The organism is Aestuariivita sp. (genome assembly GCF_049276915.1).
GTDB lineage: Bacteria > Pseudomonadota > Alphaproteobacteria > Rhodobacterales > Rhodobacteraceae > Aestuariivita.
The window spans coordinates 54,713-100,149 of sequence record NZ_JBASXK010000098.1 but is presented as its reverse complement, the minus strand read 5'-3'; the positions used below and the strand labels follow the sequence as shown (position 1 = coordinate 100,149).

The window sequence follows — 45,437 nt, the reverse complement described above, 5'->3', positions numbered from 1 at the left end:
CCCTCGACAAGCGCACGCCAGACGCGGCATACTTCGAACAAAGTGAAACACGAAAAGCGGCATGAACATAAACCAGATGCATCTTAGCCAAGCCGCAAACCTGTCCTAAAAAGCAGGACCACTTCATTTCAAAGGTTGAAAGCGTCGGCCCATTCGGGATGGCGCGCGCGCTGGGCATTCACGAAAGGGCACAGTGGGACGATCTTCCACCCTTCCGCGTGCGACGGTACCAAGATCCGCGACCAGAGACGCGCCGACCCCGCTTGCGCGAAAAGCATCCGGTATGCCGGTATGATCCGCGATGCGCATACGGGGCGAAAGGATTGAAAAGGTCAGTTCCGCCTGATGGCCATCAATCACCAGGAAGAAGCGACCCTTGCTGTCACCTTACTCGCGCCGGATGTCGAAATCAGACAACCCGTTTAGTCAACGATCGTGGCGAGGGTTGCCGCGCGCAGTTCGGCCTCGGTAATGCCGTCGGCGGTTTCGACGATGCGCAAACCTCCTTCAACCACATCCAGAACGCCCAGATTGGTGATGATTCGATCCACGACTCCCTTTCCTGTGAGGGGAAGCGTGCACTCCGGAAGCACTTTGCTGTCGCCGTGTTTGTTGGTGTGATCCATGACAACCACCACGCGGCCAACTCCGGCCACCAGATCCATCGCTCCGCCCATACCTTTGACCAGCTTGCCTGGAATCATCCAGTTTGCCAGATCGCCGTTCTCGGAGACTTCCATTGCACCCAGGATCGCCATGGCGATCTTGCCGCCCCGGATCATTCCGAATGAGGTCGCGCTGTCGAAATACGATGTCTGGGGGAGTTCGGTGATGGTTTGCTTGCCTGCGTTGATCAGGTCTGGATCCTCATCGCCATCGATGGGGAAGGGGCCCATGCCCAGCATACCGTTTTCGGATTGCAGCGTGACCTCGATTCCTTCGGGAATATAGTTGGACACAAGCGTCGGTATACCGATGCCAAGGTTCACATACCAACCGTCCTGCAGTTCCTGTGCGGCGCGTGCGGCCATTTGATTGCGGTCCCAAGCCATGTTCGGACTGTCCTTATAAAGAAGCGTCCCGGCCACCGGCGGGGACATTGAGTGTAATGATGGACCCGGTCGTGCCGCGTCCAGGTTGTAACGTGCCGTGCAGCCTTTCAATCAACCCGGTGACTCTCATCGACAACTCGGACCAGGAAAACCGGTTAAGCGTCCGACGTCGAGCCTGCAAATCTGCGAGAGTGTCAGCCATGGTCGTATCCTCAGGCGGCGCGCACCGTGCGTTGTTCTATGCGCTTTTCATGCTCGCCCTGGATCAGCCGATGAACATAGATGCCGGGCAGGTGGATGCCGTCGGGGTCCAGTTGTCCGGGTTCAACGATCTCTTCAACTTCCATCACGCAGACCTTGCCACACATGGCTGCAGGGGGATTGAAGTTCCGCGCCGTCTTGCGGAAAATCGCGTTACCTGTTGTGTCTGCTTTCCAGGCCTTGACGATGGAGAGATCCGCAAAGATGCCCCGCTCCAGGATATATGTCTCGCCGTCGAAGTCTTTGTGTTCCTTGCCTTCTGCAATCACCGTTCCCACACCGGTTTTGGTGTAAAAGCCCGGGATACCGCAGCCGCCAGCGCGCATACGTTCCGCAAGCGTTCCTTGCGGGTTGAATTCCAGCTCAAGCTCACCCGACAGATACTGGCGCATGAATTCGGCGTTCTCACCGACATAGGACGAGATCATTTTACTGACCTGACGCGTCTGGAGCAGAATGCCGATGCCAAAGTCATCAACGCCTGCGTTGTTTGATGCAAAGGTCAGATCTTTTGCGCCATGTTCCTTGATCGCCTGCAGAAGCAGTTCGGGAATACCGCACAGGCCAAAACCGCCCGAGGCAACGGTCATTCCATCAAAAAGCAGTCCGTCCAGAGCTTCGGACGCGTTTGCGTAGACTTTCTTCATGTGTGCTCCCTTGGCTGGCGGCGCGACTATTCTAATCGGGCTGGGAAGAGTCAATCAATGACCCTTGTATCCCGTCATAAATGATGAAGGCCATGGCAGATTGTCGCTGACCATCAATGCCCCGATCCGCCTGTCTTCTGGGCAAGCGCCCCGCGCAGACGTCAGGTCTTGGGTTTGGCCTTGGCCTTGCGTGTGGCTTTCTTGCGCGTGGGCTTCTTGCCGGCCTTCTCGGCAATCAACTCAAGGGCCTGATCCATTGTCACGCTCTCGACCTCCACCTCCTTGGGAAGGGTGGCGTTCACCTTTTCCCATTTGATGTAGGGCCCGTATTTTCCATCCATGATGTTTACCGCACCGCCCTCTTTGGGATGCTCACCAAGTTCGCGGATGGGTGCCGCGGCTTTGCCTCGCCCGCCACGGCTGGCGACTTTTTCCGCCAGCAACTGCACCGCGCGGTTCATGCCGACGGTAAAGACCTCGTCCAGGCTTTCGAGATTTGCATTGGTGCCACCGCGCTCTGACGTGCTTTCTGCATGTTTGAGATAGGGGCCATAGCGCCCTATGTTCGCCCAGACCGGAATTCCGTCTTCCGGATGATCGCCCACCTTGCGCGGCAGAGACAGCAGCATCAATGCGCGCTCCAGTTCCAGTTCTTCTGGGGGCCACTCCTTGGGGACCGACTGGCGCGGGGGTTTTGGGGTCTCTTCGGTCGCCGCACCGCGTTGCACATAGGGGCCAAATCGACCTTTGAAAATCCTGATCTCATCGTCCTGATCTGTGCCAAGCAATTTGCCATCGGGCGGGATTGCGCCGTCATCTTCGGCCCCGGGAGGGCCGAAGGCCCGGGTATAGCGGCATTCGGGATAGTTCGAACAACCGATAAAGGCCCCGCCCGAACGCGCGGTGCGCATCGACAGACGACCTGCGCCGCAATTGGGGCAGAGGCGCGGATCACTGCCATCTTGGGTCGCCGGGAAAAGATGAGGTTCCAGCACCTCATTGATCTTTTCAAGCACCTCGGTGATGCGCAGTTCGGACGTTTCTTCGATCGCCGCCGAGAAATCGCGCCAGAAGCGTTCCAGTACCTTCTGGTAATCCCGGTTGCCCGCTGACACATCGTCAAGCTCTTCCTCAAGCGAGGCGGTAAAATCATAGCCGACATATTTTTGGAAATAGTTCGACAGGAAAGCCGTCACCAACCGCCCCTTGTCTTCGGGAATCAGCCGGTTCTTGTCCTTTCTGACATAGCCCCTGTCCTGGATCGTGGTCACGATCGAGGCATAGGTTGATGGGCGCCCAATCCCCAGCTCTTCCATGCGCTTTACCAATGTGGCTTCGGTATAGCGGGGCGGCGGTTGTGTGAAATGCTGCTCGGGTGTGATTCCGCGCTTTTGTGCCGGTTCGCCCTGCGTGATCTGGGGCAGACGCTTGTCGTCATCGTCAACGACGCTGTCGTCGCGACCCTCTTCATACACGCGCAGGAAGCCATCAAACAGGACGACTTGCCCCGTGGCCCGCATCACAACCTGTCCGTCACTGCTGGAGACGTCGACGGTGGTGCGCTCAAGGCGGGCGGCTTCCATCTGACATGCGATGGTGCGTTTCCAAATCAGATCATAGAGCTTGCGCTGGTCGGGCTCGGACAGTTTCAGGCCGGCCGCATCCTTTGACATATCCGTGGGCCGGATACATTCATGCGCTTCTTGTGCGTTTTTTGCCTTGTTCTTGTACATGCGCGGGCTGCTGGGCACGTATTCGGCACCGTATCTTTCCTTGATCGCTTCGCGCGTTTCCATGACGGCCTCGGGGGCCATGTCGATCCCGTCCGTGCGCATGTATGTAATGTGCCCGGCTTCATAAAGCCGTTGTGCGGTGCTCATCGTCTGGCGCGCGCCCATGCCGAATTTCCGGCTGGCTTCCTGTTGCAGGGTCGAGGTCATGAACGGGGCCGACGGGTTGCGGGACGCAGGTTTTGCCTCGACCGACTGAACCGTCAGATCGCGCGATGTAATGGCCTGCACCGCCAGTTCCGCCTGGGTTGCGTTTTCGAGATCATAGCGCTCGAGTTTTTTTCCGGCCAGTTGTGTGAGGCGCGCCTCGTATTCCTGACCGCGCGGCGTCACCAGGATCGCTGTGACCGACCAGTATTCGCGGGCGCGAAACACTTCGATCTCCATTTCGCGTTCCACGATCAGACGCAGGCAGACCGACTGAACACGACCGGCGGATTTCGCGCCGGGCAGTTTGCGCCACAGCACCGGGGACAGATTGAAGCCCACCAGGTAATCCAACGCGCGGCGTGCAAGATATGCCTCGACCAGGGGCATATCGACCTGGCGCGGGTTCTTCATCGCCTCTTCAACCGCCGCTTTGGTGATGGCGTTGAAGGTCACGCGGCTGACCGGAGTGTCTTTCCGGATTGCCTTGCGCTTGGTGAGAGCTTCCTGCAGATGCCAGCTGATCGCTTCGCCCTCGCGATCGGGGTCGGTTGCAAGGATAAGCTCACCATCCTCGGCCAAGGCATCGGCGATCGCTTTGACATGTTTCTTGCTGTCGCTGGCGATTTCCCACGTCATGGCGAAATCGTTGTCCGTATCGACTGAACCGTCCTTTGCCGGCAGGTCGCGGACGTGACCGTAAGAGGCCAAAACGGTGTATTCCTTGCCCAGGTACTTGTTGATCGTTTTGGCCTTGGCCGGAGATTCGACAACAACTACAGGCATTTAGCGGAAAACCTCATTCACGTGAACTGGCGCGGTGTATGACGGCGCAACATGTGGGGTGCAAGTGTTGATTGTCAATGAGGCCTGATCTGCGTCACTTTTGACGACCGGTTCGAACGCGATTTTCATGCTTTGGATCGGTCGATCTTGTTCAGACTGGCGGGTATCTGCAGGTTCCCTGCCGACCTGTTTCCAAGCATGATCCTTGCCTGGTTGTTTTGTCATTGATTGCCAAGCGCAGTCGCAGGGCACCTACATCAGCTGCCCACTCAGCCAATGCGCGAGAGCATGCCGCCGGGCTGTCGATGGATCATCCCGTCGAGTTCCAGAAGGGTCAGTGCGGGATTGACCTGCCTGGCGGTCGATTTCAAATCACGGATCAACTGATCTTCCCCCATCGGCGATGGTCCAAGCCGATCCAGAATCTGCTGATGCAAGGCGGCTGTCTCATGCAGGTTTCGTGTGTCTGGCGGGGCGGGCAGAGCCAGCGGCAGGCTGTCCTGTTCCATCGGTTTGGTGGTGGGCTGCAACAAGGCTTCGAGAACATCTTCTGCGCTGCGCACCAATGTGGCACCATCGCGGATCAAAAGGTTGCATCCCGCCGCGCGCCCATCAAACGGATGACCGGGAACAGCAAACACCTCGCGACCCTGATCCAAGGCATCAAGCGCGGTAATCAGACTGCCGGATTTGCTGGCCGCTTCCACGACAACAACACCCCGCGACAACCCCGAGATGATGCGGTTGCGTCGTGGGAAATGTCGCGCCATCGGTTGCATGCCCATGGGCTGTTCTGACACGCGCAAACCCTGTTCAGCGATATCGCGGGCCAGATTGGTGTTTTCGGATGGGTAAATGACGTCCACGCCCCCAGCCATCACGGCAACGGTGCCGGTCTTCAGGCTTGCCAGATGCGCCGCTGTATCCACTCCCCGCGCCAGCCCTGAGACAATGACCAGTCCCTTTGCCCCAAGATCATGGGCCAAAGCCCGCGCCATCCGTGTTCCAAGCGACGAGGCATTGCGCGCGCCAACAAGCGAGATCGTCTCGCGCTTGAACAGAGACACATCCCCAATCGTCCAGAGTACGGGCGGTGCATCCGACAGTTCGGCCAGAATGGCCGGATAGTCAGCCTCACCCAGGCACAAAAGCCGCGCGGACGCGGCTTTTGCCGCCTTGAGCTCAGCCTCTATGACGCCAGCAGGGCATATTTCATATGCCTCCATGCCGGCCTGTTTTGCCACTTCGGGCAATGCGGCAAGCGCATTCTGCGCCGAGCCATGCTCTGCCATGAGACGGTGAAACGTCGACACACCAACCCGACGAGAGCGCAAGAGGCGAAGCCACGAAAACCGATCGTCTTCCGTGGTGGGTGGGAGTGGGGGGTGAGTGGAAGAGTAATGTTCCTCGGTCATCCGTCGCTCCGCCTTCCTGCAGAATCACTTTTAGGCTTTGCTGGTTAATGCGGAATGAATCCGAACAGGAATTCGCGGCTTTTCAGAAAATTCCACGATAAAGCCGGGTTCCCAAGGCGAGGGGCAAACGCAACGAGGCGCGCGTGTGGCCGCGCGCCCCGCATGCAGGACCGTCGGAATTCAAAATGCCCTCAGGCCGCCGATCCGCCCACGGTCAACCCGCCGATCAGCACCGAAGGCTGCCCGACACCCACGGGGACCCACTGACCCTGCTTGCCGCAGTTCCCCATGCCCGGATCAAGCGCCATGTCATTTCCCAAACCCCGGATCTGGCGCAACGCTGTGGCCCCATCCCCGATCAGCGTGGCACCTTTGACAGGTGCACCGACTTTGCCATTTTGCACGCGATAGGCTTCCGTGCAGGAAAAGACGAATTTGCCATTGGTGATATCGACCTGACCGCCGCCAAAGCCGACGGCATATATGCCGTCTTTGAGGTCTGACACCAGATCGTCCGGGTTGGCATCTCCGCCCAGCATATAGGTGTTGGTCATGCGGGGCATCGGTGCATGAGCATAGCTTTGACGCCGCCCATTCCCGGTAGGTGCCACGCCCATCAGCCGGGCATTCTGGCGGTCCTGCATGAACCCGACAAGAATACCGTCCTCGATCAGAACATTCTTGCCAGACGGGGTGCCTTCGTCATCCACCGTGATCGAACCGCGCCGGTCCGGGATCGTGCCATCATCAAGAACCGTAACGCCCCGTGAGGCGACCTGCTGGCCCATCAACCCGGCAAAGGCGGATGAGCCCTTGCGGTTGAAATCGCCCTCCAGCCCGTGTCCGACAGCTTCGTGCAACAGGATACCCGGCCAGCCGGGGCCAAGCACCACATCCATCACACCGGCCGGAGCGGCCTCGGCGCTCAGATTGACGACAGCCACGCGCAGCGCTTCGCGGGCTTTTTGCTGCCAATCGGCCGGATCAATCAATCCGTCCAGGCCAACGCGCCCTCCGCCGCCGGCCGAGCCGGATTCGCGCCGTCCATTTTCTTCGACAATGACGGACACGTTCACCCGCGTCATCGGTCGCACGTCGCGCACGCTGATGCCATCGGGGCGCAGGATTTCGACCTCCTGCAAGGAGGCCGCCAATGTGGCCGACACCTGAACGACGCGCGGATCAAGATCGCGGGCAAAGGCGTCGATCTCGCGAAGGGTTTCGATCTTGACCGGGAAATCCACCCCCGCGATCGGGTCTTCATCCGTGTAAAGCCGCCGATTTGTGGCTTGCGGTGCCTCTGCCAGCGTGCCGCCACCATCGCCCACGGCCAGCCGGGCTGTCTCGGCAGCGCGTCGCAATGCGGCCTCGGAAAGTTCGGTGGAATGGGCATAGCCCGACACTTCTCCGCGCACGGCACGCAGCCCGAACCCTTCGGAGGCATCAAAACTGGCTGTTTTCAAGCGCCCATCGTCGAAAACCAAGGCTTCCGAACGCCGGCGTTCCAAAAACAGCTCACCATCATCGGCCCCCAACGTCGCTGCGCGCAGGATTTTCAGGGCGGTTTCCTGCGAAACAACGTTGGAAAACGGGCGAAAAGACTCTTGGGGCATGGAACATGGACCTCGGGACAGGAATTAATTCAAGAAAAGCGTCCGTTTGACGCAAGCAGCAGTCTTTAACTGTCAGAGGGAATATGATTTCTACCATGGCCAAAGACAATGGCGAGGGTAGACAAAGAATCCCTCCCGGTTTCCTTCAGGACGCGATCAACCGATCAGGACAGATAAGATGAAGAATGCTTTCTCGCTTTCAGGGCTTTTCGCTGCCCTTTCCGTGCTGCCAGCTGCTGCTCAGGAGGGCGGGCTTGTTGGCAAGCCTGTGCCCGGCGGCACCGGCTTTCAACCTGCCGCCACAGAACTGGCGCGGGATATACACTCGCTCGATTGGCTGCTTCTGGTCATCATCACGGTGATCTGCGTTTTCGTGACCGCTCTGCTGATCTGGTGCATCGTGCGCTACAACCGCCGCGCCAATCCGACTTCGGCCACCTTCACCCACCACACGCCGATCGAAATCGCATGGACCGTGGTGCCAATCGTGATCCTGGTGTTTATCGGCGCCTTCTCGCTGCCGGTTCTGTTCAAGCAGCAGGAGATTCCCGAAGCGGATATCACGATCAAGGTCACCGGGTACCAGTGGTACTGGGGCTATGAGTATGTTGATCACGAGTTCAACTTCGACAGCTTCATGCTGGCGCGCGAAGACCTCAGCGAATACGGCTACAATGATGATGAATACCTGTTGGCAACCGATACCCGCGTGGTCGTTCCGGTCAACAAGATCGTCGTGATGCAGGTAACCGGAGCCGACGTGATCCACAGCTGGACCATCCCGTCCTTTGGCGTCAAGCAGGACGCCGTGCCGGGTCGTCTGGCCGAGCTGTGGTTCAAGGCGGAGAAGACCGGCATTTTCTTTGGCCAGTGTTCCGAGCTTTGCGGCAAAGACCACGCCTATATGCCCATCACCGTTGAAGTCGTGACCCAGGAAGAATACGACTCCTGGCTGCAGGGCGCGATCGAGCAATATGCCGGCAAGCCGCTGACCTACCAGGTTGCCGCAAACTAAGCCTGACGCGTCGCGCACATCCCGCGCGGCGCACAACCGTCTTTGCAAAGATGCAAACACTGCATTTTTCGGGAGCGATAGATGACTGACGCAAGCCTGAACGGAAGGCCAGACGAAGCTGAAGCCAGCTTTGGCGATTACTTCGCGCTTCTCAAGCCGCGGGTCATGTCGCTGGTGGTCTTCACCGCGCTCGTTGGTCTTTTGGCAGCGCCGATTGCCGTTCATCCGATGATTGCATTTGCGTCGATCCTGTTCATCGCGATCGGGGCAGGGGCGTCTGGCGCGCTGAACATGTGGTGGGACGCGGATATCGACCTTGTGATGCGCCGCACCCGGAAGCGTCCGATCCCGTCCGGGAAAGTCGACCCGCAGGATGCGCTTCAGATCGGCCTGGCGCTCTCGGGTTTTTCGGTGGTGATGCTGGCGCTGGCGGCCAACCTGCTTGCCGCATTCTTGCTGGCCTTCACGATCTTCTTTTACGCCGTCATCTATTCGATGTGGCTCAAGCGCTCCACGCCCCAGAACATCGTTATCGGTGGCGCGGCAGGGGCCTTCCCGCCGGTGATCGGCTGGGTTGTGGCAACGGGTTCCATGAGCATCGAGCCCTGGCTCATGTTCGCGCTGATCTTCATCTGGACGCCGCCGCATTTCTGGGCTTTGGCACTGTTCATGCGGTCTGATTATGATGATGCAGGCGTGCCGATGCTGACGGTCACGCATGGGCGTCGCACCACGCGAAACAACATTCTGGGTTACACCATTTTGTTGGCGATCCTGGCGATTGGCACGGCATTCACCTCGATTGGCGGGCCGATTTACCTCGTTGCGGCCGTCATCCTGAATGCATTGTTCCTGAAAGGCGCGTTCCAGATCTGGCGGCGCGATGAAGCCATGAGCGAGGCCGATAACTTTGCCGTCGAGAAAAGCTTTTTCAAACTCTCGCTGCTCTTTCTGTTTTTGCATTTCGGCGCGATTCTGGCCGAAGCCGTTCTGGCACCCTTCGGGCTGGGAGGTTGGTGATGGCGATCAAGGTCGAGCATGAGATCCACAAACGTCGGTTCGGGCGCAACCTGGGGGTCGGTCTGGCGCTGGCCATGCTGATTGCCGTGGTCTTTGGACTGACGGTTGTCAAAGTGACGAATGGCGATTTCGAAGCCATGAGACAGGAGATCGAACAATGACATTGGATGGACCGCGCAAGACCGTTTTGCAGACTGTCGGTGTCGTTGTCTTCATGGGCGGTCTCGCCTGGGCGTCAGTGCCATTTTACGACTGGTTCTGCCGTGTGACGGGTTTTGGTGGTGCAACGGACGTGGCAGAAGCCGGCCCCGAGGATATTCTGGATCAGACCATCAAGGTGCGCTTTGATGCGTCGCTGGACCGGGACATGCCATGGGAGTTTCGTCCGGTTGAACGCGAGATGACCTTGCGGATCGGTGAAACGGGTCTGGCCTTTTACGAGGCGTACAATCCCACCGATCGCCCTGTTGCAGGCTCGGCCAGTTATAACGTCACGCCCTACGAAGCGGGCGGGTTCTTTTACAAGATCCAGTGTTTTTGCTTTGAGCAACAGGTTCTCGCACCCGGGGAGCGCGTCGAAATGCCTGTGACATTCTTTGTCGATCCTGAAATCGTTGCGGATCGGGAAGGCAAGTTCGTGCATACGATAACTCTGTCATACACATTCTACGAAATCGACCTGCCCGAGAGCTATGCTGCGATCGGGGAACCGGTTGAAACAACAACAAACTAAGGCCTCCATCTGAGGGACAACTCGACATGGCGCACGCTAAAAACCACGACTATCACATTCTGAACCCTTCTATCTGGCCGCTTCTGAGCGCCGTTTCCGCATTCTTCATGCTGTTTGGGGCGGTGCTCTGGATGCATGGGGTCACACCGTTCATGTTCCTGATCGGTTTTGTCGCCGTTCTGTACACCATGTTCGGATGGTGGTCCGAGGTGGTGCTGGAAAGCCGCCAGGGTGATCACACGCCGGTGGTGCGCATCGGTCTGCGCTATGGCTTTATCCTGTTCATCATGTCCGAGGTGATGTTCTTCGCAGCCTGGTTCTGGAGCTTCTTCAAACACGCGATCTATCCGATGAGCGAGTATGCAGGAACGTCCTATGTCCAGCCCGAGATCTATCATGTGGACGCATTCCATCTGCCGCTGATCAACACGCTGGTTCTGCTGTTGTCGGGCTGTGCGGTGACATGGGCGCACCATGCGCTGGTCCATGAAAACAACCGCAAGGACCTCGTCTGGGGCCTTGGCATCGCGATCGTCCTGGGCATCGCATTCACCGTGCTGCAAGCTTACGAGTATTCCTACCTGCTGTATAAGGGCTGGGAATTCGGCAACGACAAGTTCTTCTCGAACTTCTTCATGGCAACGGGTTTCCACGGCTTGCACGTGATCATCGGAACGATCTTCCTGTTCGTATGTTGGTTGCGCGCGATGAGAGGTGACTTCACCTCCGAAAAGCACGTGGGATTCGAAGCAGCCGCCTGGTACTGGCACTTTGTCGACGTGGTCTGGCTGTTCCTGTTCTTTGCCGTCTACATCTGGGGCGTTGCACAGATGCCGGGCACGCACTAAACGACCTGCCTGAGCGCAGTATCATTCAAAAGCGCGCGGTCTCCGCGCGCTTTTTCAATCAAAGGGGATGAGCGGCCGCCATGCGCCGTCTGATGTTTCTTCTGATCTTTGGTCTGACCGGTGCAGGGATTCTCGTGTCGCTGGGTGTCTGGCAGATGCAGCGTCTGGCATGGAAAGAGGGCATCCTTGCCGAGATCGAAAGCCGTATCCAATCAGATCCCCTGCCGCTCCCGGCGCGTGCCGACCCACAAACCGATCGTTATGCCCCGGTTGTGGCGAAGGGAACGATCCTGCCCGAAGAAATCCACGTTCTGGTTTCGATCAAGCGTGTTGGCCCAGGCTTTCGCATCATCTCTCCTTTCGAGACCGAGGACGGGCGTCGCATCCTGATTGACCGCGGCTTTGTCCCCGATGACGCCAAGAACGATGCGCGCAGCCAGGGGGGCGCCGAGGTCATCGGCAATCTGCACTGGCCGCGTGAAACGGACGGGTTCACGCCGGACCCCGATCTGGCTGCCAACACCTGGTTCGCGCGTGATGTTGCTGCAATGGCCGCATATCTTGATACCGAAGAACTGCTGGTCATTGCCAAGTCGGAAACAGACCCCACGGTGACGCCGCTGCCGGTGGACACTGCTGGTATTCCCAATGATCACTTGCAATACGCGATCACATGGTTCTCCCTCGCGGCGATCTGGATCATGATGACGGCAAGCTTCCTGTGGCGCTCGCGCGCCCAACCGCAAAGCTGAAGGCGATGAAATATATTTCGACACGGGGACAAGCCCCGGAGATGACATTCAACGAGGCGATGCTGACCGGATTGGCCCGCGATGGCGGCCTTTATGTGCCGGCTGAAATTCCACAGATGAGCACGGATGACATCGCGTCGCTGGCCGGTTTGTCATACGAAGAGGTGGCCTTTCGCGTCATGCGTCCATTCGTCAGCGAAAGCTTTGCGGATGACGAGTTCCGGGGATGTATCGAGCGCGCCTATGCCGGCTTTGGCCATGCCGCGCGCGCACCGTTGAAACAGCTCAACGAGAACCATTTCCTGCTGGAATTGTTCCACGGACCGACGCTGGCATTCAAAGACTTCGCCATGCAACTGATTGGCCAGCTGTTCGAGACGGAACTCAAACGCCGTAATCAGCGCGTGACCATCGTCGGTGCCACCAGCGGCGATACGGGGTCAGCTGCGATCGAGGCGTTCCGCGGGCTGGATTCGGTGGATGTTTTCATCCTCTATCCGCACGGGCGGGTATCCGAAGTGCAACGCCGCCAGATGACCACGCCAAGCGAAGACAACGTGCATGCGCTGGCGGTGACCGGTGACTTTGACGATTGTCAGGCACGGGTCAAAGACATGTTCAACGATTTCGCGTTCCGGGATGCCGTTGGCCTGGCTGGCGTGAACTCTATCAACTGGGCGCGGGTGCTGGCGCAGGTGGTGTACTATTTCTCCTCCGCCGTGTCGCTGGGCGCGCCGCATCGCGCGGTCAGCTTCGCGGTCCCGACGGGCAATTTCGGTGATGTTTTTGCCGGGTCGATCGCCAAACGGATGGGGCTGCCGATCGACAAGCTGGTTGTGGCGACGAACCAGAATGACATCCTCCACCGCTGCCTGTCGGGGCAAGGGTATCACAAGGGCGAGACGATCCCCTCGATCAGCCCCTCGATGGACATACAGATCAGTTCCAATTTCGAACGCGCCCTGTTTGACGCCTATGACCGGGATGGCTCTGCCGTGGCGCAATTGATGGACGAACTCAGAACTGGCGGTTTCGACGTCAGCCAGGGTGCATTGCAGGCGCTGAACGAGACCTATGTCTCGGGCCGTGTTTCCGAACCCGAGACGACAGCCGCGATTGATCACTGGCTCAAGGCCAGCGGCGAGTTGCTGTGCCCCCATTCCGCCATCGGCGTGACAGTGGGCGAAGCGCTGCGCGAGCCCAGTGTGCCAATGATCACCCTTGCCACCGCGCATCCGGCGAAATTCCCCGCGGCGGTCGAAGAGGCCAGCGGGGTCTATCCACCTCTTCCCCCCCGCATGGGAGACCTGTATGACAGACCAGAACGGGTGACCCGGATCGCCAACGATCTGACGAGCATCGAAAACCACATCAGGGACGCACGATCCAAGTGACAGTCAGACAACACACATTGCCCAATGGTTTCCGTCTTGTGACGGAATACATGCCCGGCCTCAAATCCGCAGCCATCGGCGTGTGGATCACCGCAGGAGGGCGCCATGAGCGCCTGGAACAAAACGGTATCGCGCATTTCCTTGAACATATGGCGTTCAAAGGCACCAAGCGTCGGACCGCATTGCAGATTGCCGAAGCGATCGAGGATGTGGGGGGCTATATCAACGCCTATACGTCCCGCGAGGTGACCGCCTATTACGCACGGGTTCTGGAAAATGACGTGACCCTTGCACTGGATGTGATTGCCGATATCGTCCTCAATCCGGTCTTTGATCCTGCCGAGATCGAGATCGAGCGGGGCGTGATCCTTCAGGAGATCGGTCAGGCCCATGACACGCCCGATGATGTGATTTTCGACTGGCTGCAGGAAGAAAGCTATCGCGACCAGCCGCTGGGGCGCACAATCCTTGGCCCCAGTGACCGCGTGCGTGGATTTTCGCGCGACGATCTCTCGACCTTTGTCGGCGAGCACTATGGACCCGGCGAGATGATCCTCTCTGCTGCCGGTGCCGTGGATCACGACGCGCTTGTTGAATTGGCAACACGTTACTTCGGCGAGATGACACCGCGGGGCAGCTTCGAGGTTGATCCCGCCCGGTTCATCGGGGGCGAAGCCCGGCGTGCCAAAGACCTCGAACAGGCCCATTTCGCACTGGCTTTCGAAGGCCCGGGGTATCGCGATGATGCTATCTATACTGCACAGATCTACTCCAGCGCGCTGGGCGGGGGCATGTCGTCGCGCCTGTTCCAGGAAGTGCGCGAACGCCGGGGCCTGTGTTATACGATCTTCGCCCAGACCGGAGCGTATGCCGATACCGGAACCACGATGATCTACGCGGGCACATCCGGGGATCAGATCGCCGAACTGGCCCATATCACCATCGACGAGATGAAACGCGCCGCCGACACAATGAGCCCCGAAGAGGTCGCGCGCGCGCGCGCCCAGATGAAAGCCGGTATGCTCATGGGGCTCGAGAGCCCCTCCAACCGCGCAGAAAGACTGGCGCGGCTGGTGCAGATCTGGGGCGATGTGCCAAGCCTCGATGACACGATCGCGCGCATTGATGCGGTCACCACGGGCGACGTGCGGGATTTCGCGGCAGAGATCGCCGCAAATGCTCCGGCAGCCCTGGCGCTTTATGGCCCGGTCGAACGCGCGCCCAGCCTGGAAGATTTGCGTGAAAGGCGCGCGGCCTGACGCGTGAGCCTTTGGTGATGCTTCTTTCCAAACGCAAGCTCAAGATCGAGACGGACCGCCTCACGTTGCGTCCTCCGACCCATTCGGATTTCCGCTCCTGGGCTGCGCTCAGGCGTGACAGCCAGGAATTCCTGATCCCCTGGGAGCCGGAATGGGCTGATGATCACCTGACCCGCAAAGCCTTTACCAATCGCGTCTATTGGGCTGCCCGCTCCATCGCGAATGGCTCGGCAATGCCGCTGTTTCTTGTGCGGCGCTCGGATGAGGCGCTGATGGGGGCCATCACTCTGGACAACATTCGCCGCGGGCCTGCCCAGGCTGGAACGCTTGGGTATTGGACGGGCGCGCCTTTCGCGCGCGAAGGCTATATGCGCGAGGCGATTGGTGCCGTGGTCCATCATGCCTTCACCCGTCTTGATCTCAGCCGCATCGAGGCGGCCTGTCTGCCCGAGAACAAAGCCTCTCGCGGATTGCTCGAGGCTTCGGGGTTCAAATACGAAGGCGTGGCTCAATCCTATCTGCAGATTGCCGGGCGCTGGCGCACCCATGTGCTCTATGCAGCGCTCCGCTCGGATCGGCGTGGCAAAACCGACGCTGGGTGAGGGGTATTTTGGACCAGAAAGAAGCAGCGGGGTTGCATTTCTTTCTGGTTTCAAATCCCCCGGGGGAGGCCGCAGGCCGGGGGCAGAGCCCCCTTCAGCCCAGGACTGAAAAGCTTGACTCCGTGTTGATCGGGCGCTTTCGCGAGTAAAAGCCCACATCGATCGAGCGTTGCAGGTAGGGCAGGGTGAATTGCAGGGGTGCCGCGTCATGATCATTGCCCGCCTCGCAATACTCGATCAGCGCAGTCATCATTTTTCCGGCGATGGGGGCGTTCTTGTACTGATTTCCGCTGGTCCCGCAGGCCATGTAGTAGCCCCCCAGAGAAGTTCCGTCATAAATCGGAATCCAGTCCGTTGAAGCGTCATAGAGATCCACCACGCCTTTCATCCGGGAGGGGATGCCCAGAGAGGGGACGCGTTGGGCATATCGCATGGCTTGGGTTGTCCATTGCTCGGTAAAGTTCTGGTCGAAATCGGTGTCGTTCTCGGTCCAGTAATGCGCGTCGCATTCCGGGTCTTCCGACCCGATCAGGATGTGATTGCCCTGTTCGGGACGCACATAGCAGGCGATGTCGCTGTCCGAGACTATGGTTCCATTTGTTTCGAAATCGAACCCTTCGGGTGCGGGAACATGCACGACTTCCTGGCGCAGCGGGCGGGTGGCGATGGTCATCTCGTTGTCTACTCCGGCCAGGGAGTTGATGTGGGACGAGCCGGGGCCTGCCACGTTGATGACGACAGGCGCATGGATCTGCTCTCCATCGGCCAGTCGGATACCCGTAACCCGGCCGCCAGATTGCAGGATTTCAGCCACTTCGACACCGCCGCGCACCTGCGCTCCGTGCTGTTTTGCCGCTTCAAGCAGGTTTTGAGCCGAAAGCGCGGGGTCAGTCACATAGCCGCCATTGGGCCAGAAGACCGCGCCTCCCATCTGGGTGCCGTTGGGCTGGCCAAAGCCCGGATCATCCAGCCTTTTCGCCGGTGCGAAGCTTTGGAGTGAATAGATGGGGAGGCGCGCTTTTACCTGCTCGGCTGTCAGTTCCTCATAGGGGCAGTTGAGCTCGTCGGAATATTTCATGTGTTTTTCGAGATATCCGTTGGCCTTGGTCTTCATCGTCATGCAGCCGGTTTCGCGGAACCGGGCCAGCGGCGTGCCCGTCGGCAGTCCCAGGTATTCCTCCCAGTCGCGCCAGTAATGGTATCCCTCCCAGGCGAAGGCTGTCCCGTCATAGGTTGAATAATGCATGCGTATGATCGCGCAAGATCCGGCAGTTGATCCATGCCCGGCTTGCGTGTTGCGATCGACCGAAAGGGTGTTCCAGCCGGCTTTTGACATCTCAAAGGCAATCGCCGCTCCGATGACACCGGTACCGATGATGATGGCGTCTGGGTTGGTAGGCATCAGGTGTCTCCTGTTTCTGCAAAGCTCTGGAAGCTGTGAGCATAAGCTGCGAATTCCTCGAATTCGCCATGTTGTGGTTCACGCCCGGTGAAGATGCGCAAATACTCCGGCACCCGATCGAGGCGGGTCTGTGCTGGTTCGGGTCGGCCTGCGAAATCATAGCCCAGCTGCATGTAATACAGCACCTTGGCACGGGTCTCGGCCTCTGGCCCGGGATATCCATAGCGCGCAAACATCGCCGTAAGAGCGGCCTCTCGCGCACCGTCTGAGGCATGCAGCAGATCGCGCACGCTCTCCTCTCTGCGTGCCCAGTCGCGGATTGCGAAATCCAGAGCCGTATCAAACAGCGCCGGGTTTACCGTGCAGCGAAAGACATTGCAGACCGCAGCCGTGATCGTCTGCGCGGGTGCTTCTGCCTGAGCGACCATGGCGGCGGTGTTTCGCTTTTGCCAATGGTTCAGCAGAGCATCGAGCAAATCCTGACGTGAGCCGAAATACCAGTAGAAGGACGAGCGCGACACGCCCATCGCTTCTGCCAGGGCGAGGATTTTGACCTGGTCCACCCCATCCTGGATCAACACATCCATTGCCGTGTCCAGCCAGTCCTGGCGGGTGACCTTTACGTTGCCTGCCAGCGGTTCCCGGTCTGGGTCGTCCCGATGCAGGATGGGATTTCGCAGGTTCCTGTTCATCCGCCCAAAGGCGGTGCGCCGCCTGCCTCTGATTTCCGCGCGATATAGCCCATCAGCGCGTCCGTCTTGTCCGGGTCGATCGCCGGGCGGGCGTCCTTTTCCAGGATCGCTTTCCAGATCGCCGTGGCGCGCTGTGTTGCATCTTGTGCGCCGCGATCCGTCCAGGTGCCAAAGTTGGAAAAATCATGCACAAGTGGTGCATAGAACTCGGTCTGGTAGCGCTCCATCGTGTGGGTGGTTCCAAAGAAATGACCGCCAGGCTGCACGTCTGCCAGGGCGCTTACGGCGCGCGCCGCCGCATCGGCGGGTGTGGGGACGCAAAGTTCGGCCATGGATTGCAGAACCTCAAGATCGGTGATGAGCTTTTCATAGGACACTGTCAGCCCGCCTTCCAGCCAGCCTGCCGCATGGACGATCACCGTGGCTCCGGCCAGCAGGTTGCCCCAGACGCCAAATTGCGTTTCGTTGGCCGCCTGTGCATCACCCAGATTGGCGGCAGAGCCCGAGGCGGACCGCCAGGGCAGGCCGATCAGGTCGGCAAGTTGTCCCGCCCCGACAGAGGCGCGCAGATGTTCGGGGGTGCCAAAAATGGGTGCTCCGGATTTCATGTCCACATTCGACGTGAAAGTGCCATAGGACACCGGCGCACCCGGGCGCACCATTTGCGTCAAGGCGATCGCCGCGAGGGCCTCGGCATGGCTGAGCGTCAGCGCGCCCGCAACCGTGATCGGCGCCATGGCACCCATCAGGGTGAAGGGCGTCACAATCGACAATTGTCGCGCGCGGGCGAAATCGATCAACCCTTGCGCCATCGGCACGTCGATCTGGCGGGGTGAGTTGGTGTTGATGATCGTATAGCTGTGCGGATCGGCTTCGAACTCATCCCGGCTCAGCGCGTGGAAATCGCAGAGCATCTCCCAGCATTCTTCGGCTTGAGGGGTGCCGCGCGCATAGATGAACGGGAACTTGTCCGAGAGGGTCAGTTGAGCGTCCATGAAGGCATAGTGGCGCAGGTGCATCGGTATGTCTTGCGGCTCGACTACGGGGCCAAGGATCGGCAACACGTCGAAATGCTGAACAATCTGCGTGAACTCGCGGAAATCCCGGTTGGTCCCGGGGCGGCGTCCACGTTCCAGATCCGTGGCATGTGGCGCCCCGGCCCCGGCCGCGAACATCAGTGCGCCGGGTTCATAAAGGATATCGCGATCCGGGTTGGCGCAGCGCAAAGTCACGGAAGGGGGCGCTGTCTTCAGAGCCTCGCTCACCACATCGCGCCCGATGTAGACCATATCGTCGTCATCCACGCGACAGCCGGCCTTGGCATAGATCTCGCGGGCCTCAGGTAGCAGGATCCTGATGCCAAGGTCTTCCAGCACGTCCAGAGCGGCGTCGTGGATACCCTGCACCTCGTCATCGGAAAAGATTTTCATCCGCGGGAACGGGTTGCGCAGGTTGCGGTAATTGACGCGGCGGACCGGTGTGGCGGCCTCAAGAGCGCGCCGCTGACGGCCTTTGCGGGTTGGGGCGTCGGTGGTCATGCTCGCATTGCCTTTCCGTTCGGATCATAGGGCGATGCGGCGATGACCTTGGCAGCCCGCTCGACACCGACGACATGAACCGACAGATCTGTGCCGGGCGTTTCATGGTCGGGTTCCACCAAAGCCATGGCCAGCGATTTGCCAATCGTATGCCCATAACCGCCAGAGGTGACAAAACCGACGCGCCTGCCTTTGCTCCAGATCGGCTCATAGCCTGTGGCATCGGCTCCGACGGCTTCAATTTCCAGCGTCACCAACTTGCGGCTTGGGCCATTACCATCCCGTTCGGCCAAAGCGGCATCGCGGCCGATGAAATCACCCTTGTCCCAGTCTATCCAGCGATCCATGCCGGTCATCCCGGGAGTATAGCCCTGGGTGAATTCGGCGCTCCAGATACCAAAGCTTTTTTCCAGCCGCAGCGAGTTCAGCGCATAAAACCCATACTCCCGGATGCCCAGATCGGCCCCGGCTTCCAGCAAACTGCGGCGCAGGGCAATGTGATGCGCGGCGGGGACATTGATCTCATAGCCAAGCTCGCCCGTCACCGACAGGCGCGCGACATGCGCACGCGCCAGCCCCACATCCATTTGCGCACAGCCCATGAAGGGCAGGGCACCGACATCGGCCTCGGCGGCTCGTTCGAGAACTTCGCGCGATTTTGGACCTGACAGAGAAAAGCCGACCACCTTATCCGACAGATCCGTGATCGTGACGCCGTCCTCGATATGGTTGTGATACCAGCGCATATGCCAAGCGCGCAGGTAATAGCTGCCCATGATCCAGAACCGGCCATCGCCCCAGTTGAAAACGGTCAGATCACCTTTGAGACGTCCGGTTTCACCAATCATGGGTGCCAGTCGGGCTCGCCCGGGCCCCGGGAGCCTTGAGGCCAGGATACGGTCCAGCCATTTCCGCGCATTGGGGCCCGATATCTCAAAACGGGAAAACCCCGAGATATCCAGCAGCCCACAGTCCCGGCGGACCGCGTGGCATTCTTCGGCCACATGCTCATGGGCGTTGGACCGTTTCAGGCTGGGGGTTTCGGCAAAACCCTCGGGGGCGAACAGAAGCGGCACCTCCAAACCATAGCTCACGCCCCATTGCGCGCCTGCAGAGGTCATTGCGTCATAGGCGGGGGCCATTTTCATCGGGCGGCCCGCGGGCAATTGTTCGTTCGGATAGGTCATCACGAACCTGCGCGAATAGAACTGGCCCGTGGTTTCCTTGATATAGCGCTTGTTGCCCGCGTAATCGCCATAGCGCGCGACATCCATGCCGAACACGTCTTCTTCCGGTTCGCCGTGGATAATCCACTCGGCCAGCGACTTGCCGACGCCACCACCTTGCAGGAAACCGGCCATAACCGCACAGGCACACCAATAGCCTTTCTTGCCGCGTACCGGGCCGACCAGCGGATTGCCATCCGGTGAAAAGGTGAAGGCACCATTGACCCAGGTCTTGATGCCGACATCCTGCAGGCAGGGATAGCGCTCAAAGCCCAGCCTCAGCTCATGTTCGATGCGGTCTGGGTCTTCCTGTTGCAGCTCAAAGCCGTACTCCCAGGGTGCGCCGTCCATCATCCAGTGCTCGTGGTTCACCTCGTAAATGCCCAGCAGCATGCCCTTCTGGTCCTGGCGCATATAGGTGAACCCTTCCAGGTCAGCGGTCAGGGGCAGCATTTTTTCCTGTGCCGCGACCTCGGGGATCGTATCGGTGATCAGGTAGTGATGGTTGAGAGGCGAGACAGGCAGTTCGATACCGGCCATCCGGCCCACCTGCTTGGCCCAAAGACCCGCGGCATTGACCACATGTTCCGTGTGGATCGTGCCCTGTTCGGTCACAACCTCCCAGCCATCTGCGGTCTGGTTCAGTTCCAGCACGCGGTTGTTCTCGATCACCTCTGCTCCGCGCTTCCTGGCAGCACCTGCATAGGCATGCACCGTGCCGGTGGTGTCCACATGCCCCTCGCGGTCAGCCCACATCGCGCCCAGAATACCATGTGTGCTCATGACCGGGTTCAACGCGCCAGCCTCTTCGGCGGTCAACAGACGGCAATCCTCGATCCCGATTGACTGGAAGGTGCGATACGCCGATTGCAGCCATTCCCAACGATCCGGAGTCGAGGCGACGATCAGACCGCCAGTCATGTGCATGCCGATGGACTGGCCGCTTTCGGCCTCCACTTGCTTGAGAAGGTCGATGGTATAGGCCTGCAGCGCGGCAATGTTGGGATCTGCGTTCAGCGCATGAAACCCGCCCGCAGCATGCCAACTGGACCCGGCGGTCAGGATCTTGCGTTCGATCAGGCAAACATCGGACCAGCCAAGTTTCGCCAGATGATAAAGGACCGAAGCGCCGACAACGCCACCACCGATCACGACAACGCGATAATGAGATTTCATTCGATATCCTCCCGCAGTGCAGTTTTTTCAACGCTAGGCGCAGGGAGGTGAGTCTGTCTAGACATTTGTGTCCAGAGTTTCGGAGTCCAGAAATCCGCCAAGCTGCAGGAGATCCTCCTGCGGCGCGCGCGCAGATTATTTTAAGCTTGAAGTTTTAACCTTGAAATTTGCGACTGACAGGTTACGCTGTCGTCTCAACTTCGATCATTGGGGAGAATGCCGTGAAAGCGCTGTGTTTGGGTGGTGGTCCCGCCGGGCTGTATTTCGCCATTACGCTAAAGCTTCGTCAACCAGATGCCGAGGTGACCGTGCTGGAACGCAACCGGCCGGATGATACCTTTGGCTGGGGCGTTGTCCTGTCGGATGAAACGCTGGACAATCTGGCGGCCAATGATCCGGTCAGTGCGGCCTCGATCCGCGAGCATTTCGCATATTGGGATGACATTGCGCTGCATCACAAGGGTCAAAAGTTGGTCTCGTCGGGACATGGCTTTTGCGGCATCGGCCGCAAGAAACTGCTTTTGCTGCTTCAGGAGCGTGCGCGCGAACTGGGCGTCGAGATGCGCTTTGAGACCGAAGTGCTGGCCGCCTCGGAATACATGGACGACTATGATGTGGTCGTGGCCTCGGACGGGTTGAACTCCAAGACGCGGATGGAATTCAAGGAAACCTACAAACCCGATATCGACGTGCGCACCTGCTATTTCATGTGGCTGGGCACGCATCAGAAATTCGATGATGCCTTCACCTTCATCTTCGAGAAGACCGACAAGGGCTGGATCTGGGTGCACGCCTATCAGTTTGATGATGATACGGCGACATTCCTGATCGAGTGCCAGCCGGAAACCTTCGAGAATTTCGGCTTCGGAAACATGACGCAGGCCGAAACCATCGCCACCTGCGAAGAGATTTTCAAGGATTACCTCGACGGGCACGCGCTGATGACCAATGCCAACCACATCCGTGGCTCGGCCTGGATTCAGTTCCCGCGCGTTCTCTGTGAGAAATGGGCCCATAAAAACGTCGTGCTGCTTGGGGATGCATCGGCGACAGCGCATTTCTCTATCGGTTCGGGTACCAAGCTTGCCATGGAAAGTGCCGCGGCGCTGGCGCATCTGATCACGGATGAACCTACACTCGAGCAGGCCTTTGCCCGCTATGAAGATGAACGCCGTCTTGAGGTTCTGCGTCTGCAATCCGCGGCCCGCAACTCTCTGGAGTGGTTCGAGGATGTCGAACGCTATCTCGATCTCGACCCGGTCCAGCTGAACTATTCGCTGCTGACACGGTCTCAGAGGATCAGTCACGAAAACCTGCGCGAGCGCGATCCGAAGTGGCTGGAAAGCGCAGAACGCTGGTTCCAGACCCAAGCAGGCGTCGGCCCGAACGAGCCGGTGCGCGTGCCGATGTTCGCGCCGTTCAAGCTGCGCGAGATGGAGTTGAGCAACCGCATCGTGGTCTCGCCCATGGCGCAATACAAGGCGGTCGATGGCACCCCCACGGATTGGCACCTGATCCACTATGGCGAACGCGCCAAGGGCGGGGCCGGATTGGTCTATACCGAAATGACCTGCGTCAGTGATACCGGGCGCATCACACCGGGCTGTCCGGGTTTGTACGCACCCGAGCACGAGGCCGCATGGAAACGTCTGACCGATTTCGTCCATGGCGAAACAGATGCCAAGATCTGCTGTCAGATCGGCCACTCGGGACGCAAGGGATCGACCCAGCTTGGCTGGGAGGTCATGGACGCGCCCCTCAAGGAAGGCAACTGGGAGCTGATTTCAGCCTCACCGATCCCATGGTCCGAGCAAAACGCGGTCCCGCGCGAGATGACGCGGGCGGATATGGATGAAGTGACCGCGCAGTTTGTGGCTTCGGCCCGGATGGCGGATCGCGCCGGGTTTGACATGATCGAACTGCACGCAGCCCACGGCTATCTGATCTCATCCTTTATCTCTCCGGTTTCGAATATACGCTCTGATGAATACGGTGGGTCCCTGGAAAACCGGATGCGCTATCCGCTGGAAGTGTTTCACGCGATGCGCGACGTGTGGCCGGCAGACAAGCCGATGTCGGTGCGGATTTCGGCCAATGACTGGGTTGGCGACATGGGCGTCACACCCGAAGAGGCGGTCAAGATCGCCAGGGTTTTCTCGGAAGCGGGGGCCGATATCGTCGACGTCTCTGCCGGTCAGACCACCACGGATGCCCAGCCTGTCTATGGCCGGATGTTCCAGACACCCTTCTCGGATCGTATCCGGAATGAAGCCGGGATTGCGACCATGGCGGTGGGCAATATCTACGAGGCGGATCACGTCAATTCGATCCTTCTGGCCGGGCGGGCCGATCTTGTCTGTCTTGCACGCCCGCATCTGTCCGATCCGTATTGGACGCTGCGCGCAGGGGCAGGGATCGGCGATCGCCTGGCCCATTGGCCCCAACCCTATGAGGCCGGTCGTGATCAGATGTGGCGCCTGGCCGACAAGGCGCAGGCCGAAGAGTTGCGCGCATGACACGCGTTCTGGTCACCGGCGGCGGCACAGGGATCGGGCGCGCGATTGCCCAGAGCTTTGCCGCCTCGGGCCATGACGTCACCATAGCCGGGCGACGCAAGGAACCGCTGGAAGACACCGCCCGGGCAGGCAACATTGCCATTCGCCTTGCCGACATCACCGATGAGGCGCAGGTCACAGCTCTGTTTGACCAACCCTATGATATCGTGATTGCAAACGCGGGCGCGGGTGCCGGCACACGGGTCGTCGATACATCGCTTGAGGATTGGGAGCGCACTTTGCGCGTCAACCTCACCGGGACGTTCCTGACCTTCCGCGAGGCGCTCAAGTCCATGCAGAGCGGCGGGCGTCTCATTGCCATCGCCTCGACAGCCAGCCTGCAGGGCGGTGCCAATATCGCCGCATACTCGGCCGCCAAGCACGGTGTTCTCGGGCTTGTGCGCTCGCTGGCGCAGGAAGTGGCACGCAAGGGCATCACCTGCAATGCGGTCTGCCCGGGATTTGTCGATACTGAAATTGCCGATGAAGCTGTTCGCAACGTGATGGCCCATCTCAACATAGATCGCGACGCTGCCACCGCGCGGCTGGTAGCGCGCAACCCGATGCGCAGGATGATCGATCCCGCTGAAGTGGTCGCGGCGGTGCGGTTTCTTGCCAGTGCTGAGGCAACCATGGTTAATGGCCATGCACTCAGCGTTTCAGGGGGAGAGATATGACGCTGGCTTCATCCAAACTCTGCGCAGAACCCGACAGCAAGGCGCGGCTGCGCCTTTGGCTGCGTCTTCTTCGGCTGACACGCGGGATCGAAAACAACCTGCGCGAAAAGCTTCGGCTTGAACATGCAACCACCCTGCCGCGCTTTGACGTCATGTCGGCCCTGTCCCGTCATGCCGACGGGCTGAAGATGTCCGAGCTTTCCGGCGTGCTGCGCGTCTCGAACGGCAATGTCACGGGCATTATCGACCGGCTGGTCGAAGAGGGCCATGTCGTGCGCGTCCCGGTCAAGGGCGACCGGCGCGCCTCGGCTGTAAAGCTGACACCGCAAGGGCTCTCTGAGTTCGCCACGCAGGCCGCCGCACATGAGGCCTGGATCGACAAGGCCCTTGCCGGGCTGGATGCACAGGACGCCCAGCACATGGCCGACCAATTGAGTGCTTTGATGACAGAAGGGGAGCGCCATGGCGCATGAAACCACACATTTTCTCAGTCACGTGGAGAACGGGATCGCCACGATCTCGCTGAACCGACCTGACCGGAAGAACCCGCTGACCTTTGAAAGTTATGCTGAACTGCGCGACTGGTTTCGGGCGCTGGTCTATGATGATGAGATCAAGGCGGTTGTCTTTGCCTCGAACGGCGGCAATTTTTCATCAGGGGGCGATGTGCATGACATCATTGGCCCGCTGACCCGGATGAACATGAAAGAGCTTTTGACCTTTACCCGCATGACCGGTGATCTGGTCAAGGCGATGGTCAATTGCGGCAAACCCGTCATCGCGGCAATTGACGGTATCTGCGTCGGTGCCGGGGCGATCGTGGCGATGGCCTCGGATCTGAGGATAGGGACACCAGAAGCCAAGACGGCCTTTTTGTTCACCCGCGTCGGATTGGCGGGCTGTGACATGGGGGCTTGCGCCATCCTGCCCCGGATCATCGGACAGGGACGTGCGGCGGAACTTCTTTATACCGGACGCTCGATGAGTGCCCAAGAAGGCGAACGCTGGGGCTTTTTCAACAAGCTGGTGGATGCAGCCGAGTTGGAAAGCGAGGCGCAGTCCTGGGCAACGCGCATCGCGGCAGGTCCGAATTTCGCTCACATGATGACCAAGACGATGCTTGCTCAGGAATGGTCGATGTCGATCGAACAGGCGATCGAGGCCGAGGCGCAGGCCCAGGCGATCTGCATGCAGACCGGCGATTTCGAGCGCGCCTACAACGCCTTTGTCGCCAAGGAAAAACCCGTCTTCGAGGGGGACTGAGCATGGGCTGCCGTATTTTGAGCAAGAAGAAGCAGGGGATGCGCCGTGCCTGATCGTTCCTTTCTGGACTGGCCGTTCTTCGAGGATCGCCATCGGGCTCTGGCAGAGGCGCTTGATCTTTGGGCCGGCGAGGCTTTGCCTGTCGATCATTCGGATGTGGATGCCGCCTGTCGCGGTCTTGTCACCGCTCTCGGAGCGGGCGGCTGGCTTCAGCATTCGGGCGGTGCGCTGGATGTGCGCACCTTGTGCCTGATCCGCGAAACACTTGCGCGCCATGACGGTCTGGCGGATTTCGCCTTTGCGATGCAGGGGCTTGGGACGGGCGCGATTTCTCTGTTCGGAGATGAGGATCAAAAGCGCTGGCTGGATGAGACGCGCTCGGGGCGCGCGATTTCCGCATTCGCCCTGACCGAGCCGCAGTCGGGTTCTGATGTGGCCAACTCGACCATGACGGCAACCCGGGACGGAAACGGGTTCGTGCTGAATGGCGAGAAGACCTGGATTTCGAACGGTGGTATCGCGGATGTCTATACGCTGTTTGCCCGCACCGGTGAGGCCCCCGGGGCCAAGGGGCTTTCGGCTTTTGTCGTCACGCCGGACCTGCCCGGTTTCGAGGTGGTTGAACGGCTTGAAACCATTGCGCCCCATCCGCTGGCCACGCTGCGCTTCAGCGACGTCAGGATACCTGCCGGTGCCATGATCGGCAAACCGGGCGATGGCTTCAAGATCGCGATGTCGGTGCTGGATGTGTTCCGATCCACGGTGGCAGCCGCGGCGCTGGGCTTTGCGCGCCGCGCCCTTGATGAGGCGGTGGCGCGGGTGACCAGTCGCAAGGTACAGGGCGCGCCGCTCTGCGATCTGCAGCTGGTGCAGGGACATATCGCCGATATGGCGGTCGAGGTGGATACCAGCGCATTGCTGATCTATCGCGCGGCTTGGCTCAAGGATCAGGGCGCGGCGCGCATCACGCGCGAGGCTGCCATGGCCAAGCTGCACGCCACCGAGGCGGCGCAACGGGTGATTGACGCCGCGGTTCAGTTGCATGGGGGCGACGGTGTGCGCAGCGGACAGATCGTGGAAAGCCTGTACCGCGAGATCCGTGCCCTGCGTATCTATGAAGGCGCGACAGACGTTCAGAAAGTGGTGATCGCACGCCAAACACTGGGGGCTTTGGCCAAGGGGGAATGATGCTGGGACCATCTGCGCATACCGATACATTCGCACGGGACAACCTGCCGCCACGGGACCAATGGCCCGAGTTTCTTCTGGATGGCTTTGACTATCCCGAGTACCTGAATGCGGCTGTCGAGATGACCGATGCCATGGTCGCCAAGGGCTTTGGTGATCGCACGGCCCTGATCGGCAACGGACGGCGGCGCACCTACAAGGAGATGACCGACTGGACCAACCGGCTGGCCCACGCTCTGGTTGACGATCTGGGGGTAAAGCCCGGCAACCGCGTTCTGATCCGCTCGGCCAACAATCCGGCCATGGTTGCGGCATGGCTTGCGGCCACGAAGGTGGGTGCTGTTGTCGTCAACACCATGCCCATGCTGCGGGCAGGCGAGTTGGGCGCGATCGTGGACAAGGCCGAGATCGAGTTTGCGCTCTGTGATACCCGGCTGATGGATGAACTGGTGACCTGCGCCAAGACATCCCAGTTTCTGAAAAAAGTCATCGGGTTTGATGGAACTTCCAACCATGACGCCGAGCTTGACCGGCTTGCCCTGCAAAAGCCCGTGCAGTTCGACGCGGTTCGCACCGGGCGCGATGACGTGGCTTTGCTGGGTTTTACCTCCGGGACAACGGGTGATCCGAAAGCCACGATGCATTTCCACCGGGACCTGCTGATCATCGCGGATGGCTATGCCCGCGAAGTGCTGAATGTCACGCCCGATGACGTGTTCATCGGTTCTCCGCCGCTGGCCTTTACCTTTGGGTTGGGGGGGCTTGCGATATTCCCGCTGCGGTTTGGAGCGGCGGCGACATTGTTGGAACAGGCCACGCCTCCCAACATGATCGAGATCATTCAGCAGTTCAAAGCGACAGTCTGCTTTACCGCTCCGACCGCCTATCGCGCGATGCTGACGGCGATGGATGCGGGGGCGGACCTGTCATCGCTGCGCGCGGCGGTCTCGGCCGGCGAAACCCTTCCTGCACCGGTTTATGCCGACTGGATGGCCAAGACCGGCAAGCCCATGCTGGATGGTATCGGCGCAACCGAGATGCTGCATATCTTCGTCACCAACCGGTTTGACGATCATCGCCCGGCCTGCACGGGCAAACCCGTGCGGGGTTATCAGGCGCGGGTGATCGACGATGACGGCAATGAGGTCGCGCCCGGCACGGTCGGCAGGCTTGCCGTGCGCGGACCAACCGGGTGCCGGTATCTCGCCGATGAACGGCAGAAGGCTTATGTCAAGGATGGCTGGAACATCACGGGCGATACTTTCGTGATGGATGAGGATGGGTATTTCCACTTTGCCGCGCGCAATGACGACATGATCATCTCGTCGGGCTATAACATCGCCGGTCCCGAGGTCGAGGCGGCGCTGCTGTCCCATCCCGCGGTCGCCGAATGCGCGGTCATCGGGGTTCCCGATGAGGGGCGAGGTGCCATCGTCGAGGCGCATGTCGTGCTGATGCCAGGGCAGTCCGAAAGCGATCAGATGATCAAGGATCTGCAGGATCACGTCAAAGCGACGATTGCGCCATACAAGTATCCGCGCTCGGTCAAATTCTCTCCGGGCTTGCCGAAAACGCAAACCGGCAAGATCCAGCGGTTCCGCCTGCGCGAGGAAGGATAGACGGTAAACCTTGCTCTTCAAAAGCCTGAGGGGCAAGGTTGATATTCAGACCGGCGCGGCAAGAGGGTGACGCGGCGGTTCCCGCAACAGATCCGGGTGAACCGGACAAAAGAGCCCTCGCATAGTTCAATGGGAGAAGAACGAATGACACTGAAATCACTCATGGCCGCGGTATGCCTCAGCGCATTGGCCACGGCAGGTGCTGCCGAGGGCCTCAAGGTTGGCATGATCACGACCCTGTCCGGTGGCGGCGCGGGCCTTGGCATCGATGTGCGCGATGGCTTCATGCTGGCAATCGAACAATCGGGACGCGATGACGTCGAGGTGATCATCGAAGATGATCAGCAAAAGCCCGAGATCGCCGTGCAACTGGCAGACAAACTAATCCAGGCTGAAAATGTCGACGTGATGACGGGGATCATCTGGTCCAACCTCGCTCTGGCCGTGGCCCCGGCCGCAACTGCGCAGGGCAAGTTCTATCTGTCTCCGAATGCCGGTCCGTCCGCATTGGCAGGCAAGGGCTGTCACCCGAATTACTTCAATGTGAGCTGGCAGAATGACGCCTTCAACGAGGCGGCAGCGGTCTGGGCCAATGACAACGGGATCGAGAATGTCTTTCTGATGGCTCCGAATTATCCTGCCGGTCAGGACATGATCGCAGGGTTCAAACGCTTCTTCAAAGGCGAGATCGCCGCCGAGGTCTATACCAAGCTTGGCCAGACGGATTACGCCGCCGAGATCGCCCAGATGCGCGCCTCGGATGCCGATACGATCTATTTCTTCCTGCCCGGTGGCATGGGAATTTCCTTCATGAAGCAGTTCGCCGGATCCGGTGTGGAAAAGAACGTCATGGGCCCGGCGTTTTCCTTTGATCAGGGCATTCTGGGGGCGATTGGTGACGCCGCACTGGGCGTGAAGAACACGGCCCACTGGTCCAAGGATCTGGATGTTCCGGGCAATGCCGAATTCGTCGAAGCCTTTCAGGAAGCCTATGACCGGCTGCCCTCGCTTTATGCCGCGCAGGGCTATGACACGGCACTCTTGCTGCTGAGCGCAATGGAAAAAGCCGATGTGTCGGATGCCGATGCATTCCGCGCGGCGCTCAAGGAAGCCGATTTCCAGTCGGTGCGCGGGGATTTCGCCTTTGGCGCGAACCAGCATCCGATCCAGAACATCTATATGCGTGAAGTCGTCAAGGAAGGCGATGCCGTCACCAACCGCATCGTCGGTCTGGCGGCTGCGGATCACACCGATGCCTATGGCGTCGATTGCAAGATGTAAGCAGGCGCAAGACGGATGGTCATGCTTCAGGCCTGCCTGAACGGCGGGCGCACCCGGGCTGAGGCCCCGGGCGTCCCGCTGACGCCACAGGAACTCGCGCGTGAGGCTCTGGCCGCGCGCGAGGCCGGGGCTGATGCGCTTCATGTCCATCCCCGCAATCTTGCCAGTTCGGAAACGCTGGCCCCCGCGGATGTGGGGGCCGCTCTCAAGGCGATCCGCCAGGCTGTCCCGGGGATGCCCGTGGGTATCGGCACGGGGGCGTGGATCGCGCCGGGTGGTGCAAAACGCCATGCGCTGATGCAGGCCTGGGAAGAGTTGCCCGATTATGTCTCGGTCAATCTGAACGAGCCGGATGCGCCACAGGTCATCAGCCTGATGCACGAAAGAGGCATCGGCATCGAGGCGGGAGTCTGGTCGGTCGCGGATGTCAAACGGCTGAGCCGCGAAGTTCCCAAAACCTCGCTTTTGCGCATCCTCATTGAAATGCGCGACGTGCCCGGACCGGTTGCGCGCACCGAGGCGGCACGCTGCATCGAGATGCTGCGCACCCGTGGGTTGCACACGCCGGTCCTGCTGCATGGGCAGGAGCAAAGCGCGTGGTCCTGTGTCATCGAAGCGGCGCGTCTGGGCCTTGCCACGCGCATCGGGTTCGAGGACGTTCTGGATCTGCCGGGCGGCACGCCTGCGCCCTCGAATGCCGCGCTGATTGCCTGTGCCCGCGATCTCATCGATCACACATTGCCGGATATCACGGCATGACCCAGGCAACATGTCTCATCAATCACCCTCGAAAAACGGCTGGGAGGGCAGGATGATCGCGCTGACGTTTACCCGCTGCGCAGCATGCGTGAAGTCTCTGATCGTGGGGGCAGGCCTGTGAGTATCCTTCTGCTGATCGAACAGGTGCTGAACGGGCTGCAATTCGGGCTGATGTTGTTCCTGATGGCGGCAGGCCTCACGCTGATTTTCGGTGTCATGGGGATCATCAACCTGGCGCATGGTTCACTTTATATGATCGGCGCCTTTGCTGCGGCCACGATCGCCGGGCTGACCGGCAGTTTTGTTCTGGGGCTGGTGGCAGCGCTGGCCGCGGCGGCGATGATGGGGGCGATCGTCGAGATCACGGTGATCCGACGATTATATGACCGCGATCACCTTGATCAGGTGCTGGCGACCTTCGCGCTGATCCTGATCTTTTCGGAAGGCACGCGCTGGCTGTTTGGATCCTTCCCGCTCTATCTCGATGTGCCCGCGATGCTGTCCGGAGCGGTATCCGTCGGCGCGTTCTCATACCCGCTCTATCGGCTGGCGATCATCGTGATCGGTCTGGCTGTTGCGGCCGGATTGTTCCTGCTGATCTCGCGCACACGGATCGGCATTCGCATTCGCGCCGGCGAATCCGACCGCGAGATGATTGCCGCGCTGGGCGTGGATATCTCGAAGCTTTACACGGTTGTCTTTGCTCTGGGCGCGGCGCTGGCGGGCTTTGCCGGTGCCCTTGTCGGCGCGATTCAGTCGGTCGAGGTCGGTATGGGAGAACCTGTGCTGATCCTTGCCTTTGTGGTCATCGTCATTGGCGGGATCGGCTCGATCAAGGGGGCCTTCGTGGGTGCCGTGCTGGTGGGGCTGACGGACACTCTGGGCCGCTTCCTGTTGCCGGTGTTGTTCAGCGCCTTCATGGATCCAAGTGCTGCCAATTCCGTCGGTTCGGCGCTGGCGTCGATGCTGATCTACATTCTGATGGCGGCGGTTCTGATCTATCGGCCAACCGGCCTATACGGGAGCGCATGAGATGATCCGCGAACCGTTCCTCAATGCTGCGATCATGCTGCTGCTTCTGGCGGTGCCGGTTGTTGCGCATTTCACCGGCAACCCCTTTACCATCACGCTGGCCACCAAGGTCGCCATTCTGGCGCTGGCCGGAGTCGGGCTGAACATCGTGCTGGGTCTGGGCGGGCTGGTGTCTTTCGGCCACGCCGTCTTTTTCGGTATCGGAGGCTATGCAATGGGTATTCTTGCCCATCACGCGCAGACCTTCACACCGATCATGGAGGTGCCCTTTCTGATCGAAGGCACGAAATCCATGCCGATCATCTGGTTGGTCGCGGTGATTGCCTCGGCGCTGGCTGCCCTGGCCATTGGCGCGCTATCGATCCGAACCTCGGGCGTCTATTTCATCATGATCACGCTCGCCTTTGGGCAGATGTTTTACTACTTCGCGATCTCATGGCCCGCCTATGGCGGCGAGGACGGCCTGCCGATCTATGTGCGCAACAGCTTTCCGGGGCTCAACACGCTTGATCCGATCCAGTTCTTCGCTCTGACCTATCTGGTGCTGGGCCTTGCCTTGCTGTTTTCCGCCCGCCTTGCGCGGTCGCGATTTGGGCTGGCTCTGGGGGCTGCGCGCCAGAACGTCGAGAGGGTGCAGACCGTGGGTGTCGATGCTTTCCGTTTGCGCCTTGTGGCCTTTGTCATCTCGGGCGCGATCACCGGACTGGCCGGCGCGTTGTTTGCCGATCTCAACCGCTTTGTGGCCCCGACCATGTTCAGCTGGCATATGTCGGGCGAGTTCATCGTCTTCATCATCCTTGGCGGTATCGCCCGTCTCTTCGGCCCCGTTGTCGGCGCAGGTCTGTTCATACTGCTGGAACATTACCTTGGCGGGATCTCGGATTATTGGCTGATCTATGTGGGTGCGATCCTTCTGGGCGTGGTGCTCTTTGCGCGCGGAGGGCTGATCGGAGCGGTATCAGGTCGCGAGGTTGCCCATGACTGAGCCCATTCTTGAAACCCGTGCCCTGACAAAATCCTTTGGCGCGCTTGTGGCCAGCAACGCTGTCTCGCTTGATCTCAGAGTGGGTGAAATTCACGCGCTGATCGGCCCCAACGGTGCCGGAAAATCAACGCTGATCAAACAGATCGCGGGCAATCTTGCCCCCGATAGCGGCGAGATCAGGTTCGATGGCCGGAATGTCACCGCTCTGGACACCGTGGAGCGCGCGCAGCTTGGTCTTGGCCGCACCTTTCAGATCAGCTCGCTGGCGATGGAATACACGGTGCTGCAAAATGTCGTTCTCGGCGCGCTTGGGCGCGACGGCGGCGTCATGCGGTTCTGGCGCCCGGTCCTCAAGGATGCAGGGCTGATCGAAGCGGCGCGCAGCGCGCTTGAACGGGTCGGTCTGCAGGACCACGCCGCGACACGCACCGCCGATCTGTCTCACGGTCAGCGCCGCCAACTGGAAGTGGCGGTTGCGCTGACGCTCAAACCCCGCGCCTTCCTGATGGACGAGCCCATGGCCGGGCTGGGCGCGGAAGGCTCGCGCACGCTCACCGGGTTTCTGGATGCACTGCGCCAGGAGGCTCCGATCCTGCTGATCGAACATGATATGGACGCCGTCTTTGCGCTGGCGGACCGCATCAGCGTGCTGGTCTATGGCGAGATCATCGCGACCGGCACAGGAGACGAGATCCGCGCCAACGCAGACGTGCGCCGCGCCTATCTGGGCGAGGAGGAGGACGCATGAGCTTTCTGAGCCTGACCGGAATTCAAGCCTCCTATGGACCCTCACAGGCGTTGTTCGGCGTCGATCTCAGCCTTGACGAAGGCAAGGTCCTTGCCCTGATGGGGCGTAACGGCATGGGCAAGACCACAACCATCAAGGTGATCTGCCGGATGCTGGCCCAATCCGCGGGGCAGGTGATCTTTGCCGGTCGCGATCTGGGCGCCACACCGTCCCACAAGGCGGCGCGCGCCGGTATCGGCCTTGTGCCCGAAGGGCGGCGCTGTTTTCCCAATCTCACGGTGCATGAAAATCTCATAGCCGCCGCGCGCCCCGGCGAGTGGGATGTCAAGCGCATCGCAGGCCTCTTTCCCCGCCTCGAGGAACGGGCCGACCAGATGGCCGCCTCCCTCTCGGGGGGTGAACAGCAAATGCTTGCCATTGCCCGCGCGCTGATGACCAACCCAACCCTGCTGATCCTTGATGAAGCAACCGAGGGCCTTGCCCCGGTGGTGCGTCAGGACATCTGGGCCGCCATATCGCGCCTCAAAGCCGAGACGAACCTGTCGCTGCTGGTGGTGGACAAATCTATCCGCGAACTCTCCGCCGTCGCGGATCAGGCGGTGATCATCGAACGCGGGCGCACGGTCTGGCAGGATGACTTTGCCAATCTCTCGCATGACGTCACCGAACGCTATCTGGGGGTCTGATCCATGCCGTTTGACTATCATCAGAAGGTGCTCTTCAAGCATTGCGACCCTGCCGGCATCGTGTTCTATCCGCGCTATTTCGAGATGATCAATGACGCCACCGAAGCCTTCTTTGACGAGGCACTGGGCTGTCCCTGGGAAATCCTGCACGAAACCGCAAACATTCCCACGGTCGAGATCACTACACGCTTCAGCGCACCAAGCCGCCATGGCGACGCGCTGATCATCCGACTTGAGGTCACGCGTCTGGGCCGGTCCAGCCTTGGCTTGCGCTTTCAGGCCACCTGTGGCGGTGAAACCCGCTTTGTAGCCAACTCAACCCTTGTGCGCATCGCCAAAACCGGCAGGCCCGAACCCTGGCCCGATAATCTGCGCACCAAAATCACCTCATTTCTCGGAGACACAGCATGACCCACACCATCATCCAACCCGCAGGCTGGAAAGCGGCCAAAGGCTATGCCAACGGCGTATTGTCCGAAGACGGCACGCTCTATGTCGGAGGCCAGATCGGCTGGACCGCAGATCAGGTGTTCGAGGCCCATGATTTCATCAGCCAGATGGAACAGACCCTGCGCAACATCATGGATGTGGTCCAGGCTGCAGGCGGAGAGGCCAGCGATATCGTCCGCCTGACCTGGTATGTCACGGACAAGAAGACCTATCTGGCCCATCAGCGCGAAGTCGGTGAGGTCTATCGCAAAGTGCTTGGACGCCACTTCCCGGCAATGACGATGGTCGTCGTCTCGGCCCTTGTCGAAGACGAAGCCTTGCTGGAAATCGAAGCCACGGCGAAAATCAGACCCAAGGTCTGAAACGCGCGCTTTCGCACCGCGCTAAGGCTGCGGCAGGCGCGCGTCGCGCACCAGTCGTCCGGGCGCATCCGGTGCCAGGTCAAGCCCGGCCAATGCCGCCATATGCCAGCCAAGCACCAGGTTGCTCGACAGAACCGGAATGTCGAACTCCGCCTCCAATGGCGCGACAACACCCAGCGTGCGCAGATTGGTACAGGACAGAAAACATCCATCCACATCTGCGCCCGCCATGAGATCCCGCATCGCCGCGACGATCGAGGCCTCGTCGATCCGCACGACCCGCGCCTCTTCGGCCTCGTCGAACGAGCCGAATACCGGTGTCTCAACGCCCTCAGCCTGCAACACCATGCGCAACCGCGCCGACACCTCCGAGACATAGGGCGACAGGATCGCCAATCGCCGGATCGAAAGGGACCTGCACGCCGCAACCAATGCGCTGACCGGCTCTGTCACCGCCCGCGCCCTGGCCCCCGAGCATACCTGACGGGCAATGGCATCCGCCCCGATCTGCGCGGTGCCCGAGGTGCAGCCATAGCCCACAACATCATAGCCAACCTGTGGCGGCAAAAGAGCGGCTGCCTGACCAAGATGGCCCTCCATTTCCGCCAGCATGTCCGAACTCACCTCGGCCCCGCTGGGCACGCGCGAGACATAGAACTCGGCCTCAATCGGAAACATCCGCCGCAGATCGCCTTCGATGGTCTGATCGGTCTGCAATGCAACCAGCCCCAGAATGGGGCCATCCGGCGCGCGCATGGAATAGGGATAACCCATCACCCACCCTCCAGAACAGCAATCTCAGGCGCGGCCGGTGTGGACAGATATCGCGCCCCGTCCTGGGTAATCAGGATGTTTTCCTCATGCACCATGATCTTGCCGTCCCCCAGGTCGACTCCGGGCTCCAGCGTCAGAACCATGCCTTGCTCCAGCACGGTATGATCCGCCGGGATCAGCGAGGGCCACTCGGTCAGTTGCATCCCCAGCCCATGGCCCAGACGCCCTGCATCAGAGCCCCCCGCACCGCCGGTGCAGATCTTGTCCATTGCATGAAACAGATCGGCGGCACGTGCACCAGGGCGCGCCGCCGCAAACCCGGCGCGCGTTGCGGCGATCAGCGTTGCATGGGCCTCACGCACCGCAGCGCTTGGCGGGCCAATCGAAAAGTTGCGATCAAAGTCGCAAAAATATCCCGCATGCACGAGGCCCGTATCCAGCATCAGCACGTCGCCAGTCACAAGCGGAGTATCCGTCGCCGGAGAGATCACATCGCCATATCCACCCTGCGCCGCGCCACCGGCCAGATAGGGCACCCAATCGGCGCCTTCGTCCAGACAGAGCATCTGAAACCCTCGAAACACCGCATCCAGCCCGACACCGGCACGCCCGATCTCTCCAACCCGCGCAAAGGCACGATCGGCAATCGCGCAAGCCTCGGCAATGCGCGCGATCTCTGCGGGGGATTTCACCATGCGCAACTGACGCATCAGGCCCTCGTCCGGAATCAGGTCCACAGCGCCACGCACCCGGTCCAGATCCCTCAAAGGCATGCGCATATGGGTCTCGTGCCCCATGGGGGCCGCGACACGGCCCTGGTCGCCAGCCACCTCCCGCAGGGTCGAGATCAGCAATGACACCCCGTCATCTTCCAGATCCGGCGCGCGCCAGCTGCGGATATCCTCCAGCCAGCTCTGCACCATCAGCGGCACGCCAATCGACGGGATCACGGCAACGGGTTTTCCTCTCTGCGGAACGATCACGAACCACGGGCGCGTCGGGCTTTCCCAGAACCGGGTGAGAAAGCCGGTAAAGTAGCGCACCTCGGGCTCGGTGGTCAAAAGCAGCGCATCAAAGCCCAAAGCAGCCATCAGCTCCTGCGCGCGCGCCGTGCGTGCCTGGAACTCTGCGCTTGTGAATGTCATGTCTCGGGTCCTTCGCTCAGGATCACCAGCACCCGAGAGGTCTGGCTCAGGCCCAGATCGGCGCGATCCCCGCTCAGCAATCCGGCAATGCCCGCAGCCCCCGAGGGAGTCGAGGTAATCCCCAACTCGGCAAGCCGCTCAACCGCCGCCTGCGCCTCTTCCTCGGAGATCAGGGCAAACCCATCCGCATCCTGCGCCAATCCTTTCAGCGCAATGCGCGAGGCTTCCTTGCAGTCCAGCCGCCCCATAGCCGAGCTTGGACCGCTGCTGATCACAAATTGACCCGCCCTGATCGAAGCCTCCAGCGCGGGTGCCGCGGCAGGCTCCACCACGATGATGCGGGGGGCATCGCCCCAGGTGCGCCGGGCAATCGCCGCGCAGGATCCAGCCAATCCGCCGACACCGGCCTGCAGGAAAATATGGCTGGGCGGGGTAGGGATCTGCGTGAATACCTCGGCCATAAGGGCCAGATATCCCTGCATCAACCGATAGGGTCGCGCGACATATCCCGGCCAGGAACTGTCAGACAAAAGCACCCAGCCCTCGCGCTCGGCCGCGCGCTCGGCCGCCGCCATGCTGTCCTCATAGATCGCGCCTTCGCGCACCACATCGGCCCCCTTGTCACGCAACCGCGCCGCAAAGGCTTCGGGCACCGTCTCGGCGATGTAAACCACCGCCCGCGCGCCGAATACCGCAGCGCCCGCAGCAACCGACAGCCCGTGATTGCCCGCACTGGCTGTCACATAGGTAACCCCGGCCAGAGCGCTGCCCATATCGGCAACACCGCGCGCCTGCGCGTCATGGGCGATCACGTATGCCGCTCCAAGTGCCTTGAAACTGCCCAGCCCCATGCGCCCGCGCTCATCCTTGACATGCACCTGCGCCACATCCATGTCCCGGGCCAGGTCCACGCTCTCCACCAAAGGCGTCTGAGCATGAGCCGGGCATCTCTCCAACAGCGCAAGAACCGCATTCACATCGACTGAGGGCGCGGGAAACTCCTCTTCGATCTCGAACTCGGCAGCACCGCCGCGAAAGGGGTTTGACGTCAGTTTCATGGCGTTCCTGCTCTTTCATTCCGCTCAGACACCATGTGCACACAGATCGCAGGGGGGCGTCAACTCCACCTGCCTGCTTCTTCTTGCCCACAAATACCGGCGGGGAGTTTGAGGGGCTGGCCCCTCAATGGGAACCTCATCAACCGCGCAAGGCTCAGCCTTCCGCCAGCGCGCGGGCCTCTGTGGCCATGACTTCGATCACGGCGCGCATCTGCCCCAGATCCCGCGGGTTCGAGGCATTCCCGTCCAGCCCGCGTTTCAGCACGCCCTGCAGAATGGCCAACAGCCGAAAGAACGAGAACACAAGGTAGAACGTCCAGTTCTCCGGCGGATTGATCCCGCGTCTCTGGCAGTAAAGCGCCACATATTCCGCCTCCGACGGCAGACCATGCGCGGCGCGGTCCACACCGCCCAGACCGCGGAAACTCCCCTCATGGGGCAGGCGCCAATGCATGCATTGATAGGCCAGATCGGCCAGGGGATGGCCCAGCGTGCTCAACTCCCAGTCCAGAAGCGCGATGACCTCCGGACGGTCTGGCGCGAACATCATGTTGTCGATGCGGTAATCGCCATGAACGATCGACACGGCACCGTCATCTTCCACCATATTTTTTTCCAGCCAGTCGATCAGCCAGTCAGCATCCGGCAAGGGCTCGGTTTCCGATGCCTTGTATTGACCCGACCAGCGCCCCAGCTGGCGCGCAAAGTAATTGCCGGGCTTGCCGTAATCTTCCAGCCCGACTGCCACCGGATCCACCGAATGCAACCGCGCCAGCGTCAGGTTCATCTGATCATAGATCGCGCTGCGCTGCTCGTTGCTCATCTCCGGCAAGGCCGGGTCCCAGAAGATACGACCCTCCATCATCTCCATGACCACGAACTGGGTGCCCAGCGGCGTCTCTTCGCCCGACAGGTGATACATGTGCGGTACCGGCACATCGGTGGCACCCAATGCGTTCATCACCCGGAACTCGCGATCTACGGCATGGGCGGATTTCAGCAGCTTGCCGGGTGGCTTGGCGCGCAGGACGAAGCTGCGCGTCCCCGAGGTCAGCTTGTAGGTCGGGTTGGATTGGCCGTCCCCGAACTTGTCGATGGCGTCCAGCGTCCCGAATCCCTCCACATGGGTCTGCAGGTGGGTCTCCAGCTCACCGTGGTTGTATTTATGCATGACGCTGCGTCTCCCCCGTGGACAAGTTGGGCGCATCTAAGCAATCCTTCGTCCCAAAGGTAAAGGCGCAGGCTCAAGAAAAAGCATGCCCGCCAGTGGAGGATCCGGACATGGACATGAATTTTGGAATGCGCCCAGAAAATCGTGCGCTGTTGGAGCGCGTGGCCGCGATGATCCGCGATGAGATCATGCCGATGGAAGCCGCCTATCAGGCAGAGGTCGCCACGGGGGACCGCTGGCAGTTCACCGCGCGGCAAACCGAAATCCTCGAAGGTCTGAAAGCGCGCGCAAAGGCCGAAGGTCTGTGGAACTTCTGGCTCACCGACAGTGACAAGGGTTTTGGCCTGACCACGGTTGAATATGCGCATTTTGCAGAAGAAATGGGCAAAACCCCCCTCGGGGCCGAGGTGTTCAATTGCTCGGCACCCGATACCGGCAATATGGAAGTCTTCGAGCGCTATGGCTCTGACGCGCTCAAGACGCAGTGGCTCAAGCCGCTGCTGAATGGGGAAATCCGCTCGGCTTATCTGATGACCGAACCGCAGGTGGCCTCGTCGGACGCCACGAATATCTCGATGTCCTGCGTGCGCGATGGCGATGACTATGTGCTCAATGGCGAAAAGTGGTGGGCCTCTGGTGCCGGTGACCCGCGCTGCCGCGTTTACATCACCATGGTCAGGACCGGCGGCGAAGACGTGCCCAAACATAAACGCCAGTCGATGATCGTGGTGCCCGCCGGCACAAGGGGCATCGAGATTCTGCGCCCCATGGAGGTCTATGGCCATGACGATGCCCCCCATGGCCATATGCATATCCGCTTTAGCGATGTGCGCGTGCCGGCCGAAAACCTGCTGCTTGGCGAAGGTCGCGGCTTCGAGATCGCGCAGGGTCGTCTTGGTCCCGGGCGCATTCATCACTGCATGCGCGCCATAGGTCAGGCGGAATCCGCTCTGGAACAGCTCTGTCGCAGGTCCTTGCACCGCGAAGCCTTTGGCAAACCGCTCGCCCAGCTGGGGGCCAATTACGACATCATCGCCGAATGCCGGATGGAGATCGAAATGGCGCGGCTGCTGTGCCTGAAGGCTGCATGGTACATGGATCAGGGCGATGCCCGGGCGGCGGCACCATGGATCAGCCAGATCAAGGTGATCGCTCCGCGCGTCGCGCTGAAAGTGATCGATGAAGCCGTGCAGATGCATGGCGGGCAGGGGGTGTCTCAGGATACGCCCCTGGCGCAGGCCTGGACCCATCTGCGCACGCTGCGTCTGGCGGATGGGCCGGATGCGGTGCACCGCCGTCAGGTCGCGCGCGCCGAACTCAAGCGCTATACTCAGGAAATGGTGTAACCGCATGGCCCGCCCCCGCATCGTGATTGCCGGGGCGGGCAGCATCGGCTGTTTCGTCGGTGGCCTGCTGGCCCATGCGGGTCAGGATGTCTCGCTGCTGGGCCGCCCTGCGATTCTCGATCCCTTGCGCGCGAACGGATTGCGGCTGACGGATTTCGCGGGGCTGAATGTGCAGGCAAGCCCGCGGCAGCTGTCCGACGATCCCGCCATTCTGGCGCAGGCCGATCTGATCCTTGTCACCGTCAAATCCGGCGCGACCGCCGAGATGGGCCGGCTTATCGCGCAGCATGGCCCGATGACCGCTCCTGTCATCAGCCTGCAAAACGGGATCGAGAATGCAGCGACCCTGACCGCAGCCCTTCCCGGATATGACGTGCGCGCGGGCATGGTGCCGTTCAATGTCGTGCCCCAAGACCCCGGCCAGTATCGCCGTACCACATCGGGCGAGATCGTGATCGAGGCCGGTCCCGGCGATTGGGCCAGCGTGCTCAGCTCCCATGCCCTGCCAATCGTTCAAAGCGATCAGATACGCGCTGTGCAATGGGGCAAACTGCTGCTCAACCTCACCAATGCCGTGAACGCGCTGTCCGGCCTGCCGTTGCTCGAGATGCTGCGCCAGCGCGCCTGGCGCCAGCTCATGGCCGACCAGATGACCGAGGCGCTGCGCGTGCTGGACGCGGCACGGATCCCGGTGCGCTCCACGGCACCGGTTGCGATGTCATGGGTGCCGCTGATCCTGCGCCTGCCGACGCCGCTCTACAGGCGTATTGCCGCCAAGATGCTGACGATTGATCCTCAGGCCCGCACCTCGATGGCCTATGATCTGATGGCCGGTCGGGCGACTGAACTTGACCAGTTGCAAGGCGCGATCCTCACGCTTGCCCGGCAGAACGACCTGCCTGCGCCGACCGTTGCATCGCTTTATCGTGCGATCAGATCCCTTGAGGGGCAGGGGCCGATAAGCCCGGCCTTCACCCCGGCCCGGATCCGCGCCATGTGAAGCCGGGTTGCACCGCTGCGCGAAGATTGCCACTGTGGGCGCTAACACAGCGATGAGGCAAAGACACCATGGCGAAAGCCGATATCGGGGTTTACGGGCTTGGGACAATGGGCAGCGCCTTGGCGCTGAACATGGCCGACAAGGGCTTTGCAGTGGCCGTGTCGAACCGGGAAACCGACTGGATCGCGCCCTTTGTCAGCGAAGCGGGCGCGCTTGCCGCGCGGATCATTCCAAGCGACAGCCTGGAAGACTTCACCAACAGCCTGAAAACACCGCGCGTGATCCTGTTCATGATCCCGTCAGGCCCGCCGATGGATGCCATGATCGACGCAATCCGCCCCTATCTGGGCGATGGCGATACGATCATCGACGGGGGCAATGCCGATTTCAACGACACCCGCCGCCGCTCGGCGGCCCTGGCGGGCAGCGGGCTGCACTATGTCGGCATGGGGGTGTCCGGCGGAGAAGAAGGCGCGCGCAATGGCCCCTCGATGATGGTGGGCGGAAGCGCCCACAGCTGGGAGCAACTGCGCCCGATGGTCGAGGCGATTGCCGCCCGCTTTGACGGAGCGCCCTGTGTGGCGCATCTGGGCCCGGATGGGGCCGGACATTTTGTCAAAACCGTCCATAACGGCATCGAATATGCCGATATGCAGATGATCGCGGAGACCTATGGCCTCATGCGCGACGGCATGGGCTGGGACGCCCCGCGCATCGGTGCTGTGTTCACGCGCTGGAACGACGGCCCGCTTGACAGTTTCCTGACCGAGATCACGGCGAAAACCCTGCAATCCCTCGATCCGGCCACGCATCAGCCGGTCGTCGATGTCATCGTGGATCGCGCCGGCCAGAAGGGCACGGGTCGCTGGACCGTGATCGAAGCGCTGAAACTCGGCCAATCGGCCAGCGCCATCGAGGGGGCCGTCGCCGCGCGCGCGTGGTCCAGCGAGCCTGAGGCCCGCAACGCCGTCGAGGTGCTCTATGGCAAAAGTACCGCCTCGCTCGAGATTGCCGAAGACATCATGGAACAGGCGCTGCTTGCCGGTCGCATCCTGTCGCATGCGCAGGGGTTCGCGGTCCTGCAAGCCGCCTCCGAGGCGTTCGACTGGTCCCTGGATCCCGCCCGTATCGCGGAAATCTGGCGTGCGGGATGCATCATCCGCAGCGCCCTGCTGGATGACCTGGCCAGCGCCTTTCGCACCGATCCGCCTCTTGGCCAGCTGATCCTCTGCGAACCCATCGCCGCGCGCCTGTCCCGGACCGTGCCCGCCATGCGCCAGACCGTCAGCGCGGCCATCAGCGCGGGCCTGCCTGTCCCGGCCCTGTCGGGGGCCTTGCAGTATTTCGACAGCCTCGCCCGCGCCCGGGGCACGACGAACCTCATTCAGGCCCAACGGGATTTCTTTGGCCATCACGGCTTCGAGCGCACCGACAGCCCCGGCACCCATCACGCCGACTGGCACCAGGGCTGACGCACAATGCCGGGCACCTTCACTGCCCGCGTGGTTTCGCGCGCAACGTCGGGTCGGCCTGCGTCGGGTCTTCGGGCCAGGGATGGCGCGGATAGCGCCCGCGCATATCCTTGCGCACATCGCCATAGCTTGTCGCCCAGAACCCCGGCAGATCCCGTGTCACCTGAACCGGGCGCTGCGCGGGCGACAGAAGCGTCACCACCAAGGGCACGCCCGCGCTGGTGGGATGCCGCGTGACGCCGAACATCTCCTGCAGGCGCACCGAGATTCCCGGAGCCTCTGCGTCATAATCAATCGGAACCTTGCGCCCCAAAGGCGTGGTGAAATGCGCGGGCACCAGGCGATCCAGCGCCTGACCCTGCTCCCAGCTCAGCATCGCATTCAGTGCCGGCAGCAGATCGAACCGCTTCCACTCCTCCGCCGAGCGTACACCTCCCAGCATCGGAGCCAGCCATGTCTCCAGCCCCTCCAGCAACCCGCCCTCGGACATATCCGGCAGGTCGGCACCATCCGCGCGTGCCAGTTTCACCCGTGCCGCCAGCCGCGCTGCGGCGGGGCTGAAGCGCAGGCCCAACTCTCGCACGCCCTCCAGCATGGCCGTTGTGACCGCGGCTTCCGGGACATCGCGCCAGATCCTGTCGTCCAGAACCACGGTGCCCAGCCGTTCCTGCTGGCGCGCAACCACGCGCCGGTCGCGTTTTGACCACCTGCAGCTTTCCTCCCAGGCGATCTGCCCGGCAAACAGCGTGCGGATCTCTGCCTCGCTGATCTGCGCGGCCATGCGGATGCGCGCCTCGCGCGGATCGCCGTCCAGATCTGTCGCCACCAGCCAGGGCGCTCCGGCCAGAGGGTCTTCCAGCGGCAAGACCGCCCCCTTGCCCCCCGACAGCACATAGCGCGGCGCGTCCCCCTTGCGGCGCTGGGCGATACGGTCGGGATAGGCCAGGGCCGCCAGACCCGCAGGCGACAAGCCCCGATCCGGCCCCGAGCGCTGCCTGAGACGCCGCGCTTCGCTGCGCACACTTTCGATCGCACCCCGATGCAGCTCAAAACCACGCGCCGCACCGAAGCGCTTGGGATCGCGCAGCGCCTCCAGCCGCAGCGTCAGGTCCACCGGCGCGCCCATCAGCACATCACGATCTCCCATCAGGGCGGCCAGATCGGCTGCCGCCCCGCCGCCCGAAACCAGCATATGTGCCAGTCGCGGATGCAGTGGCAGCCTTGCCAAGGCGCGCCCATGATCGGTGATGCGCCCCGCGCCATCCAGCGCACCCAGCATCCGCAACAATGCCTTGGCCTCGCCATAGGCACCCGCATTGGGCAGCGTCAGAAAGGCCAGATCCGCCGGCTCGGCTCCCCAGACCGCCAGTTCCAGCGCAAGTGCTGCCAGATCCGTCGCCTCGATCTCGGCCGGAGGATAGGCGGCCAACGCGCCCTCTTCCCCCTTTGACCACAACCGATAGCTCACACCGGGCGCAACCCGCCCGGCGCGCCCGGCACGCTGGGTGGCTTCTGCGCGCGTGCCCCTTTCGGTCACCAGCCGCGACATTCCCGATCCCGGATCAAACCGCGCGCGCCGTGCACGCCCGGCATCCACCACAACGCGGATATCGGGGATGGTCAGCGACGTTTCGGCAATCGACGTGGCCAGCACCACCTTGCGCCCCGTGCTCAGCGGGCTCAGCGCTGCGCGTTGCGCCGAAAACTCCATGGCCCCGAACAAGGGCTGTATGTGGCAGGTTGCGGGCAGGCGATGGCTCAGGGCGGCAGCCGCGCGCCGGATCTCGCCCTCTCCGGGCAGAAACACCAGCAAGCCGCCCCCTGTTTCGCGCGTCTCGACCTCGGCGCGGACCACAAGATCCAGCAGGGCAGGCTCCCAGCGTCCGGGCCCCAAAGGCCGCTCCAGCCAGCGCGGCTCTACCGGAAAGGCGCGCCCTTGTGCCGTGATGATCGGGGCCTCCATCAAGGCCGCCACCGGCGCGGCATCCAGGGTCGCCGACATCGCCAGCAGAACCAGATCGCCGCGCAACGCGCCTGCCACTTCCAGACAGAGAGCCAGCCCCAGATCGCCATTCAAAGAGCGTTCGTGGAACTCGTCGAAGATCACCGTGCCCACCCCAGGCAGATCAGGATCGGACTGGACCATCCGGGTGAGAATACCCTCGGTCACGACCTCGATCTGCGTATTCCCTGAGACCCTGGCCTCACCGCGCACGCGATAGCCAACCGTCTCTCCCACGGGCTCGCCGAGGCTGTCCGCCATCCGCTCGGCAGCGGCGCGGGCGGCCAGGCGGCGCGGCTCCAGCATCAGGATCCGGCCGGGGCTGAGCCCGGCAGAGCGGATCGCCAGAGGCACCCGCGTGGTCTTTCCCGCACCGGGCGGAGCCTGCAACACCGCGCGCCCCGCGCGCCGCAGGGCCTCGATCAGGTCAGGCAAAACATCATCTATGGGAAGCTGGGTCATTGCGCGGTTTATGGCCAATGCGTCTCAGCGCGTC

42 protein-coding genes (1 of these 42 cut by a window edge) are annotated in these 45,437 nt (G+C 61.1%); 26 read left to right on the top strand and 16 right to left on the bottom strand.

The features are described 5' to 3' along the window. Positions 1-128 precede the first annotated feature (128 nt). The 6 genes from WAO69_RS10760 to tldD form a co-directional block, all read right to left on the bottom strand. Positions 129-278, bottom strand: coding sequence for a GNAT family N-acetyltransferase (locus WAO69_RS10760; protein WP_422178891.1), 150 nt, complete (start codon positions 276-278; stop codon positions 129-131). A 144-nt stretch (positions 279-422) separates the two neighbouring features. Then, positions 423-1,052 carry a 3-oxoacid CoA-transferase subunit B gene (locus WAO69_RS10755; RefSeq protein ID WP_422178889.1) on the bottom strand — a complete coding sequence of 210 codons (630 nt, stop codon included), beginning with the start codon at positions 1,050-1,052 and terminating at the stop codon, positions 423-425. 212 nt (positions 1,053-1,264) lie between these two features. Further along, complete coding sequence (locus WAO69_RS10750) at positions 1,265-1,960, bottom strand: CoA transferase subunit A (RefSeq protein WP_422178887.1); 696 nt, start codon at positions 1,958-1,960, stop codon at positions 1,265-1,267. A 161-nt stretch (positions 1,961-2,121) separates the two neighbouring features. Then, positions 2,122-4,683, bottom strand: a complete 2,562-nt coding sequence (gene topA / locus WAO69_RS10745) for a type I DNA topoisomerase (RefSeq protein WP_422178885.1) — start codon at positions 4,681-4,683, stop codon at positions 2,122-2,124. Positions 4,684-4,952: 269 nt separating this feature from the next. Next, the gene (gene dprA / locus WAO69_RS10740; protein WP_422178883.1) at positions 4,953-6,098 is read right to left on the bottom strand and encodes a DNA-processing protein DprA; all 1,146 of its coding nucleotides are present in this window, start codon (positions 6,096-6,098) and stop codon (positions 4,953-4,955) included. A gap of 191 nt (positions 6,099-6,289) precedes the next feature. Continuing rightward, positions 6,290-7,711: a metalloprotease TldD gene (tldD, locus tag WAO69_RS10735; protein WP_422178881.1), complete on the bottom strand. Its 1,422-nt coding sequence runs from the start codon at positions 7,709-7,711 to the stop codon at positions 6,290-6,292. A gap of 178 nt (positions 7,712-7,889) precedes the next feature. Between tldD and coxB the strand changes: the two genes are divergently transcribed. The 9 genes from coxB to WAO69_RS10690 all read left to right on the top strand — a co-directional run bounded on the left by coxB (position 7,890) and on the right by WAO69_RS10690 (position 15,334). After that, entirely contained in the window at positions 7,890-8,726 is an 837-nt protein-coding gene (coxB, locus tag WAO69_RS10730; protein WP_422178879.1) for a cytochrome c oxidase subunit II, read from the top strand. A gap of 81 nt (positions 8,727-8,807) precedes the next feature. Next, positions 8,808-9,746, top strand: coding sequence for a heme o synthase (gene cyoE / locus WAO69_RS10725; RefSeq protein WP_422178877.1), 939 nt, complete (start codon positions 8,808-8,810; stop codon positions 9,744-9,746). Beyond that, the gene (locus tag WAO69_RS10720; protein ID WP_422178875.1) at positions 9,746-9,907 is read left to right on the top strand and encodes a hypothetical protein; all 162 of its coding nucleotides are present in this window, start codon (positions 9,746-9,748) and stop codon (positions 9,905-9,907) included. The genes cyoE and WAO69_RS10720 overlap by 1 nt, the downstream gene beginning before the upstream one ends. Beyond that, entirely contained in the window at positions 9,904-10,479 is a 576-nt protein-coding gene (locus WAO69_RS10715) for a cytochrome c oxidase assembly protein (protein ID WP_422178873.1), read from the top strand. The genes WAO69_RS10720 and WAO69_RS10715 overlap by 4 nt, the downstream gene beginning before the upstream one ends. A gap of 26 nt (positions 10,480-10,505) precedes the next feature. Next, on the top strand, positions 10,506-11,327 hold the full coding sequence (locus tag WAO69_RS10710; protein ID WP_422178871.1) for a cytochrome c oxidase subunit 3: 822 nt from the start codon (positions 10,506-10,508) through the stop codon (positions 11,325-11,327). Between the two features lie 80 nt (positions 11,328-11,407). Beyond that, entirely contained in the window at positions 11,408-12,079 is a 672-nt protein-coding gene (locus WAO69_RS10705) for an SURF1 family protein (protein WP_422178869.1), read from the top strand. Between the two features lie 5 nt (positions 12,080-12,084). After that, positions 12,085-13,473 carry a threonine synthase gene (gene thrC / locus WAO69_RS10700; protein ID WP_422178898.1) on the top strand — a complete coding sequence of 463 codons (1,389 nt, stop codon included), beginning with the start codon at positions 12,085-12,087 and terminating at the stop codon, positions 13,471-13,473. Beyond that, positions 13,470-14,732 (top strand): M16 family metallopeptidase, encoded by a 1,263-nt coding sequence (locus WAO69_RS10695; RefSeq protein ID WP_422178867.1) that lies wholly within the window; start codon positions 13,470-13,472, stop codon positions 14,730-14,732. Before thrC ends, WAO69_RS10695 begins: the two co-directional genes overlap by 4 nt. A 17-nt stretch (positions 14,733-14,749) precedes the next feature. Further along, positions 14,750-15,334 carry a GNAT family N-acetyltransferase gene (locus WAO69_RS10690; protein ID WP_422178865.1) on the top strand — a complete coding sequence of 195 codons (585 nt, stop codon included), beginning with the start codon at positions 14,750-14,752 and terminating at the stop codon, positions 15,332-15,334. Between the two features lie 94 nt (positions 15,335-15,428). On the opposite strand, the gene WAO69_RS10685 is transcribed toward WAO69_RS10690, so the two are convergent. Genes WAO69_RS10685 through WAO69_RS10670 form a run of 4 tightly spaced genes read right to left on the bottom strand, consistent with a single transcriptional unit; the run spans position 15,429 to position 21,368 of the window. Further along, a complete protein-coding gene (locus tag WAO69_RS10685) occupies positions 15,429-16,736 on the bottom strand; it encodes an NAD(P)/FAD-dependent oxidoreductase (protein ID WP_422178863.1) in 1,308 nt (435 codons plus the stop codon). Next, positions 16,736-17,428: a TetR/AcrR family transcriptional regulator gene (locus WAO69_RS10680; RefSeq protein WP_422178861.1), complete on the bottom strand. Its 693-nt coding sequence runs from the start codon at positions 17,426-17,428 to the stop codon at positions 16,736-16,738. The genes WAO69_RS10685 and WAO69_RS10680 overlap by 1 nt, the downstream gene beginning before the upstream one ends. Then, the gene (locus WAO69_RS10675) at positions 17,425-18,966 is read right to left on the bottom strand and encodes a trimethylamine methyltransferase family protein (RefSeq protein WP_422178859.1); all 1,542 of its coding nucleotides are present in this window, start codon (positions 18,964-18,966) and stop codon (positions 17,425-17,427) included. The genes WAO69_RS10680 and WAO69_RS10675 overlap by 4 nt, the downstream gene beginning before the upstream one ends. Next, a complete protein-coding gene (locus WAO69_RS10670; RefSeq protein ID WP_422178857.1) occupies positions 18,963-21,368 on the bottom strand; it encodes a GcvT family protein in 2,406 nt (801 codons plus the stop codon). Before WAO69_RS10670 ends, WAO69_RS10675 begins: the two co-directional genes overlap by 4 nt. Positions 21,369-21,589: 221 nt before the next feature. Between WAO69_RS10670 and WAO69_RS10665 the strand changes: the two genes are divergently transcribed. The 14 genes from WAO69_RS10665 to WAO69_RS10600 all read left to right on the top strand — a co-directional run bounded on the left by WAO69_RS10665 (position 21,590) and on the right by WAO69_RS10600 (position 34,973). Beyond that, on the top strand, positions 21,590-23,884 hold the full coding sequence (locus tag WAO69_RS10665; RefSeq protein ID WP_422178855.1) for a bifunctional salicylyl-CoA 5-hydroxylase/oxidoreductase: 2,295 nt from the start codon (positions 21,590-21,592) through the stop codon (positions 23,882-23,884). Next, entirely contained in the window at positions 23,881-24,600 is a 720-nt protein-coding gene (locus tag WAO69_RS10660) for an SDR family NAD(P)-dependent oxidoreductase (RefSeq protein ID WP_422178853.1), read from the top strand. The genes WAO69_RS10665 and WAO69_RS10660 overlap by 4 nt, the downstream gene beginning before the upstream one ends. Continuing rightward, complete coding sequence (locus WAO69_RS10655) at positions 24,597-25,073, top strand: MarR family winged helix-turn-helix transcriptional regulator (protein WP_422178851.1); 477 nt, start codon at positions 24,597-24,599, stop codon at positions 25,071-25,073. Before WAO69_RS10660 ends, WAO69_RS10655 begins: the two co-directional genes overlap by 4 nt. Next, positions 25,063-25,863 carry an enoyl-CoA hydratase family protein gene (locus tag WAO69_RS10650; RefSeq protein ID WP_422178849.1) on the top strand — a complete coding sequence of 267 codons (801 nt, stop codon included), beginning with the start codon at positions 25,063-25,065 and terminating at the stop codon, positions 25,861-25,863. Before WAO69_RS10655 ends, WAO69_RS10650 begins: the two co-directional genes overlap by 11 nt. Positions 25,864-25,908: 45 nt before the next feature. Further along, positions 25,909-27,051, top strand: a complete 1,143-nt coding sequence (locus tag WAO69_RS10645) for an acyl-CoA dehydrogenase family protein (RefSeq protein WP_422178847.1) — start codon at positions 25,909-25,911, stop codon at positions 27,049-27,051. Beyond that, positions 27,051-28,670, top strand: a complete 1,620-nt coding sequence (locus WAO69_RS10640; RefSeq protein ID WP_422178844.1) for an AMP-binding protein — start codon at positions 27,051-27,053, stop codon at positions 28,668-28,670. The genes WAO69_RS10645 and WAO69_RS10640 overlap by 1 nt, the downstream gene beginning before the upstream one ends. Positions 28,671-28,814: 144 nt before the next feature. Continuing rightward, a complete protein-coding gene (locus WAO69_RS10635; RefSeq protein ID WP_422178842.1) occupies positions 28,815-29,951 on the top strand; it encodes an ABC transporter substrate-binding protein in 1,137 nt (378 codons plus the stop codon). A 15-nt stretch (positions 29,952-29,966) separates the two neighbouring features. Next, complete coding sequence (locus tag WAO69_RS10630; RefSeq protein WP_422178840.1) at positions 29,967-30,710, top strand: 3-keto-5-aminohexanoate cleavage protein; 744 nt, start codon at positions 29,967-29,969, stop codon at positions 30,708-30,710. A gap of 117 nt (positions 30,711-30,827) precedes the next feature. Further along, complete coding sequence (locus WAO69_RS10625; protein ID WP_422178838.1) at positions 30,828-31,742, top strand: branched-chain amino acid ABC transporter permease; 915 nt, start codon at positions 30,828-30,830, stop codon at positions 31,740-31,742. A 1-nt stretch (position 31,743) separates the two neighbouring features. Then, complete coding sequence (locus WAO69_RS10620) at positions 31,744-32,727, top strand: branched-chain amino acid ABC transporter permease (protein ID WP_422178836.1); 984 nt, start codon at positions 31,744-31,746, stop codon at positions 32,725-32,727. Further along, positions 32,720-33,475 carry an ABC transporter ATP-binding protein gene (locus WAO69_RS10615; protein ID WP_422178834.1) on the top strand — a complete coding sequence of 252 codons (756 nt, stop codon included), beginning with the start codon at positions 32,720-32,722 and terminating at the stop codon, positions 33,473-33,475. The genes WAO69_RS10620 and WAO69_RS10615 overlap by 8 nt, the downstream gene beginning before the upstream one ends. After that, positions 33,472-34,161: an ABC transporter ATP-binding protein gene (locus tag WAO69_RS10610; RefSeq protein ID WP_422178832.1), complete on the top strand. Its 690-nt coding sequence runs from the start codon at positions 33,472-33,474 to the stop codon at positions 34,159-34,161. The genes WAO69_RS10615 and WAO69_RS10610 overlap by 4 nt, the downstream gene beginning before the upstream one ends. A gap of 3 nt (positions 34,162-34,164) precedes the next feature. Next, positions 34,165-34,572, top strand: coding sequence for an acyl-CoA thioesterase (locus tag WAO69_RS10605; protein WP_422178830.1), 408 nt, complete (start codon positions 34,165-34,167; stop codon positions 34,570-34,572). Continuing rightward, positions 34,569-34,973, top strand: coding sequence for a RidA family protein (locus WAO69_RS10600; protein ID WP_422178828.1), 405 nt, complete (start codon positions 34,569-34,571; stop codon positions 34,971-34,973). Before WAO69_RS10605 ends, WAO69_RS10600 begins: the two co-directional genes overlap by 4 nt. A 21-nt stretch (positions 34,974-34,994) precedes the next feature. Here the strand turns inward: WAO69_RS10600 and WAO69_RS10595 are convergent, their stop codons facing one another. The 4 genes from WAO69_RS10595 to WAO69_RS10580 form a co-directional block, all read right to left on the bottom strand. Beyond that, positions 34,995-35,747 carry a maleate cis-trans isomerase family protein gene (locus WAO69_RS10595; RefSeq protein WP_422178826.1) on the bottom strand — a complete coding sequence of 251 codons (753 nt, stop codon included), beginning with the start codon at positions 35,745-35,747 and terminating at the stop codon, positions 34,995-34,997. Continuing rightward, entirely contained in the window at positions 35,747-36,892 is a 1,146-nt protein-coding gene (locus tag WAO69_RS10590) for a M24 family metallopeptidase (RefSeq protein WP_422178824.1), read from the bottom strand. Before WAO69_RS10590 ends, WAO69_RS10595 begins: the two co-directional genes overlap by 1 nt. Beyond that, the gene (locus tag WAO69_RS10585) at positions 36,889-37,950 is read right to left on the bottom strand and encodes a pyridoxal-phosphate dependent enzyme (RefSeq protein ID WP_422178822.1); all 1,062 of its coding nucleotides are present in this window, start codon (positions 37,948-37,950) and stop codon (positions 36,889-36,891) included. The genes WAO69_RS10590 and WAO69_RS10585 overlap by 4 nt, the downstream gene beginning before the upstream one ends. 154 nt (positions 37,951-38,104) lie before the next feature. After that, positions 38,105-39,121 (bottom strand): phosphotransferase family protein, encoded by a 1,017-nt coding sequence (locus tag WAO69_RS10580; RefSeq protein ID WP_422178820.1) that lies wholly within the window; start codon positions 39,119-39,121, stop codon positions 38,105-38,107. A 110-nt stretch (positions 39,122-39,231) separates the two neighbouring features. Between WAO69_RS10580 and WAO69_RS10575 the strand changes: the two genes are divergently transcribed. The 3 genes from WAO69_RS10575 to gndA all read left to right on the top strand — a co-directional run bounded on the left by WAO69_RS10575 (position 39,232) and on the right by gndA (position 42,939). After that, on the top strand, positions 39,232-40,467 hold the full coding sequence (locus WAO69_RS10575; RefSeq protein ID WP_422178818.1) for an acyl-CoA dehydrogenase family protein: 1,236 nt from the start codon (positions 39,232-39,234) through the stop codon (positions 40,465-40,467). Positions 40,468-40,471: 4 nt separating this feature from the next. Then, positions 40,472-41,467: a 2-dehydropantoate 2-reductase gene (locus WAO69_RS10570; protein WP_422178816.1), complete on the top strand. Its 996-nt coding sequence runs from the start codon at positions 40,472-40,474 to the stop codon at positions 41,465-41,467. Between the two features lie 68 nt (positions 41,468-41,535). After that, positions 41,536-42,939 (top strand): NADP-dependent phosphogluconate dehydrogenase, encoded by a 1,404-nt coding sequence (gndA, locus tag WAO69_RS10565; protein ID WP_422178814.1) that lies wholly within the window; start codon positions 41,536-41,538, stop codon positions 42,937-42,939. Positions 42,940-42,958: 19 nt separating this feature from the next. Here gndA and hrpB read toward each other — a convergent pair whose 3' ends face one another. Then, positions 42,959-45,403, bottom strand: coding sequence for an ATP-dependent helicase HrpB (hrpB, locus tag WAO69_RS10560; protein ID WP_422178812.1), 2,445 nt, complete (start codon positions 45,401-45,403; stop codon positions 42,959-42,961). Between the two features lie 24 nt (positions 45,404-45,427). Then, positions 45,428-45,437, bottom strand: partial view of a DUF3108 domain-containing protein gene (locus tag WAO69_RS10555; RefSeq protein WP_422178810.1) — the 3' portion only. Its footprint extends 689 nt past the window's final position; 10 of the gene's 699 nt are visible here — the last part of the coding sequence; its start codon lies beyond the right edge, outside the window — the gene reads right to left on this strand; its stop codon occupies positions 45,428-45,430.

What these genes read in the sequence shown, in the direction of transcription:
- WAO69_RS10620 (WP_422178836.1), top strand. Translation starts at nt 31,744, where the DNA reads ATGATCCGCGAACCGTTCCTCAATGCTGCGATCATGCTGCTGCTTCTG.
- thrC (WP_422178898.1), top strand. Translation starts at nt 12,085, where the DNA reads ATGAAATATATTTCGACACGGGGACAAGCCCCGGAGATGACATTCAAC.
- WAO69_RS10690 (WP_422178865.1), top strand. Translation starts at nt 14,750, where the DNA reads ATGCTTCTTTCCAAACGCAAGCTCAAGATCGAGACGGACCGCCTCACG.
- WAO69_RS10760 (WP_422178891.1), bottom strand. Translation starts at nt 278, where the DNA reads ATGCTTTTCGCGCAAGCGGGGTCGGCGCGTCTCTGGTCGCGGATCTTG.
- gndA (WP_422178814.1), top strand. Translation starts at nt 41,536, where the DNA reads ATGGCGAAAGCCGATATCGGGGTTTACGGGCTTGGGACAATGGGCAGC.
- coxB (WP_422178879.1), top strand. Translation starts at nt 7,890, where the DNA reads ATGAAGAATGCTTTCTCGCTTTCAGGGCTTTTCGCTGCCCTTTCCGTG.
- WAO69_RS10600 (WP_422178828.1), top strand. Translation starts at nt 34,569, where the DNA reads ATGACCCACACCATCATCCAACCCGCAGGCTGGAAAGCGGCCAAAGGC.
- WAO69_RS10750 (WP_422178887.1), bottom strand. Translation starts at nt 1,960, where the DNA reads ATGAAGAAAGTCTACGCAAACGCGTCCGAAGCTCTGGACGGACTGCTT.
- WAO69_RS10685 (WP_422178863.1), bottom strand. Translation starts at nt 16,736, where the DNA reads ATGCCTACCAACCCAGACGCCATCATCATCGGTACCGGTGTCATCGGA.
- WAO69_RS10715 (WP_422178873.1), top strand. Translation starts at nt 9,904, where the DNA reads ATGACATTGGATGGACCGCGCAAGACCGTTTTGCAGACTGTCGGTGTC.
- WAO69_RS10630 (WP_422178840.1), top strand. Translation starts at nt 29,967, where the DNA reads ATGGTCATGCTTCAGGCCTGCCTGAACGGCGGGCGCACCCGGGCTGAG.
- WAO69_RS10705 (WP_422178869.1), top strand. Translation starts at nt 11,408, where the DNA reads ATGCGCCGTCTGATGTTTCTTCTGATCTTTGGTCTGACCGGTGCAGGG.
- WAO69_RS10655 (WP_422178851.1), top strand. Translation starts at nt 24,597, where the DNA reads ATGACGCTGGCTTCATCCAAACTCTGCGCAGAACCCGACAGCAAGGCG.
- WAO69_RS10615 (WP_422178834.1), top strand. Translation starts at nt 32,720, where the DNA reads ATGACTGAGCCCATTCTTGAAACCCGTGCCCTGACAAAATCCTTTGGC.
- WAO69_RS10595 (WP_422178826.1), bottom strand. Translation starts at nt 35,747, where the DNA reads ATGGGTTATCCCTATTCCATGCGCGCGCCGGATGGCCCCATTCTGGGG.
- WAO69_RS10650 (WP_422178849.1), top strand. Translation starts at nt 25,063, where the DNA reads ATGGCGCATGAAACCACACATTTTCTCAGTCACGTGGAGAACGGGATC.
- WAO69_RS10755 (WP_422178889.1), bottom strand. Translation starts at nt 1,052, where the DNA reads ATGGCTTGGGACCGCAATCAAATGGCCGCACGCGCCGCACAGGAACTG.
- cyoE (WP_422178877.1), top strand. Translation starts at nt 8,808, where the DNA reads ATGACTGACGCAAGCCTGAACGGAAGGCCAGACGAAGCTGAAGCCAGC.
- WAO69_RS10610 (WP_422178832.1), top strand. Translation starts at nt 33,472, where the DNA reads ATGAGCTTTCTGAGCCTGACCGGAATTCAAGCCTCCTATGGACCCTCA.
- WAO69_RS10635 (WP_422178842.1), top strand. Translation starts at nt 28,815, where the DNA reads ATGACACTGAAATCACTCATGGCCGCGGTATGCCTCAGCGCATTGGCC.
- WAO69_RS10585 (WP_422178822.1), bottom strand. Translation starts at nt 37,950, where the DNA reads ATGAAACTGACGTCAAACCCCTTTCGCGGCGGTGCTGCCGAGTTCGAG.
- WAO69_RS10640 (WP_422178844.1), top strand. Translation starts at nt 27,051, where the DNA reads ATGCTGGGACCATCTGCGCATACCGATACATTCGCACGGGACAACCTG.
- WAO69_RS10720 (WP_422178875.1), top strand. Translation starts at nt 9,746, where the DNA reads ATGGCGATCAAGGTCGAGCATGAGATCCACAAACGTCGGTTCGGGCGC.
- WAO69_RS10605 (WP_422178830.1), top strand. Translation starts at nt 34,165, where the DNA reads ATGCCGTTTGACTATCATCAGAAGGTGCTCTTCAAGCATTGCGACCCT.
- tldD (WP_422178881.1), bottom strand. Translation starts at nt 7,711, where the DNA reads ATGCCCCAAGAGTCTTTTCGCCCGTTTTCCAACGTTGTTTCGCAGGAA.
- WAO69_RS10710 (WP_422178871.1), top strand. Translation starts at nt 10,506, where the DNA reads ATGGCGCACGCTAAAAACCACGACTATCACATTCTGAACCCTTCTATC.
- WAO69_RS10670 (WP_422178857.1), bottom strand. Translation starts at nt 21,368, where the DNA reads ATGAAATCTCATTATCGCGTTGTCGTGATCGGTGGTGGCGTTGTCGGC.
- WAO69_RS10660 (WP_422178853.1), top strand. Translation starts at nt 23,881, where the DNA reads ATGACACGCGTTCTGGTCACCGGCGGCGGCACAGGGATCGGGCGCGCG.
- dprA (WP_422178883.1), bottom strand. Translation starts at nt 6,098, where the DNA reads ATGACCGAGGAACATTACTCTTCCACTCACCCCCCACTCCCACCCACC.
- WAO69_RS10590 (WP_422178824.1), bottom strand. Translation starts at nt 36,892, where the DNA reads ATGACATTCACAAGCGCAGAGTTCCAGGCACGCACGGCGCGCGCGCAG.
- WAO69_RS10680 (WP_422178861.1), bottom strand. Translation starts at nt 17,428, where the DNA reads ATGAACAGGAACCTGCGAAATCCCATCCTGCATCGGGACGACCCAGAC.
- WAO69_RS10580 (WP_422178820.1), bottom strand. Translation starts at nt 39,121, where the DNA reads ATGCATAAATACAACCACGGTGAGCTGGAGACCCACCTGCAGACCCAT.
- WAO69_RS10570 (WP_422178816.1), top strand. Translation starts at nt 40,472, where the DNA reads ATGGCCCGCCCCCGCATCGTGATTGCCGGGGCGGGCAGCATCGGCTGT.
- WAO69_RS10575 (WP_422178818.1), top strand. Translation starts at nt 39,232, where the DNA reads ATGGACATGAATTTTGGAATGCGCCCAGAAAATCGTGCGCTGTTGGAG.
- WAO69_RS10675 (WP_422178859.1), bottom strand. Translation starts at nt 18,966, where the DNA reads ATGACCACCGACGCCCCAACCCGCAAAGGCCGTCAGCGGCGCGCTCTT.
- topA (WP_422178885.1), bottom strand. Translation starts at nt 4,683, where the DNA reads ATGCCTGTAGTTGTTGTCGAATCTCCGGCCAAGGCCAAAACGATCAAC.
- hrpB (WP_422178812.1), bottom strand. Translation starts at nt 45,403, where the DNA reads ATGACCCAGCTTCCCATAGATGATGTTTTGCCTGACCTGATCGAGGCC.